Here is a 57,456-nt window from a genome sequence, read left to right as displayed (position 1 = left end):
TGGAGAACTGGCCGAACTCATCGAGGCCGTGAACGCGTCCGGGGTGCCGGTGGTCGCCGTGGACATGCCCTCCGGGATCGACGGGGCGAGCGGGCAGGTGCGGGGCACGGCGATAAAGGCAGATGCGTCGGTGACGTTCTTTCGCCTCAAGCCGGGGCATTTCCTGCTGCCCGGACGGGTGCGGTGCGGCGAGGTCGTGCTGGCGCAGATCGGCATCCCCGAACGCGTGCTCGACGAGATCGCGCCGCGCCTATGGCGCAACAGTCCCGGGCTTTGGCAAATTCCGCGGCCCGATCCGGAGGGGCACAAGTTCACCCGCGGCCACTGCATGGTCATGTCCGGCGGTCCGTTGCAGACCGGCGCCAGCAGGCTGACGGCGACGGCGGCGCTGCGGGCAGGGGCGGGGTTGGTGTCCCTCACCGGCTCGCACCAGTCGCTGCTCGTCCACGCCAACCACGTCACCGCCATCATGCTGAAGCCGTCGGAGGGTGCGGCAAGCCTGTCCCTGCTGATCGAGGAGCACAAGGTGAGGTCCTTCGCCATCGGTCCAGCGGCCAGCGTGGGGGAAGCGACCCGCGCGAACGTGCAGGCCATCCTCGGCGGCGGCCCCGCGACAGTGCTCGATGCGGACGCACTCACCAGCTTCAAGGATGATCCGGAGACGCTGTTCGCGGCCATCCGCCAGCACTGGGACCGGCCGGTGGTGATGACTCCGCACGAGGGCGAGTTCGAGCGGCTGTTCGGCAAGATCGGGGGATCGAAGGTCGAACGGGCCCGGACAGCGGCCGCACGCTCGGGCGCCGTGGTCGTACTCAAGGGCAGCGATACGGTCGTGGCCGCACCTGATGGCCGCGCCGTGATCAACGATAACGCACCGCCGACACTCGGCACGGCAGGCTCGGGCGATGTGTTGGCCGGCATTGTCGCCGGGCTGCTGGCACAGGGAATCGACGGGTTCGATGCCGCCTGTGCAGGCGTCTGGATACACGGTGAGGCCGCGAACCGCTGGGGCAGGCCGGGGCTGATCGCGGGGGATTTGCCGGGGTTGGTGCCGGAGGTGCTGGCCGGGCTTGGTGAACTCAGATGATGCCGCCGATCACTAACCTGCAGCGACTAGAGCGATCGGTGCACAAGCCTGTGCCTGGCGATATATTCGTAGTGCGGATAGCCCGGACTACTCGAAGCTGACTCCGAACAACTTGCTCATTCCACCTGTTTGGACCAATCGGAGGGGGTGGACGATGGGGGTGTTCCTCACCGTCGACCATCGGCCGCTGAGCAGGTTTGACTTGCTACGAACGCATTGCTTTTGGGACGCCGTGCCGCAATTTGGAGTGCGGTATCGGAACGAACGTGGTGAGCCGTTGCCGAAACGCTCCGAGCCTTGCGGAACCTGGGGTCTCGCCAGTTACCTGAGAATTGACGACGAGATCAGCACGGCGCTCGGAATTCCGCTTGCACCAGATTCGGATCGCTGATCACCACTCCACCTCCAGCCTCTCCAGCCCATGGAAGTGATAGATATTCTTGTACTGCGGCTCGCTCTTCAGCCGTAGCCCCGGCAGTCGATCGAACAGCGTCTTCAGAGATGCCTGGAGCTCGATCCGCGCCAATGGTGCGCCGATGCAGAAGTGGATGCCGGCGCCGAAGCTGACATTGGCTCCGTCGGTGCGGAACGGGTCGAACCTGTTGGCGTCGGCGAACCGGGCCGGGTCGCGGTTGGCGGCGCCAAGCATCAGGCCGACAGTCTCGCCCTGCTTGAAGCTGAGCCCGTTGTCGAGTGTCACGTCCTGCATCGCATAGCGGGTGAACATGTGGAGTGGCGCATCGAAGCGCAGACCCTCTTCCACGGTCGCCTCGATCTGCTTTTCGTCGGCAAGGATCGCCGTGGGGTCGAGGCCGCTTTCGAGGATCGACTTCAGAGTGTTGCCGGTGGTGTGGACCGTCGCCTCGTGGCCGGCATTGAGCAGCAGGATCGTGGTCGAGATCACCTCGTCCTCGGTCAGCTTCTCGCCGTCGATCTCGGCGGTCAGCATGTGGGTGAGGAGGTCTTCCTTCGGCTGCCGGCGGCGCTCGGCGATCATCGCACGGACATAGTCCATGAACTCGATCGAGGCCTGGTTGGCATCGAGCTCGGTCTCGTAGCTGACGCCATGCATGTACATGGCGACCATGCGGTTGGACCAATCGACCAGTTGCATCGCCATGTCGGCCGGTAGGCCGATCATCTCGGCGATGACGATGGCCGGGATCGGCACCGCATAGCCGCGCAGCAGCTCGGCGCCGCCGTCCGCCTCGAAGCCGTCGATCAGCTCGTTGGCGAGCCGTTCGATGCGCGGGCGGAGCTGCTCGACATTGCGGGAGACGAAGGCGCGGTTGACCAGCGAGCGCAGCCGCGTGTGGCTGGGCGGCTCGAGTGTCAACAGCGAGTATTTCTCGGTCTGGTCGAAGGCGGTGGTATGCGCCTTGGGTGGCGGCATGCCGAGCTCTTCGCGGCTCATCTTGTGCAGGATCTGCCGGCCGAAGCGCTTGTCGCGCAGCAGCGCGCTCACGTCCTTGAAACCGGCGAAGCACCAGTGGCCGTAGTCGTTCCAGAAGAAGGCGGGGGAGGTGGCGTGCACCGCGTCGTAGAACGCGTACGGGTCGCGGAAGAAGGCGGGTTCACGAGGCGCAGCATCGGCCTGCCTCGTGTCCGCCGTCAGTCGGAATGCCTCAGAAATCGAAGTAGTCCTTCATGTCGCCGATCTTCTGGTCCCATCGCTTAAGGGACTGCTCGAATACACTTCCCGAGATTCCCTCGAATGTCGACAAGGCGTAATCGAGCTGCGGGTCGCCATTTTCGTCGAGCGACAAGCGACCGGTGATCTCGGTCTGGTTCCACTGGTTTGCCTTGGTAAGCGTCGCGCCTTCCTTCAGGTCGAGCAGCACGACGAAGAGGAGCGTGTAGCAATCCTCCATCTTGTCGTCGCAGTCGTAGAAGTCGATGAAGGTGTTGAGCCCCGAGATCGTCACCGCGATGGACGCGCGCCCGTTATCCATCTTCTCGAGCGTACCCCGGTAGCCCAATGTACTCAGGGCATCGAGCACCGTCTGCGGGTCCCGTGCAGTGACATCGGCAGCCAGCGACGTACCGGCAGTAGCGAACATCGCCGCAGCGGCGGCGAGTGCGGGTAGTAGCTTCATAGCAAAACCTCCGGAAATTGCGCCCCAAACGCAACCGTTGCCATGCTTGCCCAAGAGCAGCGCAGTCGTAAAGTAAAGTTCGGATGACAGCTTCTATGGGCGTGGCCGCGTGGCACGATTATCACGCCGCCGATTGCCTCTTGTCCGGCCGCAAAATCCGGGTAGTGCATAGCCCGAACAAAAACCAAGCGGAGCAAGCCCGTGGCCGACCTGACGCTCGCCCAAGCCATCGACAACGTTTACGCCTCGCTCAGGGCGAACAACGAGGACATCGACACCCACATCGCCGCGCTGAAGGGCGCACTGGCTGCCCAGGGCGTCAAGGAAGCGGTGTTCGATCCAACGAAGCTCGCGCAGAACAACCGCCAGGGCCGCAAGATGATGCAGTCCTATTTCAAGAAGCGCGGCGTGACGGTGACGTTCAGCGCCTGAGGCACACGCGCCTCCCTCCCCATCCGGGCAGCTTCCGTGAATCCATCGGATTGCGCGAAACTCACAAGTATTGCGGCCTGCCACACTGGCGCCTATCTGTCGCTTTACGCGCCCTTAACAGGGCATCGCCTTCAGTCGGCCGCGAACGCTGATTCTTCTTACCTCCAGGGGCAATCTCAATGAGAGATCCGGTCGATACCTTCACCAACTACCTCGTGCCGACGGTCATCGAGCAGACCAACCGGGGCGAGCGCGCCTTCGATATCTACTCGCGCCTGCTCAAGGAGCGCATCATCTTCGTGACCGGTCAGGTCGAGGACACCATGGCCTCCCTGATCGTGGCGCAGTTGCTGTTCCTCGAGTCCGAGAACCCGAAGAAAGAGATCTCGCTCTATATCAACTCGCCCGGTGGTGTGGTGACGTCGGGCCTCGCGATCTACGACACGATGCAGTTCATCCGCCCACCCGTGGCGACGCTCTGCACTGGCCAGGCCGCTTCGATGGGCTCGCTCCTCCTCGCCGGCGGCGCGGCAGGCATGCGCGGCACGCTGCCGAACGCCTCGATCATGGTCCACCAACCGTCCGGCGGCTATCAGGGTCAGGCGACCGACATCCTGATCCACGCCCAGTTCACCGAGAAGCTGAAGCGCCGGCTCAACGAGATCTACGTCAAGCACACCGGCCAGTCCTATGAGGCGATCCACAACGCCCTCGAGCGCGATCGTTTCCTCAGCGCCGAAGAGGCCAAGGAATTCGGCCTGATCGACTCCATCTACGCGAAGCGGGCGGAACCGGAGGCTTCGTGAGCCTTTTACGCATTAAGGTGAACAGCAAGGCCACACCTCAGTGTGACACTTGTGTGATTGTGCAGGGTCCGGCTGGCCATTAAGGTCGGTCGGACTTACCTTTTGTTCAGGATAGCGGGGCTAGCGTTCTATTCTAGCCGGGAATGGGAGCCCAACCTCCCAGGAGTGACAGGATGTCCAAGGACACGACCAGCGGCGAATCCTCCAAGAACACGCTTTACTGCTCGTTCTGCGGGAAATCGCAGCATGAGGTCCGCAAGCTCATTGCCGGGCCTACCGTATTCATCTGCGATGAATGCGTGGAGCTGTGCATGGACATCATCCGCGAGGAAAACAAAACCTCGATGGTGAAGTCCTCGGACGGTGTGCCCACGCCGGCCGAAATCTGCAAGGTGCTGGACGACTACGTCATCGGCCAGTATCGCGCCAAGCGCGTGCTGTCGGTTGCGGTGCACAATCACTACAAGCGCCTGCACCACGCCACCAAGAATCAGGACATCGAGCTCTCGAAGTCGAACATCCTGCTGATCGGTCCGACCGGTACCGGCAAGACGCTGCTCGCGCAGACGCTGGCCCGTATCCTCGACGTGCCGTTCACCATGGCGGATGCGACGACCCTGACCGAAGCCGGCTATGTCGGCGAGGACGTCGAGAACATCATCCTCAAGCTGCTGCAGTCGGCCGACTACAATGTCGAGAAGGCGCAGCGCGGCATCGTTTACATCGACGAAGTCGACAAGATCAGCCGCAAGTCCGACAACCCGTCGATCACCCGCGACGTGTCGGGCGAGGGCGTGCAGCAGGCTCTGCTGAAGATCATGGAAGGCACCGTGGCTTCGGTTCCGCCCCAAGGCGGCCGCAAGCATCCGCAGCAGGAGTTCCTGCAGGTGGACACGACCAACATCCTGTTCATCTGCGGCGGCGCCTTTGCCGGCCTCGAACGCCTGATCGCCGCCCGCGGCGAAGGCTCGGGCATCGGCTTCTCGGCCGTGGTGAAGGACCCGCGCGATCGCCGCGTCGGCGACCTGCTCAAGGACGTGCAGCCGGAAGATCTGGTGAAGTTCGGCCTCATCCCCGAGTTCATCGGCCGCCTGCCGGTGCTGGCGACGCTCGAGGACCTCGACGAGCCCGCGCTCATCCAGATCCTCACCGAGCCGAAGAACGCCCTGGTGCGCCAGTACCAGCGTCTGTTCTCGATGGAAGACGTGGAGCTGACCTTCCACGAGGATGCGCTGAAGGCCATTGCCAAGCACGCCATCGAGCGCAAAACCGGTGCCCGTGGCCTCCGCTCGATCATGGAAGGCATCCTGCTCGACACCATGTACGACCTCCCGTCGCTCGACGGCGTGGAAGAGGTGGTGATCAGCGAAGAAGTCGTGAACGGCAAGGACGCGCGCCCGCTCTACATCTACGCCGAGCGCAAGAAGGAAGAGGCGCCCGCCAGCGCCTGATCCTCGGATCGCCGAGTGAATTGCGAGGCCCCGCGGGTTGAACCTGCGGGGCCTTTGCTTTGAGGCGCGGCGTATCGCATAACGCGCTGACGAGGAGGCGAGCAATGCGGATCGGCGTGGCATTGGGTAGCGGCGCGGCACGGGGGCTGGCGCACATTCCCTATATCGAGGCGATGGATGAGCTCGGGCTGCAGCCGTCGGTGATCGCCGGTTCGTCCATCGGCGCACTGATCGGGTCGGGCTGGGCGAACGGCATGACCGGAGCCGAGCTGCGCGAGCATGCGTTCGGGGTTCTCGGCAGCCTGCAGTTGATCGCGACCACGTTGTGGAACCGGGGCATGCCCAGCCTGACCAAGCTCTTCGCCAACGGCATCTCAATGCAGGTGGATGGCGAGGGCGTGGCGCACGCCTTCCTGCCGGATGGATTTCCCGATGACTTCGCCGAGCTCAAGGTGCCGTTCCATGTCGTATCGACCGACTTCTATGCCTGGAAGGAAGTGATCTTCGAGACCGGTCCCATCCGACCGGCGATCGCAGCGTCGATGGCAATCCCGAGCCTATTCCGGCCGGTGAGCCTGAACGGCAGCTATTTTATCGATGGCGGCGTCACCAACCCGCTGCCGCTGGCGCAACTGGTGGGCCGGTGCGACCTGACGATCGGCATCGACGTGCAGCGGTCGCCCGATCCAACGCTGGCGATGAAAGAGCCCAGCCCGTTCGACAGCGCGGTCGTGGCCACCGAAATCATGTCGCAGCGAATCGTTGATGCGACCGTGGCCAAGTATCATCCCGATGTCTTCGTCCATGCCGATGTCGGGCCGTTCGGCGGCACCGAGTTCTGGCGGGTGCGGGAGATCGTCGAGCACGCGTCCAAGGACAAGGACCGCTTCAAGAAGGCGGTCGATGGCGCGATGGCCATAGTGCAGTTGCGGGAGAGACGCCTGCAATGACCGGCATGCCGCAGGGGCTCGCCCTGGCCGTGCGCGACTTGGCCGCCGGCCAGCAGGGCCTGAAGGAGAGCGCCGGGCGCATCTCCGCCCACTACCGGCAAAGCGGCGCATCGCGTGATGTCATCGGCGGCAGTACCGACGTATTCGCCTATGCGTTGAGTCGCATGCCCGCTACCTACGCGGCGGTGTCGGCTGTGCTGGGCGAACTGCAACTGCGGGCCCATGAATTCACCCCGGAGGGAGCGCTGGACCTCGGCGCGGGACCTGGGACGGCGGCCTGGGCGGTCGCCGAGACGTTCCCTGGCGTGGCCGCCACTCTGCTCGACCACAACGAGGCCTTCCTCGCCATGGCCGGGGCGCTGGCGCCCAGTACCACGGTAGGGACGATCGACCTCCGCCGGGGGGAACTCGGAGTGTTCGAACTGGGCCGCTCCTTCGACCTCGTGACCTGCGCCTATGCGCTGACCGAGCTCAACGACGATGAGATGCCAGCAGTGGCTGAACGGATCTGGCGCCACTGCAGCGGCCTGCTTGTTCTCGTTGAGCCGGGTCGGCCGCGCGATTACCAACGGCTGATGCAGGTCCGAGACCGACTGATCGGGCAGGGGGCGACCGTCCTGGCGCCGTGCCCGCATGAGCGCCCCTGCCCGCTGGTCGAGCCGGACTGGTGCCATTTCTCCGTGCGCCTCAACCGCAGCCGCGATCACATGCGGATGAAGGGCGGCACGCTCGGCTACGAGGACGAAAAGTTCAGCTATCTGATCGTCGCACGTCCTGGCATCGGCACGCGGGCGCCAGGCCGCGTCCTCCGCAAGCCGGACGAGAACAAATTCTCGGTGACGCTCGCCGTGTGCTGCAAAGAGGGACTTGAGCAGCGGGTCGTGCCGAGCCGCGACAAGCCGGCGTTCAAGGCGGCGAAGAAGCTGGACTGGGGCGACGCGGTTTAGGTCTCGCGCTAGTCATCATATGAATCTGTACCATAGGTTCACTTGTCGCCCTTCCGCGCCCGGAGTACCTTGCGCGCAAGCGGGGCACCAAGAGGAAGAACCAATGAAGTTCAAAGACATTCTCGGCACCGTCGGCAATACGCCGGTTGTGCGGATCAACAAACTGGGTCCGAAGCACGTAAAGCTCTACGTCAAGATCGAGGCCTTCAACCCGCTCGGCTCGGTCAAGGACCGGCTGGCGCTCGGCGTGATCGAAGCGGCGGAAAAGTCCGGCGCGCTCAAACCGGGCCAGACCGTCATCGAAGCGACCAGCGGCAACACCGGCATCGGTCTCGCCATGGTCTGCGCCGCCAAGGGCTATCCGCTCGTCGTAACCATGGCCGAGAGCTTTTCGGTCGAGCGGCGGAAGCTGATGCGTTTCCTCGGCGCCAAGGTGGTGCTGACCCCAGCATCGGAGCGCGCCAACGGCATGATCCGCAAGGCCGAGGCCCTGGCTGCACAGAATGGCTGGTTCCAGACCCGACAGTTCGAGAACGAAGCCAACCCCGAGATGCACTCGCGGACGACCGCGCAGGAAATCCTGCGCGATTTCGCCGACGAGAAGCTCGACTACTGGGTCACCGGCTTCGGCACCGGCGGCACGCTGACCGGCGTCGGCCGGGTGCTGCGTGACAAGATGCCCAACACCAAGATCATCGTCGCCGAGCCCGAAGGTGCCCCGATGCTCACCAGCGGCGAGAGCCAGCCGGAACGCCGCGCCGATCACGCGGCGACCGGCAGCCATCCAGTGTGGAAGCCGCATCCGTTCCAGGGCTGGAGCCCTGACTTCATTCCGTGGATCACCAGCGAGGCGGTCACCGAGAAGCTGTTCGACCAGATCCTGACCATTGCCCCGCCGGACGGGATGAAGGCATCGATGGACCTGGCGCAGAAGGAAGGCATTTTCGTCGGCATCACCGCCGGTGCCACCTTCGCGGCCGCCCTCAAGCTCGCCGAAACGGCGCCCGAGGGTTCGACCATCCTCGCCATGCTGCCCGACACCGGCGAGCGCTACCTCTCGACACCGCTGTTTGCCGACGTGCCGGCCGACATGACGCCCGAGGAGGAGGCGATCTCGACCTCGACGCCCGGCCAGCAGTTGCCACCTAGAGTTGCAGCCTGACAGTAGCAGAGGGCCCCGAGAGGGGCCCTCTTTGCATCCAAAGGCGTGATGCCACGTTTCTAGGCATCATGCGTTTCGATCGCCATTTTCCAAGTCGGATCATCAACCGCGTCGCCGACTTCCTGTCGACGGCGACGGGGTTCATCGCGACCTTCGTCGCTCTGCTGCTGGGCATCGCCCTTGGCGCGTTCCTGCAGTTCAACGACAGCTTCATGTTCGGCTTCAACATCTTCCTGTCGGTCGCGGCGATCGTGATCTCGGGTGTGATCCTTGTCGCCGGTGCGCGCAGCGAAGCCGCACTGCACGTCAAGCTCGACTACCTGATCGAAGCCTCGAAGGCGCCCAACAAGTCCGTCGGCATCGAGCACAAGCAGGTGTCGGAGATCGAGGCTGAGCGCGCAGAGCTCGAAAAGAAGGCCCTCACCGCCATCGAGGAGGTGGTTGAGGACGAGGTTGCGGAACAGCTCGAGACGCGTGGGCGACGCAAGAAGGCAGACGCCTAGGCTGCCTGCCTTGGTCCCGGCCCCACATAGCGCGATTGCGGCCGGATGAGCTTGCCTGTCGCCGCTTCCTCCTTTGCATGCGCGATCCAACCACCAATCCGGCTGGCGGCGAAGATGGCGGTGAACGTTTCACGCGGGAAGCCGAGCGCCTCGAGCAGCAAGGCGGGGTAGAACTCGACATTGGTCGCCAGCACGCGGCCAGGCTTGTGACGCGCCAGCGCCGCCAGAGCCGCCGCCTCGACATGCGTGGCGAGCGCGATGCGCGTCGTGTCGACCGCACCGGACTGGGCCAGCCGATCGAGCGCTGCCTTGAGCGCATCGGCGCGGGGATCGCGGACGCGATAAATGCGATGGCCAAAGCCCATCAGCCGGCGTCCGCTGGTGAGCTCGTTTTCGATCCATGCCGCAGCGTTCTCGGGCTTACCGATCGCATCCAGCATATCGAGTACCGGTCCAAGCGCCCCGCCATGCCGCGGCCCCTTCAGCGCGCCGAGAGCGGCCAGCGCCGACGAGTTGAGCCCGGCGAGCGTCGAGGCGACCACGCGGGCGGCGAAGGTCGACGCGTTGAGCCCATGGTCGACGACCGTGACTAGGTAGGCATCGAGCGCGGCGGCCCTTGCCGGCGCCGGCGCGGCATCCCCGAGCATGCTGAGCATGTCAGCCGCATGGCCGAGTGAGGTATCCGGGACGCGCGGCGGCTTGCCGGTGTGAAGCCGGACCAGCGCCGGCAGCAGCACCGACGGGGCGGCCGCGAGGAGCAGGGCGGTGTCGAGCTCCGTACCGTCCGGCAGCCGGGCCATCAGCGCCCGAATGCCGTCATAGATCGGCCGATCGGCAAAGAAGGGCAGCTCGCGCTCGATCGCGCGATAGACGTCCAGCCGGGCCTTGGCGAGCGGCTGGCTCAGGTCGCTCGGCAGGTCGGGGAAAAATCCGTCCCACAGCAATCCCAGCATGTCTTCGTAGGTCATGCGGCCGGCCAGCGTCTCGAGCGGCTGACCGCGAATGATCAGTCGGCCAGCGAGCCCATCGACATCCGAAAGGATGGTTTCCGCTGCGACGACATCTTCGAGTCCGTTGCTCATTCGAGCCTCCTTGGCTGTTTGCAGCGGAAGGTAAGCGCGCTAATATTGACGTCAATCTTGATCAATATGATCAATGTGAGGTTCAACATGTGGCTCAGCGCCGCCGACGCGCTTGCCCGGCTCGGTTCGAAGCCGCAGTCGCTCTACGCCAATGTCAGTCGCGGTCGGATACGCGCCAAGCCCGACCCCTCCGACAGCCGCCGCAGCCTCTATCGCGAGGAGGACGTGGATCGCGTCGCGCACCGCTCGCGCGGCCGGCGCAGTGCGGTCGCGACGGCGTCGGAGGCGATCAGCTGGGGCGAGCCGGTGCTGGCCTCGGCGATCTCCACCGTCAGCGGCGGACGTCTCTACTACCGGGGCAAAGACGCCACCGAACTCGCCGAGGATGCCACCCTCGAGGACATCGCCGAGTTGCTGTGGGGCACGCCGTACCGGTCGAGCGGGCAACCGATCGAGGCACAACCTTCGATACAAACACTTCTTTCCGCCCTTGCGGCGCGGATTTCAGATGACCCGTCGAGCGCCGGTCGCGGAACCGTCCTGTTACGCGAGGATGCATTATCGGTGTTCGCGACCGCGCTGTCCGCACTGGCGGGGCGAGGGCAGGGCCCCGCCCACATCCAGTTGGCAGCCGCCTTTGGCCGCCCCGATGCAGCCGATGCCCTGCGCCGGGCGCTAGTCCTGCTGGCCGACCACGAGCTGAACGCCTCGACCTTTGCCGCGCGCGTCACCGTCTCGACCGGCGCCGCCCTATCAGCCGGGGCCCTCGCCGGCCTCGCCGCGCTCGGCGGCCCCCGACACGGCAATGCCGCCCCGGAGGTACTGGCTCTCGCCGAGGATATCGACGCCCATCCCGAAGCGGCCGAGGAAGCGCTGCGCGACTGGCTGGGTGAGCGCCGTGCCGTCCCCGGTTTCGGCCACCCGCTCTATCCACGCGGCGACATCCGCTGCCGCGCGCTGCTCGCGGCCATCGACCTTCCGCCGGCCTTTGTGCGACTGGCTGAAGCCGGACGCGCTATTCTCGACGAGGAGCCGAATGTCGACTTCGCCCTTGCGGTCCTGGCTTCCGCCTACGATCTCCCCCGCGAGGCCCCGGCCACGATCTTCGCACTCGCCCGCTCCGTCGGCTGGCTCGCCCACGGCATCGAGCAGGCCACATCGGGTCAATTGATCCGGCCCCGCGCGCGCTACGTGGGACCGCCGATCGTGACCGCGAGCTGATGCGTTCGCAGCACACACTGGTGCCGCATTGGTGACATACCCACCATAACGGGTAGGGTGACTTGCCCTTTGGTACCGACGCCCTATTTAATCAGCAGAATCAGGCTCGCCGCCCATCTTGGGGACCGGCCCGATTGCTAGGCGGGCGCGGGCTCGCAAATCCTCCCTTGAGCCCCGCGTCCCAGGAAAGGACCAAATATGTCGGACACGACCCAAGGCGGCGCCGCATTCGATCGCGATCGGGTTTACCCGGTGCTGCCCCTACGCGATATCGTTGTCTTTCCGGGCATGATCGTGCCCCTGTTCGTCGGCCGCGAGAAATCGGTGAAGGCCCTCGAAGAGGTGATGCGCGACGACAAGCACATTCTGGTCGTCACCCAGAAGAACGCCCAGGACGACGATCCGTCGCCTGAAGAGATTTACGCCACGGGCACCATTGCCTCCGTGCTGCAGCTGCTCAAGCTTCCCGACGGTACCGTGAAGGTGCTGGTGGAAGGCCTGCGCCGCGCCAAGATCGACAAGTATCTGCAGACCGTCGACTACTTCGAGGCCGAGGCCACCAACCTCGACGAGCCCGAGGAGGACGCCACCGAGCTCGAGGCCCTGGCCCGCTCGGCGCAGAACGAGTTCGAGAACTACGTCAAGCTGAACAAGAAGATCTCGGCCGAGGTGGTCAACGCCGTCAGCCAGATCACCAACCATTCAAAGCTTGCCGACACCATCGCCAGCCACCTCGTGATCAAGATCGAGCAGAAGGAAGATCTGCTCGGGACCGTCTCGATCGCCGAACGCATCCAGAAGATCCTTGGCCTCATGGAGGGCGAGATCGGTGTGCTGCAGGTGGAAAAGCGCATCCGCAGCCGCGTCAAGCGGCAGATGGAGAAGACGCAGCGCGAGTACTATCTCAACGAGCAGATGAAGGCGATCCAGCGCGAGCTGGGCGACGGCGAGGAAGGCTCGAACGAGCTGACCGAGCTCGAAGAGAAGATCAAGAAGACCCGACTTTCGAAGGAAGCGCGGACGAAGGCGGATGGCGAGCTGAAGAAGCTCAAGACCATGAGCCCGATGTCGGCCGAAGCCACGGTCGTCCGCAACTATCTCGACTGGCTGCTGACGCTCCCCTGGGGCAAGAAGAGCAAGGTCAAGCGCGACCTAGTCTACGCCGAGCAGGTGCTGGACGAGGATCACTATGGCCTCGAGAAGGTCAAGGAACGCATCCTCGAGTACCTTGCCGTGCAATCGCGCACCGGCAAGCTCAAGGGCCCCATCCTCTGCCTCGTCGGCCCCCCGGGCGTCGGCAAGACCTCGCTCGGCAAGTCGATCGCCAAGGCCACCGGCCGTGAGTTCGTGCGCATGGCGCTCGGCGGCGTCCGTGACGAAGCCGAGATCCGCGGTCACCGCCGGACCTATATCGGCTCCATGCCTGGCAAGGTCATCCAGTCGCTGAAGAAGGCCGGCAAGTCCAATCCGCTCTTCCTGCTCGACGAGATCGACAAGATGGGCCAGGACTTCCGCGGCGATCCGTCGTCGGCGCTGCTCGAAGTGCTGGATCCGGAGCAGAACTCGACGTTCAACGACCACTACCTCGAGGTCGATTTCGACCTGAGCGACGTGATGTTCGTGACCACGTCGAACACGCTCAACATCCCGGCTCCGCTGATGGACCGCATGGAGATCATCCGTCTGTCGGGCTACACCGAGGACGAGAAGTTCGAGATCGCGCGCCGTCACCTGATCCCTGAGACGCTGAAGGAAAACGGCCTGCAGCCCAAGGAGTTCGTCATCGATGACGAGCAACTGATGGCAGTGGTCCGCAACTACACCCGTGAAGCCGGCGTCCGTAACCTCAAGCGTGAGCTGAGCAAGCTCATGCGGAAGGCCGTGCGCGACATCCTGGTCAAGAAGTCGACCAAGGTGGTCATCACTCCGGAACTGCTCGAGGAATATCTCGGGCCGGCATTCTTCCGGAACGACAAGATCGACGCCGAGCCGCAGGTCGGCGCGGTGACGGGCCTAGCCTGGACTTCGGTTGGCGGCGAGATCCTGACGATCGAAGGCGTGATGACGCACGGCAAGGGGCGCATGACCGTTACGGGTAACCTCAAGGAAGTGATGAAGGAATCCATCACTGCCGCTTCGGGTTACGTGCGCTCGCGGGCCGTCGACCTCGGCATCAAGCCGCCGCTGTTCGACACGCGTGACATCCACCTGCACGTGCCGGAAGGCGCGACACCGAAGGATGGTCCGTCGGCCGGCATCGGCATGGCCACGGCGATCGTCTCGCTGATGACCGGCATTCCGGTCCGGCACGACATCGCCATGACCGGCGAAGTGACGCTGCGGGGCAGGGTGCTGCCGATTGGCGGGCTCAAGGAAAAGCTCCTTGCAGCGCTCCGCTCGGGCATCAAGACCGTGCTCATTCCCGAGGAGAACACGCGTGATCTCAAGGAGATCCCGAAGAACGTGACCGAGGGGATGGAGATCATCCCGGTTACCCGGATGGACGAGGTGCTGAGCCGCGCCCTGATCCGCCAGCCCGAGCCGATCGAGTGGCAGTACGACGACGACAAGCCGGCCGCCACCCCGGCTCCTGCGATCGAGACGCCGGAAGGCGACGAGGCCACCTCGGGCCTGCCGCACTGAGCGGCGACCCATCGCTGTATACGGAGACGGCGCCCTCGGGCGCCGTCTCCATTTGTGCCACGCCTGTCGCAAGACCGTCACACGGCGTAGCTATCGCCAGCACTTTTGATGGCTAGAGGAGTCGGTGATGGACGGAGCGGACTGGGTACGCGAACTGCGGTTGATGAATGCGCGCGTGCTGTCGCCGGCCGATACGGGCGCCACCGCGCTCAGCATGCGCGACGGCGTCATTACTGACGTCGCCGCGGCGACGAGCGCGTCAACCATCGACTGCGAGGGCGATTTCCTCATCCCGGGGCTGATCGACCTCCACACCGACAATATCGAGCACCATTTCCATCCGCGGCCGGGCGTGACCTGGCCGTCGGCGCTCGCCGCGGCCCTCGCGCACGATGCGCAGATGCTGTCATCGGGCATCACCACCGTCCTCGATTCGCTCTCGCTTGGTGACTACGACAGCGCCGGTGCGCGGACCCGCATGCTGCATTCGGCGATTGGCGGGCTTGACGAGGCCTTCGACGCGGGCCTGCTGCGCGTCGACCATCACTTCCACTTCCGCTGCGAACTGTCCGATGGCGGCCTGCTGCCGATCATCGAGGAGCATGTCGACAATCCGCGCCTGCGGCTGATGTCGATGATGGACCACACGCCGGGCCAGCGGCAGTGGCACGACGTCGCCCTCTACCGCGAGTTCCGCCGCAAGAAGAACAACCGCGTCTGGGAAGACGCCGAATGGCAGGCCTATCTCGACGACCGGCTGGCCCAGCAGGCGCGCTTCGTGCCCGAGGCCCGCGAGATCATCTCGAATCACGGCCGCGACAAGCAGATCCGGCTCGCCAGTCACGACGACACCACCATTGAGGATGTTGCGCAGTCGCATGCCGACGGCATCTCGATCAGCGAGTTCCCGACGACGCTCCACGCCGCCCGCCGGGGCCGCGAACTCGGCCAGAAGATCGTCATGGGCGCGCCCAACGTCGTTCTCGGCGGCTCGCACTCAGGCAATGTCGGCGCCATGGCACTGGCGGAGGAGGGGCTGCTCGACGTGCTGACCTCCGATTACGTCCCAGCCAGCCTCCTGCCGGCGGCGTTCCTCGTCGGCGAGCAACTGGGCGACCTCGGCAAGGGCCTCGCGACCGTCACCAGCAAACCGGCGGAACTGCTCGGCTTCGCCGATCGCGGTCGTCTCGAGCCGGGCCTGCGTGCCGATGTGCTGCAGGTGCGGATCGTCAATGGTCAGCCGGTCATACGCGGCGCCTGGGTAGCGGGTCGGCGCTACCTCTAGTCATTATCTCAATCGTCTACTGGTGAACCGTCGGGTGGCACCCCACCTGACGGTTTCCGTTTGCCACGGCAAATGAGAACGAATATAGAACGCAACCCGCGTCGGACGGAGTTGAGGGACCCGCTTTGAATCGTGCACTCATCGTCATCCTGGCCGCCGTCACGCTCGATGCGATCGGCATCGGCCTGATCTTCCCGATTCTGCCCCGCCTGCTCGAGGACGTTGCCCACACCCATGAGGTGGCGACGCTGATGGGCATCATGCTCGCGCTCTATTCGGCGATGCAGTTCCTGTTCTCGCCGGTGCTTGGGGTGCTGAGCGATCGCTATGGCCGCCGGCCGGTGCTGCTTATTTCGCTCGCGGGTGCGGCGATCGACTATCTCGTGATGGCCTTCGCACCCGAACTCTGGATGCTGGTGGTCGGCCGCGCCATTGCCGGCATCACCAGCGCCAACATGTCGGTGGCGACGGCCTACATCACCGACATCTCGGCCGAGGAGGACCGCGCCCGGCGTTTTGGCTATTTCCATGCCATGTTCGGCATCGGCTTCATCATCGGCCCGGTGATTGGCGGCATTCTCGGTGATATCTGGGTGCGGGCACCGTTCCTCGTCGCCGCCGGACTCAACGCGCTGAACTTTGCGCTTGCGCTCTTCGTTCTCCCCGAATCGCGCAAGGGCGATGCAGCGACGAAGTTCGATTTCGCCGCGCTCAACCCGTTCCGCCCGCTCGGCTGGGCCTTCAGCTTCGCGAGCTTGCTGCCGCTGATGGCAATCTTCGTCATCATGAACTTCGTCGGCACCATGTACGGCACCGTCTGGGCGCTGTTCGGCCAGGATATGTTCCAGTGGAACGGACTGATGATCGGGCTCTCGCTCGGCGCCTTCGGACTGTTCCACGCCGGTGCGCAGGCGCTGCTAACCGGGCCGGCCGCCGCCCGGCTCGGCGAGCGCTGGGCTCTCGTGCTCGGCATGGCGTGCGAACTGACCGCGCTGGTGATTCTCGGCTTTGCCATGCAGGGCTGGATCCTGTTCGCGCTGGCGCCGCTCTTTGCCCTCGGCGGCATCGGCATGCCGGCGCTGCAATCGCTGACCACGCGGCAGGTCGATGGCGATAATCAGGGCAAGCTCCAAGGCGTACTGGCGAGCCTCGTCAGCCTCTCGGCCGTGTTCGGGCCGCTGTTCTTCTCCTACGTGTATTTCCTGCTGCAACCGACCTGGCCGGGCCTGATCTGGATCGTCGGAGGCGCCGTATATCTGCTGGCCTTGCCGCTGCTTCTGGGGATTCGCAGGACGCCGATTGCCACACCAGCGCCCGAAGGTTGACAAAGTTGGGCCAAAATTGACGGGTCATTAACAGAATTGCTGAGGCCAAGCGGCGGAGAAGCCCGGATTTCCTTGCGTTCCGGTCAGAATCGAAGAAGGGTCTCGGCGTTTTGGTTCGCCACCGAAGGCGGGCATCCCACAGTGAGGAAACGCTATGTCTAACAAGAACGATCTGATCGGCGTCGTCGCCGACAAGGCGGGCCTGACCAAGGCCCAGGCCGGCGAGGCTGTCGATGCCGTGTTTGACGCCATCACGTCTTCGCTGAAGAAGGGTGACGAGGTCCGTCTGGTTGGCTTCGGCACGTTCGCCGTGTCCAAGCGCAAAGCCTCTGTCGGCCGCAACCCGGCCACTGGCGCCGAGATCAAGATCCCGGCTTCCAACCAGGCCAAGTTCAAGCCCGGCAAGGGCCTGAAGGACGCGATCAACTAAGGTTCGCGCCTACCGGTCTTCTGACCAACATGGCCCCGTGCGCTGGTCGCCGGGGCCATTGTCTGTTTTAGGCCCAGACTTGCCCGATCGGTGGATGGGTTGACGCCTGCAAGGCGAAACCCTAGTTAGGGCGCCTCATCGCCGCTGTGCGCCCGCGCAGCCGGCACGATGGGCGGTTAGCTCAGTTGGTAGAGCATCTCGTTTACACCGAGAGGGTCGGCGGTTCGAGACCGTCACCGCCCACCACTTTCCCAAGAAATTCAAACTTTTGGTCGCGAGTTCTGCCGCGTGCATGACCGGTTTGCGACGCCAAGTTTGCCCGTTCCGAAAAACCTCGCCTTCGACGCTTGACACTCCCCGGAACCCCCTCTAAACGGACGCCACGTTGCGCGGACGACTTGTTCGCAAGCGCTGCGGGAGTAGCTCAGTTGGTTAGAGCGCCGGCCTGTCACGCCGGAGGTCGCGGGTTCGAGCCCCGTCTCTCGCGCCACCTTTTCTTAGGTGGCGAAGGGCACTCAGCCCCCATTCAGACAAATTCCGTTAGCAACATTCCAAGGTCGCCCTTGCTTCGCGCGAGGGAAGAACCACATTCAAAGCTGACGCCAAGCGGAACCGCAGGCGTGTCGAGTGCATTGGGACGCTGGGAGGCGACCAAGGAGAAGCCATATGCGGATGTCGCAACGTCTGCTGATAGCGGTTTCGGGTGCATTGCTGGCTGGCGGGGCAGGGCCCTCGCTGGCCTCTGACGTTATTACGGTTCCCGTCGAGTCTTCCGAGATCGCCGTTCCGGTGAGCGATGGCGCGTTCGACTGGAATGGCTTCTATACTGGCGTCTATGGGGTCGTGCAGTCGAGCGAGTTGCGCGGTACCGAAGTCGGCGCTGGCGTCGAAGCGGGCGTCAACGCCCAGTTCGATTTCTTCCTCGTCGGCGGCGAGGTTGCCCTGCAGGGGCTCACCAGCGACACCATCGATACTGCCTATGGCAAGATCACCGGCCGCGGCGGCGTACTGATCACCCCCGATGTGCTCGCATACGCTTCGGCCGGCTACGGTATGGAGCTTACCGGCACCGGTGAAAGCGATGTGCTGGCCGGTGGCGGCGTCGAGTTCGCGGTCAACGACTCGCTGTCCCTCAATGCCGAATACACGCGCAGCTTCTCGGTCGAGGGCGACAATTCCAAGGACCAGCTCACGCTGGGCGCGCGCTTCCACTTCTAGCCCCGCCGTACCACAAACCAGCACTGCGAGCAGCTGTCGCTGGCATGAGTCCGCGGCTGTACTGCTGTCCGCGGCAGCCCATTCTCTGAATTGTGTTGAGGTATGGGACTCCACATTGGCGAAAATGCTGCGTAGCCCCTTGCGCGCCGGGCGTCTCAGGCGCAATCGTTCGCTAATATGAGCGCAATGATCAACATTAGTTTTCCTTGAAACGGTTTTTGGCGTGGGCTAAGCCCGTGCCACACGAAGTCGCGTCGTCTCGGGGGCCCACAATTGCCCATTTGGCCGCGCGATGCCGGTACCTCCCACCGGCAGACCATTAGGCTGCACAATGAACGAGTTGCTCAGCAACTACCTGCCGATCCTTATCTTCGTCGGTCTGGCTGCGGTTATCGCCCTGGCCCTCATGGTTGCCCCCTTTATCGTTGCCTACAAGAAGCCGGATCCTGAGAAGGTCTCGGCATTCGAGGCCGGTTTTGAGGCGTTCGACGACGCGCGCATGAAGTTCGATGTGCGCTTCTACCTGGTGTCGATCCTGTTCATCGTCTTCGACCTCGAAGTGGCGCTGCTGTTCCCATGGGCAGTAGCGTTCCGCGAGGTCGGCTGGTTCGGCTTCTGGTCGGTCATGATCTTCCTCGGCGTCCTGACCATCGGCTTTATCTACGAGTGGAAGAAAGGCGCGCTGGAATGGGATTGACCGAAGGGACGCTTGTCGCTCCCCAGCCCAAGGGCGTCATCGATCCGAAGACCAACAAGCCTGTTGGTGCCGACGATCCGTTCATGCTCGAAGTCAATGCCGAGTTGGCCGACAAGGGCTTCCTCGCCACGACCGCGTCGCAGCTGATCACCTGGGCCCGTACCGGCTCGCTGATGTGGATGCAAACGGGCCTCGCCTGCTGCGCCGTCGAGATGATCCAGATGTCGATGCCGCGCTACGACATCGAGCGATTCGGCACCGCACCGCGCGCCTCGCCGCGCCAGGCCGACGTGCTGATCGTTGCTGGCACCCTGACCAACAAGATGGCCCCGGCGCTGCGCAAGGTCTACGACCAGATGCCGGAGCCCCGCTACGTCATCTCGATGGGCAGCTGCGCCAATGGGGGCGGCTACTACCACTATTCCTATTCGGTGGTGCGCGGCTGCGACCGCGTCATGCCGGTGGACATTTATGTCCCGGGCTGCCCGCCGACCGCTGAAGCTTTGTTGTACGGCATCCTGCTCCTGCAGAAAAAGATCCGCCGCACCGGCACGATCGAACGATAGGACCGGCCATGACTGACGGCCCCATTCCTTCACCGCTCGCGGCGCTCGCCGAACGCGTGCGCAACGCACTCGGCGACAAGGTGCTCGACCATACGCTGGCCTTCGGCGAGTTGACCCTGCACGTAGAGCGCGACGCCATCGTCGATGTGACGACGTTCCTGCACGACCACGAGGCCTTCATCTCGATCATCAGCGTCTGCGGCGCCGATTATCCCGATCGCGAGCAGCGCTTCGACGTGGTCTACCACCTGCTCAGCCCCCGCCAGAACCTGCGCGTGCGCTTGAAGCTGACCACCGACACCGAACAGACGGTTCCTTCGATCACCGCCATGTTCCCGGGCGCCGACTGGTTCGAGCGCGAGACCTACGATCTCTACGGCGTCCTGTTCACCGGGCATCCGGATCTCCGCCGCCTCCTGACCGACTACGGCTTCGACGGCTATCCGCTGCGCAAGGACTTCCCGACCACCGGCTATGTGCAGGTGCGCTACGACGAAGAACGCAAGCGCGTCGTCTACGAGCCGGTAAAGCTCGCGCAGGAATTCCGGCAATTCGATTACCTGTCACCTTGGGAGGGTACGGATTACGTGCTGCCTGGTGACGAGAAGGCGAAGAACTGATGTCCGAAGTCGATGTAAGAAACTTCACGATCAACTTCGGCCCGATCCACCCTTCGGCGCACGGTGTGCTGCGGCTCATCCTCGAGCTCGATGGCGAAGTCGTCGAGCGCGTCGATCCGCATATTGGCCTGCTGCATCGCGGCACCGAAAAGCTGATCGAGACCAAGACCTACCTGCAGGCCGTGCCCTATTTCGACCGGCTCGACTATGTGTCGCCGATGAACCAGGAGCACGCCTTCTGCCTCGCGGTGGAAAAGCTGCTCGGGCTAGAAGTGCCGATGCGCGGCCAGCTGATCCGCGTGCTTTACGCCGAGATCGGGCGACTCTTGTCCCACATCCTGAACTGCACGACGCAGGCCATGGACGTCGGCGCGCTGACGCCGCCGCTCTGGGGCTTCGATGAGCGCGAAAAGCTCATGATCTTCTACGAGCGCGCCTCGGGCAGCCGCATGCACGCGGCCTATTTCCGTCCGGGCGGAGTGCACCAGGACCTGCCGCAGGCACTTGTCGACGACATCGAGGCGTTCTGCGATCCGTTCCTACTCGTCCTCGACGACCTCGAGAAGCTGCTGACTGGCAACCGCATCTATATGCAGCGCAACGCCGATATCGGCGTGGTGTCGGCTGAGGACGCCTGGAAGTGGGGCTTCTCGGGCGTGATGGTGCGTGGCTCCGGCGCCGCCTGGGACCTCCGCAAGGCGCAGCCCTACGAGTGCTACGACCGCTTTGATTTCGACGTGCCAGTCGGCAAGAACGGCGACTGCTACGATCGCTATCTCGTCCGCATGGAAGAGATGCGCCAGTCGATCCGCATCATGAAGCAGGCGATTGCGCTGCTGAATTCGCCCGAAGGGCAGGGGCCGGTGGCCTCGACCGACGGCAAGGTCGTGCCGCCCAAGCGCGACGAGATGAAGCAGTCGATGGAAGCGCTGATCCATCACTTCAAGCTCTACACCGAAGGCTACAAGGTTCCTGCCGGCGAGGTCTACGCTGCCGTCGAGGCGCCCAAGGGCGAGTTCGGCGTATACCTGGTCTCGGACGGCACCAATAAGCCATACCGCTGCCATATCCGCGCGCCGGGTTTCGCACACCTGCAGGCCATGGATTTCCTTTGCCGAGGGCACATGCTGGCGGACGTCGCCGCTATCCTCGGTTCGCTCGATATCGTGTTTGGTGAGGTCGATCGGTAATGTCCGTCCGCCGTTTAGCAGATGAGGCGATCCAGCCGGCCACCTTCGCATTCACGAAGGCGAACCAGGCCTGGGCCGAAAAGAAGATGGCCGAGTATCCGCCGGGCCGTCAGCAGTCCGCCGTGATCCCGGTGCTGTTCCGCGCCCAGGAGCAGGAAGGCTGGATCAGCCGCGCCATCATCGAGGCTGTCGCGAACCTCCTCAGCATGCCGTACATACGCGTGCTCGAAGTCGCGACCTTCTACACCCAGTTCCAGCTGAAGCCGGTCGGCACCGTCGCCCACGTTCAGGTCTGCGGCACGACGCCGTGCATGCTGCGCGGCGCCGAAGACCTCCGCCACGTCTGCGAGCGCAAGATCAGCCACAGCGCGTTCGAAGTGACCCCCGACGGCAAGTTCAGCTGGGAGGAGGTCGAGTGCCTCGGCGCCTGCGTGAACGCCCCGCTCGTAATGATCGGCAGCGACACCTACGAGGACCTCACGCCCGAGAGCCTCGAGACCATCCTCGACAAGTTCGCCGCGGGCAAGGGCGCCGAAGTGAAGCCGGGCCCGCAGGTCGGACGCCAGTATGGCGCGGCCGAAGGTGGGCAGACCACGCTGCTCGAAAAACCGACCGCCAAGCGCACCTACAAGCCGTTCCCGCCGCCCCCCGAGCCCGCGCCGGCTTCTGCCGCCGCGGCCCCAGCCCCCGCGCCATCAGCTGCGGCGACTGAACCGACCGCCCCCGGCCGCAAACGGAAGACGACCGAAGAGACTGCGCCTGCGCTCAAGTCCCCATCGCCGGAGAAAATGTCGACGGCGACCGCGGAAGCAGAGCGGAAGGCCGTTGATGCCGCGGCCAAGGCCGACGGCAAGCCGAACAAGGCCATGCGTGAAGACGCGACCGGTGCTGAATCGCCGGCCGGCAAGATCGATGCAGGCAAGGCGCCGGGCAAGCCGCGCGGCAAGAAGGGTGACACCTGATGCTCGAAGACAAAGACCGCATCTTCACCAACCTCTACGGCACCGGCGACTGGGGCCTCGAAGGGGCTCGCGCCCGTGGCGGCTGGGTCGATACCAAGAAGTTCATCGACAACGGTCGCGACTGGATCGTCAACGAAGTGAAGGGCTCGGGCCTGCGTGGTCGCGGCGGCGCCGGTTTCCCGACCGCGCTGAAGTGGACCTTCATGCCGAAAGAGGGCGTCAACGATGGCCGCCCGAGCCAGCTTCTCGTCAATGCCGACGAGTCCGAGCCCGGCACCTGCAAGGACCGCGAGATCCTGCGCCACGATCCGCACCACCTGATCGAGGGCTGCCTCCTCGCCGGCCGCGCCATGGGCGCGCATATCGCCTACGTCTACATCCGCGGCGAATTCATCCGCGAGCGGCAGAACTTCGAAGCCGCCGTGCAGCAGGCCTATGATGCCCGCCTGATCGGCAAGGACAACATCCACGGCTGGGACTTCGAGATCGTCGTCCACCATGGCGCCGGCGCCTACATCTGCGGCGAAGAGACCGCGCTGATGGAGTCGCTCGAGGGCAAGAAGGGCCAGCCGCGCCTGAAGCCGCCGTTCCCGGCAGCGATGGGCGTCTACGGCAACCCGACTACCGTCAACAACGTCGAGTCGATCGCCGTCGTGCCGGAGATTCTTCGCCGTGGCGGCGCCTGGTTCGCCGGCATCGGCCGCCCGAACAACACCGGCACCAAGCTGTTCATGGTCTCCGGCCACGTGAACAAGCCGGCCCTGTTCGAGGATGCCCTCGGCTGCACCTTCGAAGAACTGATCGAAAAGCACTGCGGCGGCATCCGTGGCGGCTGGGACAACCTGCTCGCGGTGATCCCGGGCGGCGCGTCCTGCCCGGTTGTGCGCGGCGAAGATATGCGCACCGCCATCATGGATTTCGACGGGTTGCGCGACAAGAAGAGCTCGTTCGGCACCGGCGGCATGATCGTGATGGACAAGTCGACCGACATCATCAAGGCCATCTGGCGCATCGCGGCCTTCTTCAAGCACGAGAGCTGCGGCCAGTGCACGCCGTGCCGCGAAGGCACCGGCTGGATGATGCGCGTGATGGAGCGCATGGTCGAAGGCCGCGCCCAGAAGCGCGAAATCGACATGCTGTTCGAAGTCACCAAGCAGATCGAAGGGCACACCATCTGCGCCCTCGGCGATGCGGCGGCCTGGCCGATCCAGGGCCTGATCCGCAATTTCCGCGACGTCATCGAGGCGCGGATCGATCAATACACCTGGTCCTCGACCAGCGAGGGCGCCGTGCCCTCGATCGCGGCGGAGTAAGGGCGATGGCCAGCATCAAGGTCGACGGCACACTCGTCGAAGTCCCGGACTACTACACGCTGATGCAGGCGGCTGAGGCCGCGGGCGCCGAGATCCCGCGCTTCTGCTACCATGAGCGCCTGTCGGTCGCCGGCAACTGCCGCATGTGCCTCGTCGAGGTGAAGGGCGGGCCGCCGAAGCCCCAGGCCAGCTGCGCCATGTCGGTCAAGGACCTGCGTCCCGGACCGAACGGCGAGCCGCCCGAGATGTTCACCAACACGCCGATGGTCAAGAAGGCCCGCGAAGGCGTGATGGAGTTCCTGCTGATCAACCATCCGCTCGATTGCCCGATCTGCGATCAGGGCGGTGAGTGCGACCTGCAGGACCAGGCCATGGCCTATGGCGTGGACAAGAACCGCTATGTCGAGAACAAGCGCGCCGTCGAGGACAAGTATCTCGGGCCGCTCGTGAAGACCGAGATGAACCGCTGCATCCACTGCACGCGCTGCGTCCGCTTCACCACCGAAGTTGCTGGTATCAGCGAAATGGGCCTCCTCGGCCGCGGCGAGGATGCCGAGATCACGTCTTACCTCGAGCAGGCGCTGACCAGCGAACTGCAGGGCAATGTGATCGACCTCTGCCCGGTCGGCGCGCTGACGTCGAAGCCCTACGCCTTCCACGCGCGTCCGTGGGAGCTGGTGAAGACCGAGTCCATCGACGTGATGGATGCGGTTGGCTCCAACATCCGCGTCGACAGCCGTGGCCGCGAAGTGATGCGCATCCTGCCGCGCGTCAACGAGGCCATCAACGAAGAGTGGATTTCCGACAAGACCCGCTTCATCTGGGACGGCCTCAAGGCCCAGCGCTTGGATCGTCCTTACGTCCGCAGCGGCGGCAAGCTGAAGCCCGCGTCTTGGGACGAGGCATTCGCCGCCATCTCCAAGGCGATCAAGGCCTCGGGCGGCGGCAACAAGGTCGGCGCCATCGCCGGCGATCTCGCTTCTGTCGAGGACATGTACGCGCTGAAGGCCCTGATGACCTCGCTCGGCTCGGGCATGACCGACAGCCGTCCGGCGATGTCGGGGATCGACCCGTCCATGCCGCGCTCGGCCTACATCTTCAACCCGACCATTGCCGGGATCGAGGAAGCCGACGCCATCCTGATCGTGGGTTCCAACCCGCGTAAGGAGGCCTCGGTGCTCAACGCCCGCATCCGCAAGGCCTGGCGCGGCAAGGGCACCCCGATCGCCGTGATCGGCGACCAGGCCGACCTCACCTACAACTACACCTATCTCGGCAACGGCTTCAGCACTCTCGCCGATCTCGCCGCCGGCAAGGGCAGCTTTGCCGACGTGCTGGCTAATGCCAAGAAGCCGCTGATCATAGTGGGCGAGGGAGCCGTGTCGCACGGCGCCGCCAAGTCCAAGCAGATCGGCCGCGACACCATCGCTCTCGCAGCCAAGCTCGCGACCGGCGCCAATGTCGCCGAGGGCTGGAACGGCTTTGCGCTGCTGCACAACGCCGCCGGCCGCGTCGGCGGCCTCGATATCGGCTTCGTGCCGCATGACGGCGGCGTCTGCTCCGCGGACCAGATCGGTCTCGCCGGCGAAGGCAAGCTCGACGTGCTGTTCCTGCTCGGCGCCGACGAGCACGACACCGCAGCCATGGGCAAAGCGTTCGTCGTATATGTCGGCACGCACGGCGATGCCGGCGCGCACCGCGCCGACGTGATCCTGCCGTCGGCGACCTACACCGAGAAGTCGGGCACCTACGTCAACACCGAGGGTCGCGTGCAGCTCGCCGAGCGCGCCGTGTTCCCGCCGGGCGAGGCGAAGGAAGACTGGGCGATTTTCCGTGCCATCTCTGCCGTCCTTGGCCAGGCGCTGCCCTTCAACTCGCTGAGCCAACTGCGCGCGAAGCTCTATGCCGAGTTCCCGCACCTCGGTCGTCTCGACCAGATCGCCAACAGCTCGGTCGATGATGTGAAGAAGCTCGCCGGTGCGGCGATCAAGACCAAGTCCGCCACCTTCACCTCGCCGGTGGCCGATTTCTACCTCACCAACCCCATCGCCCGCTCGTCGGCGACGATGGGTGAATGCGCCGCGCTGCAGGCCGGCCTCCGCCAGGCTGCAGAGTAAGGGACCCCGATGGATTTCGTCGTTTCAGCGCTGGACTACCTGCTCGGTATCCCGATTTTCGGTTGGGGTACGCAGATCGGTTTTATCTACAAGGGGCTGCTACTCCTCGTCGCGCTGCTGATTTTCACCGCTTACATCCTACTCGCCGACCGCAAGATCTGGGCGGCCGTGCAGGTGCGTCGCGGCCCCAACGTGGTCGGCCCGTTCGGTCTGCTGCAGTCCTTCGCGGACTTGTTGAAGTTCGTCTTCAAAGAGCCTGTTATCCCAGCGAGTTCCGACAAGGCGCTGTTCCTGCTGGCCCCGCTCGTCACCTCGATCCTCGCGCTCTCGGCTTACGCCGTGATCCCGTTCGACAAGGGCTGGGCGCTGGCCAATATCAATATCGGCGTCCTCTACATCTTCGCGATTTCCTCGCTCGGCGTGTACGGCATCATCATCGGCGGCTGGTCGTCGAACAGCAAATACGCCTTCCTCGGCGCGTTGCGTTCAGCCGCGCAGATGGTGTCGTATGAAGTCTCGATCGGCCTCGTGATCATCACGGTGCTGCTGGTCGCGGGCTCGCTCAACCTCACCGACATCGTCACGGCTCAGCAGTCGGGCGGCATCGCCCACATGCTCGGCGTTCCGTGGCTCAGTGTCCTCAACTGGTACTGGCTGCCGCTATTCCCGATGTTCGTGATCTTCTACATCTCGGCCCTCGCGGAAACCAACCGCCCACCCTTCGACCTGCCGGAAGGCGAGTCCGAGCTGGTCGCCGGCTACATGGTGGAATACGGCTCGACCCCGTACCTGCTGTTCATGCTGGGTGAGTACATCGCCATCATCCTGATGTGCGCGATGACCACGATCCTCTTCCTCGGAGGCTGGGCTTCGCCTATCGATCTGCCGCCGTTCAACTGGATCCCGGGCCTCGTCTGGTTCGGCCTGAAGCTCTGCGCGGTGTTCTTCATGTTCGCGATGGCAAAGGCGATCGTACCGCGCTACCGCTACGACCAGCTGATGCGTATCGGCTGGAAGGTGTTCCTGCCCATCTCGCTGCTGATGGTTGTCGTCGTGGCGTTCGTTCTCCAGCTCACCGGCTGGGGCTGGCACGGGGGTGCTGTCTGATGCGTTTCACCCAGTTCCTCAACGGCCTGTTGCTCCGCGAGTTCGTCGACGCCTTCTTCACGGCGATGCGCTACTTCTTCGCCCCGAAGAAGACCATCAACTACCCGTTCGAGAAGATCCCGTACTCGCCGCGCTTCCGCGGTGAGCACGCGCTGCGCCGCTATCCGAATGGCGAAGAGCGCTGCATCGCCTGCAAGCTCTGCGAAGCGATCTGCCCGGCCCAGGCCATCACTATCGAAGCCGGCCCGCGCCAGAACGACGGCACCCGCCGCACCATCCGCTACGACATCGACATGGTGAAGTGCATCTATTGCGGCTTCTGCCAGGAAGCCTGTCCGGTGGATGCCATCGTCGAGGGCCCGAACTTCGAGTTCGCGACTGAAACCCGCGAGGAACTGTACTTCTCCAAAGAGAAGCTGCTCGCCAATGGCGACCGTTGGGAGCGAGAGATCGCCGCCAACCTCGCCGCCGACGCGCCGTATCGGTAAGGAATCGAGATGACGCTGCCGCTCTTCTTCTTCTACGTGTTCTCGGTGATCACCGTCGCTTCGGCGCTCATGGTGATCGCGGCGCGTAACCCCGTGCACTCGGTGCTGTTCCTGATCCTCGCATTCGTGAACTCGGCGGGCCTGTTCATGCTGGCCGGCGCCGAGTTCCTCGCGCTGATCCTGATCGTCGTCTATGTCGGCGCGGTCGCGGTGCTGTTCCTGTTCGTCACCATGATGCTCGACGTTGATTTCGCGTCGCTGCGCTCAGGGATGCTGCAATACGCGCCGGTTGGCGTCGTGGTCGGCGTCATCCTGCTGCTCGAGCTGCTGCTGGTAGGGGGCAGCTTCGTACTGCCAACGGGCGTCGAGGCGACGGCGATGGTGCCGATCGAGGCCGGGGTTCAGAACACGAAGGCCATCGGCCTGTTGCTCTACACGCGCTACGTCTTTCTGTTCCAGGGCGCGGCAGCGATCCTGCTCGTCGCCATGATCGGCGCGATCGTTTTGACGCTGCGGCATAAGCCGAACGTCAAACGCCAGGACGTGTTCCGTCAGACCGGGCGCAAGCGCTCGGAAGGCGTCGAAGTGGTCAAAGTCAAATCGGGGCAGGGGCTCTAAATGCTGGCAGCAACCGGTATCGGCATCGGCCACTATCTCGCGGTAGGCGCAATCCTGTTCACGCTGGGCGTGTTCGGTATCTTCCTCAACAGGAAGAACATCATCGTCATTCTGATGTCGGTGGAACTGATCCTGCTCGCGGTGAACATCAACTTCGTGGCGTTCTCCTCGCAGCTTGGCGATCTCGCCGGGCAGATCTTCGCGCTGTTGATCCTCACGGTCGCGGCGGCGGAAGCGGCCATCGGCCTCGCCATCCTCGTCGTCTACTATCGCAACCGCGGCTCCATCGCCGTGGAAGACGTCAACTCGCTGAAGGGCTGACCACGTGATCCAGGCTATCGTCTTCCTGCCCCTCGTCGGGGCACTGATCGCAGGGTTGCTCGGCCGGGTCATCGGACACCGGACCAGCGAGTACATCACCTCGGGCCTGCTGATCGTCGCAGCGGTGCTGAGCTGGATCGTCTTCGCCAGCGACTTCTGGTTCGCGCCGGCCGCCGCCGAAGGCGCCGGCCACGCCGAGGCGACCAAGGTCCTCGTCTTGAGCTGGATCCATTCGGGCCCGATGCAGCTCGACTGGGTGCTGCGGGTCGACGGGCTGACGGCCGTGATGCTGGTGGTGGTCACCACCGTCTCGAGTCTCGTCCACGTCTATTCGATCGGCTATATGGCCGACGATCCGCACCGCGCGCGCTTCTTCGCCTACCTATCGCTCTTTACCTTCGCCATGCTGATGCTGGTGACGGCCGACAACTTCCTGCAGATGTTCTTCGGCTGGGAAGGCGTAGGCCTCGCGTCCTATCTGCTCATCGGCTTCTGGTACACGCGCCCCTCCGCCAGCGCGGCCGCCATCAAGGCCTTCGTCGTCAACCGCGTCGGCGATTTCGGCTTCGCGCTCGGCATCTTCGGCGCCTTCATGGTGCTCGGCCACCTCGATTTCGATGGCGCGTTCCACGCCGTGCCGGAAGTCGCCGGCCACACCATCCGGTTCCTGAGCTGGGACCTCGACGCGATGACCGTCGTCTGCCTGCTGCTCTTCATGGGCGCCATGGGCAAGTCGGCTCAGTTCCTGCTCCACACCTGGTTGCCGGACGCCATGGAAGGCCCGACGCCGGTTTCCGCGCTCATCCACGCCGCCACCATGGTGACCGCCGGCGTATTCATGGTCGCGCGGCTTTCACCGCTGTTCGAGGCCTCACCGGTCGCCCTGACCGTGGTGATGCTGGTTGGCGCGATGACGGCGTTCTTTGCGGCCACGGTCGGCCTCGTCCAGAACGACATCAAGCGCGTGATCGCCTACTCGACCTGTTCGCAGCTCGGCTACATGTTCGTGGCGCTCGGGGCAGGGGTCTACTCGGCGGGCATCTTCCACCTGTTCACCCACGCCTTCTTCAAGGCCCTGCTGTTCCTCGGCGCCGGCTCCGTGATCCATGCGATGCACCACGAGCAGGACATGCGGAACATGGGCGGCCTGCGCCACAAGATCCCCGTCACCTACGCGATGATGATCATCGGCACGCTGGCGCTGACCGGTGTCGGCATCCCGGGCACGCCGTTTGGCTTCGCCGGCTTCTTCTCGAAGGACGGCATCATTGAAGTCGCCTACGCGGCGGGTGCCTCGACCGGGTACATCGCCTTCTGGGCCCTGGTGATCGCGGCCATGTTCACGAGCTTCTACTCGTGGCGCCTGATCCACCTGACCTTCCACGGCAAGCCGCGCGAAGCCCATCACGGCCACGGCGCCCACGCGGCGCACGATGACCACAGCCACGATGACCACGGTCACCACGGCAGCGCTTACGACAACGCCCACGAGAGCCCCAATGTGATGATGGTGCCGCTCTACATCCTCGCCTTCGGCGCGGTTGTGGCCGGTGTGCTGTTCAACGACCTGTTCTTCGGCCATGCCGAACACATCGAGCACTTCTTCCAGGGCTCGGTTGTCGTCTCCGAGGAACTGCTCGAGGCCGCCCACGGCGTGCCGCTCTGGGTCAAGTGGTCGGCGACCGTGGCCATGGTCCTCGGCTTCGGCGCGGCCTACCAGATGTACATCCGCGATCCGGCGGCGCCGAAGCGTCTCGCGCACCAGAACCCGGGGCTGTACTTGTTCCTCTTGAACAAGTGGTACTTCGACGAGCTCTACGACCGCATCTTCGTCAAGCCGGCCTTCTGGCTCGGCAACGCGCTGTGGAAGGGCTTTGACGACATGCTGGTCGACAAGACCATCACCGAAGGCCTCGGCAATCGCGTGCGCTACATCACCGGCCGCGTCGTCAAGCTGCAGTCGGGCTACCTCTACCACTATGCATTCGCCATGCTCATCGGCATCGCGGCGCTGCTCACCTGGGCCATCGCCTCTGGGGGACTTCTCGGATGATCTTCAGTGACCACCTTCTGACGGTCATTACCTTCCTGCCGACGCTGGGCGCACTCGTGCTGCTCATCATCGGCGGCAAGGGCGAGGCTGCGGACAACATGTCCCGCTGGATCGCGCTCGGCTTCACCATCGTGACGGCCGCTCTGAGCCTCTGGCTCTGGTACCTGTTCGACCCGGCCAACACGAACTTCCAGTTCGTCGAGGAGTGGGCGTTCAGCGACTCGATCGGCTACCGCATGGGCGTCGACGGCATCTCGGTGCTGTTCATCCCGCTCACGGCCGTGCTGATGCCGGCCGTGGTGCTGACCAGTTGGGGCTCGATCACCAAGCGGGTGAAGGAATACCTCGTCGTATTCCTCGTCCTCGAAACCTTCATGATTGGCGCTTTCGCGACGCTCGACCTGGCCATGTTCTACGTGTTCTTCGAGGGCACGCTGATCCCGATGTTCCTGATCATCGGCATCTGGGGCGGGGCGCGTCGCATCCAGGCGACCTACAAGTTCTTCTTCTACAGCTTCACCGGCACGGTGCTGATGCTCATCGCCATCATGGCGATGTTCTGGCAGGCCGGCACGCTCGATATCCAGCAGCTGTTGAAGTTCCGCTTCCCGCCGGAAGTACAGACCTGGCTCTGGATCGGGTTCTTCGCCTCGTTTGCGGTGAAAATGCCGATGTGGCCGTTCCACCGCTGGCTGCCGGAAGCGCACGTCGAAGCACCGACGGGCGGCTCGGTGATCCTGGCCGCGATCCTCCTGAAGCTTGGCGGCTATGGCTTCATCCGCTTCTCGATCTCGATGTTCCCCGATGCCTCGCACCAGTTCGCGAACTTCGTGTTCGTGCTGTCGATCGCGGCGATCATCATCACGTCGCTGATCGCGCTCGTGCAGACCGACATGAAGAAGCTGATCGCCTACTCGTCGGTGGCGCACATGGGCTTTGTGACCATGGGTATCTTTGCCGGCAACATCTACGGCATCCACGGCGCGATCTTCCAGATGATCTCGCACGGTATCGTCTCCGCCGCGCTCTTCCTCTGCGTCGGCGTGATCTACGACCGCATGCACACCCGCGAGATCGCGGCCTATGGCGGCCTCGTCGAGCGCATGCCGCGCTACGCCTTCGCCTTCATGGTCTTCACCATGGCGAACGTTGGCCTGCCGGGCACGTCCGGGTTCGTCGGTGAATTCCTCACCATGCTGGCGGTGTTCCAGGTCAACACCTGGGTGGCATTCTTCGCGGCCTTCGGCGTGATCCTCTCGGCCGCCTACGCGCTCTGGCTCTATCGCCGGGTGATCTTCGGAGCGCTGACCAAGGAGTCGCTCAAGGGCATCCTCGATCTCGACAAGCGCGAGATCGCGGTGCTGGTCCCGCTGATCGTCCTCACCATCCTCTTCGGCTTCTACCCGGCGCCGATCCTCGATGCGACCGCGGCATCGGTGGGCCTCGTTGCGGATAACTTTGCCAACGCCATCGGCGCTGCCCCGCAGGCAGTCGCCGCGGCGGCCGGCCACTAGGAGACGGGCATGCAGTCCGACGTCACGAGCTTCGCTTCGCTCGCCCCTGTCTATCCCGAGCTCCTGATGGCCGCTGGCGCCATCGTGATCCTGCTTGTCTCGCTGTTCTGGAAGGGCGTGCGCTCCAACGTGATCGCGGTCGCTGCAATCGCGCTGCTGATCGCTGCGCTCGCCGTGCTCGTGCTCCAGCCCGCGGCCGGTGTGCTGTTCAACGGTGTGTTCATCGTCGACGGCTTCGCCCGCTACATGAAGGCGCTCGTCCTCGGCGGCGCCGCCGCAACCGTGCTGATCTCGCTGTCGAACAGCAAGGAACACGGCATCGACAAGTTCGAGTACTCGATCCTCGTCCTGCTCGCGACGCTGGGCATGATGGTCATGGTCTCGGCCAATGACCTCATGAGCCTCTATATCGGCCTCGAACTGCAGAGCCTCGCGCTCTATGTCGTCGCCGCGATGAAGCGCGACGATACGAAGGCCACCGAAGCCGGCATCAAGTACTTTGTCCTCGGCGCGCTCTCGTCGGGCATGCTGCTCTACGGCGCTTCGCTGGTCTACGGCTTCACCGGCACCACCCAGCTCGACCAGATCGTCGCGGCAATCACGCTCGAAACCCGCTCGATCGGTCTGATCTTCGGCATGGTCTTCCTGCTGGCGGGCGTCGCCTTCAAGATTTCCGCAGTGCCGTTCCACATGTGGACGCCGGACGTCTACGAGGGCGCGCCGACGCCGGTCACTGCCTTCTTCGCGGCGGCCCCGAAGGTCGCGGCCATGGCGCTCTTCATCCGCGTCACCACGGTCAGTTTCGGCCCGATCACCAAGGACTGGCAGCAGATCGTCATCTTCCTGTCGATCGCCTCGATGGTGCTCGCCTCGTTCGCCGCCATCGGCCAGAACAACCTCAAGCGCCTGCTGGCCTATTCGTCGATCGGCCATGTCGGTTTCGCTCTTGTCGGCCTCTCGGCCGGCACCGCGGTCGGCGTCGAAGGCGTCGCCGTCTACATGGCGATCTATGTCGCCATGACCGTCGGCATCTTCGCCTGCGTGCTCGCGCTCCGCACCGAGGACGGCCAGCCGGTCGAGACCATCACCGGCCTCGCCGGCCTGGCCCAGCGTAAGCCGTTCGTCGCCGCGATCATCGCCATCCTGATGTTCTCGCTGATCGGCCTGCCGCCGCTCGCCGGCTTCTTCGCCAAGTGGCAGGTATTCCTCGCCGCCGTAGAGCAGGGCCTGTTCGTGCTCGCCGTCATCGGCGTCCTCGCCTCGGCGGTAAGCGCGTTCTACTATCTGCGCATCATCAAGGTGATGTATTTCGACGAGCCGGTGGCGAAGTTCGCTGCCGTGCCGGGCGAGCTCAACGTCGTCATGGCCGGCGTCGGTTTCCTCATCGTCACCTATTTCGTCACGGTGGGCGCGCCCCTGACGGCCGCCGCCCATACAGCGGCCGGAAGCCTGTTCTAGTGGCCGATTTCTGGCTCGGGCCGAAGGCAGTTTCGCGCGGCTACCGGCTCCACGGCTATGACACCGTGGGTTCCACCTCCACCGAAGCGGCCAGGGCCGCTCAGGCTGGCGATGTCGGCGATGTCTGGTTCTGCGCCCTGCAGCAGACCGCCGGCCGTGGTCGCCGCGGCCGCCCCTGGCAGAGCCCCCACGGCAACATGGCGGCAAGCCTGCTGATCGTGCCGGATTCCGATCCGGCCATCTCGGCCACTCTTGGTTTCGTCGCAGGCGTCGCGCTCGATCATGCGCTGAGCGAGCTCGTCCCGGCTGCCCGCCTCAAGACCGGCATCGACGGTGCCGATCACGCCGACGGTCGCATCGCCCTCAAATGGCCCAACGATGTGCTGGCCGATGGCGCCAAGCTCGCCGGCATCCTGCTCGAAGCTCAGAAGCGTCCTGATGGTTCGATGGCGATCGTCATCGGCATGGGCGTCAACGTGGTAGCCGCACCCGAAGGCCTGCCGTATCCAGCAACATCGCTGCACGCCCTCGGCATCGATGTGACCGCCGGAACCGTATTCGCCGCGCTCTCCGATGCCTGGGTTGATGCCATCGAGATCTGGGACCGGGGCAGGGGCATCCCGCAAGTTCTCGAGCAGTGGCGCACCGTCGCCGCCGGCATTGGCGCCGAAGTGGCCGTGAACCGCGACGGCGATGTCGTCCGCGGCATCTTTGAAACCATTGACGAGGCCGGACGACTGATCGTCCGCGCCAACGATAATAGTCGCATTGCCATCACCGCCGGTGACGTGCACTTCGGCACCACCGCAAGTCTCAGGAGCTGAAGATGGCCAAAGCAGGACCCGACGAACTGGTCTTCGTGCCGCTCGGCGGCGTGGGCGAAATCGGGATGAACATGGGCGCCTACGGCTTCGGCCCGGCTCGTAGCCGCAAATGGATCGTCGTCGATTGCGGCGTGACCTTTGCCGGGCCGAACGAGCCTGGCGTCGAGCTGATCCTCCCCGATCCAGCCTTCCTCGAGCAGCATGCCGATGACGTCCTGGCGCTGATCCTCACACATAGCCATGAAGATCACTACGGCGCGGTGCTCGACCTCTGGCCGGCCTTCGATCGCCCGGTCTACGCCACGGCCTTCACCGCCTCCATGCTGAGTGCCAAGCAGGAATCCGAGGGCATCGTCGAGGATGTCGAGGTGAAGCCGATGTATGTCGGCAAACCCTTTACCGTCGGCCCCTTCACCATCGAGGCGATCAACGTCGCCCACTCAATCCCCGAGAGCTGCGCACTGCTGATCACGACACCGGTGGGCCGCGTGATCCACACCGGCGACTGGAAGCTCGATCCCAACCCGGTAGGCGGCGCGCCCACCGACGTCGCGCGCTTCGGTGCCATCGGCGCTGACCGCTCAACCCCCATCGCGCTGATCTGCGATTCCACCAATGCCCAGAAGGACGGCACCAGCCCGTCCGAGGACGAAGTGGCATCGACGCTTGAGGCGCTGATCGCGGAATCGCCGCATCGTGTCGCCGTCACCACCTTCGCCTCGAATGTCGGCCGCGTCATCTCGGTCGCCCGCGCTGCGCAGAAGGCCGGCCGCAAGGTGGTGATGTCGGGCCGGGCGATGCACCGCATCTCCGGCATCGCACGCGAACTCGGCATGCTGGAAGGGATCGACCCCTTCCTCGACCAGAACGAATACAAGACGTTGGCCCGCAAGGATGTCGTGCTGCTCTGCACTGGCAGCCAGGGCGAGGCCCGTGCGGCCATCGCCCGCATCGCTCGCGAGGAACACCCCGAGATCTCGCTGAACGCCGGCGACCGCGTCATTTTCTCGTCCTGGGCTATCCCGGGCAACGAGCGCGAAGTCATCGACATCCAGAACCTGCTGATCGATCGCGGCATCGACATCATCACCCGCGACCACGGCCTCGTTCACACCACCGGCCACCCTCGTCGCGAGGAACTGAAGCGCCTATACGACCTGCTGAAGCCCGACGTGCTGGTGCCCGTCCACGGCGAGGCAGCCCATCTCGAAGCACACGCGCTGCTCGGTCGTCAGCACGGCATCGACACGGTCGTGCACGCCCGCAATGGCGACATGGTCCGCCTCTTCCCGGAAACCACGCACTTCCCCGGCGAAGTCCGCGTCGGCGAGCTCTATCTCGACGGCAACGTACTCTGCACGCCCGAGGAGAGCGGCGTGAAGGGCCGCCGTCGCCTGAGCTTCGGTGGCCACATTGTCGTCAGCGTCTGCGTCAATTCGAGCGGCCAGGTCCTGGCTGGCCCGGATCTCGCCATCGAGGGACTCCCCGATGTCGATGACGAAGGCGAATCCTTGCCCAACATCGTCAAGCGCGCGGTGACGGGGACGCTCAAGTCGATCCCGCCCAAGCGCCGCAACGATCCCGAACTGGTGCAGACGGCGCTGCAGCGTGCGGTGCGGAGCGAGGTTACGTCCTACTGGGGCCGCAAACCCAACGTAACCATCTTCGTCCACCGCATCTGAGCTCGGCCATGCAAGTCGGCACCTACATCGCCATCTACTTCGTCGTCTGGTGGCTCTGCCTGTTCGTCGTCTTGCCGTTCAAGGTCCGAAACCAGGTGGACGAGGGGCAATGGACGAAGGGCACCGATCCCGGCGCACCGGCAGGCATCGTCCGGCTATGGCCCAAGCTGCTGATCACCACGGTGCTGGCGGCCGTCGTCACCGGGCTGCTGCTCTGGGGGCTCAGTGCGTCCTGGCTGCAGGAATACTGGCGCTAGGCTGGTAGGTCACTGACATAACCACGCACACCGGCTGAGCCTAGAGAAAGCTCAGCGCGCTTTCCCCGCCGCATGTGCGTGCGCCATCTCCAGCGCTGCGCGTAGTTCAGCTTCATTGATGGTCGCGAGCGTCACGGTAGTCCAGCCCTGGCGTCCCCAGGCGTTGTCGACCGGCCGGAACGCCTCCGGCGCCAGCATCGCCTTGAGCTCCTGCTCATCCGGCGTCAGCTTGAGGTTCGCGCTCAGCCCATCCGCCCCAAGCGTGGCGTAGATGCGTTTGACCTTGAACGCCGCCCGGTCGAAATGCGGCGCCTCGGTGGTGCCCAGCAGTGACAGCGCGATTGCTCTGAATTCAGAAGACGTTGTCATGCGTTCTTCATCCACCAATGAAAAAAGCAGGGCCAAGGCCCTGCTTTGAAGAGTTTCTCGACAATACGCTGGTCTTAGGCACACGGTTAGGTGGCTGCCAACGCTCCTCCCTTGACGTTGTCGACGTCCGGCAACTTGTGGTTGCCTGTGTTCTTATGGAGCCGGACCCTAACAACTGATTTCAGGGCTGCCAAGCGGATTCTGCATGGCAGCCATTGCATTTTTACATACGGGTTCGGGCGGCTATTTGGGTGCTTAAAAGCGACGCACTCCCAAGCGTTTGCCCAAGTTTCGCGCGCTTTTGCAGGCTCCACTTTCGCCACGTATGCGCTATAGGGATGGCAACCGAATCCCGCGCGAGAAGGGACAATCATGCGCCTGAGCCGTTACTTCCTCCCCGTCCTCAAGGAGACGCCGAAGGAAGCCGAGATCGTTTCGCACCAGCTGATGCTGCGCGCCGGCATGATCAAGCAGCAGGCGGCGGGCAGCTATGTCTGGTTGCCACTCGGCTTCAAGGTCTTGAACAAGATCGTCCGCATCATCGAAGAAGAGCAGAACCGCTCCGGCGCCATCCAGCTGTTGATGCCCATCGTGCAGTCGGCCGATCTGTGGAAAGAGTCGGGCCGCTACGATGCCTACGGCAAGGAGATGCTGCGCATCGAGGATCGCCACGAGCGCGACATGCTGTTCGGTCCGACCAACGAAGAGGTCGTCACCGATATCTTCCGGACCTACGTGAAGTCTTACAAGGACCTGCCGTTGAACCTCTACCACGTGCAGTGGAAGTTCCGTGACGAGGTGCGCCCGCGCTTCGGCACCATGCGCTCGCGCGAATTCCTGATGAAGGACGCATACTCGTTCGACCTCGACGAGGCCGGCGCCATGCAGGCCTTCTACCGCATGTTCGTCGCCTATCTCCGCACCTTCCACCGCATGGGCCTCGTCGGCGTGCCGATGCGCGCCGATACGGGCCCGATCGGTGGGGACATGAGCTACGAGTTCCACGTGCTGGCCGATACCGGCGAGAGCGCGGTGTTCCTCGACAAGCGCCTCGTCGACAAGCCGATCCCGGATATCGATGTCGACTTCCGCTCCGACCTGACGCCGATCTTCAAGGACTGGACCTCGCTCTTCGCCGCGACCGACGAGATGACCGACGAGGCCGCGTTCAAGGCCGCCGTCGAGCAGGAGCATCAGCTCGCAGCGCGCGGCATCGAAGTCGGCCACATCTTCTATTTCGGCACCACCTACTCGAAGCCGATGAAGGCAACCGTCACCAGCCAGGACGGTCAGGCCGTCGAAGTTCACATGGGCAGCTACGGCATCGGCCCGACCCGCCTCGTGCCGGCCATCATCGAAGCCAGCCATGACGATGCCGGCATCATCTGGCCGGTCAGCGTCGCGCCGTTCGAGGCTGTGGTCATCAACCTCAAGGTCGGTGATGCCGACAGCGACGCCGCAGCCGAACGCCTCTACGCCGACCTGCAGCAGGAGGGCATCGATGCGGCTTACGACGATCGCGACCAAGGCGCCGGCGGCAAATTCGCCACCGCCGACCTGATCGGCATCCCGTACCAGTTGATCGTCGGTCCGCGCGGCCTGAAAGAAGGCATGGTCGAGATCAAGCACCGCAAATCCGGTGAGCGCGAGACGTTGTCGATCGAGGAGGCCGTCGGCCGCCTCAAGGGCCTCATCGTCCCGCAGCGTCGGGATAGCGTTTGACCAACGCAGCGCCCACCGCCGGCAAGGCACCGGGCGCCTTCTCGCGCTTCGAATTCCTCGTCGCGGGGCGCTACTTGCGCGCCCGGCGCAAGGAGCGCTTCGTCTCGGTGATCACCGGCCTGACCCTCGTTGGCGTCGTGCTCGGCGTCGCGACGCTTATCGTCGTCATGTCGGTGATGAACGGCTTTCGCACCGAACTCCTCGGCAAGATCCTCGGCGCCAACGGCCACTTCGTCGTCCAGAACGTCGATGCGACAGGCCTCACCGACTATGCCGATGTCACGACGCGCCTCGAAACGGTCGATGGCGTGCTCTACGCCATCCCCTATGTCGAAGGTCAGGCGCTTGCCTCCGGCACGTCGAGCGCCACCGGCGTTGCGGTGCGCGGCATCGACGCTGTCTCGATCGCCAAGCTGCCGGCCCTGCGCGACGCTGCCGTCCTTGGCGGCTGGGACCAGTGGGATGCGGGGCAGGGTGTCGCCATCGGCCAGCGCCTCGCCGAGCGGCTGGGCGTCACCATCGGCGACGAGATCACCATCATCAATCCCAACGGCACGCTGACCCCGTTCGGGCGCACACCGGCCGAGCGCACGCTCCCGGTCAACGTCATCTTCAACCTCGGCATGCCCGAATACGACAGCTTCTACATCTACCTGCCGATGCAGGAAGCGCAGGTCTATTTCAAGCTCTACGAGGACCGGCTGAAGCCCGGCCTCGCTATGCCGAGCGTGATGGCCACCGACGAGGAAATCGACGCCTCCTACGAGCGCGCCTACCAAGCGACCGGCGTCGAGGTTTTCGTCAAGGACCCCGACAACATCGCCGGCATGCGCGACAAGCTGCAGGCGGCGCTCGACCGCCCCTTAGCCATCGCCGACTGGCAGCAGCGCAACGCCACCTTCTTCTCGGCTCTGCAGGTCGAGCGCGTCGTGATGTTCGTCATCCTCTCGCTGATCATCCTCGTCGCCGCCTTCAACATCATCGCCAGCCTCGTGATGCTGGTGAAGGACAAGGGGCCGGATATCGCCATCCTCCGCACCATGGGTGCGACGCGCTCCTCGATCCTCCGCATCTTCTCGATGACCGGCTTCGCTATCGGCCTCGCCGGCACGCTTCTCGGGCTGATCCTCGGCCTCGTCGTCGCCATCAATGTCGAGCCGATCCGGGCGTTCGTCTCGAACCTCCTCAACATCCCGATCTTCCCGCCTGAGCTGTTCCTGATGGCCGGCCTGCCGTCGCGCATCGATCCCGTCGAGGTGACCGTCGTTGTACTGCTGTCGCTCGTCCTCACCTTCCTCGCCTCGCTCTATCCGGCCTGGCGTGCCGCAAAGCTCGATCCGATCGCGGGGCTGCACCAGTGAGCACCACGCAGCCCGCCGCCGATCCAGGCCCGTTCTCGCGCTTCGAGTTCCTCGTCGCCTGGCGCTACCTGCGCGCTCGCCGCCGCGACCGCTTCGTCTCGGTGATCGCCGCCCTTACCCTCACCGGCATCGCCCTCGGCGTCGCGGCGCTGATCGTCGTTACCTCGGTGATGAACGGCTTCAACTCCGAAATCGTCTCGAAACTACTCGGCCTCAACGGCCACTTCTCCGCCTATCCGATCGAGGCGCGCTTCACCGACTACGATCAGTCCGCCTTCGAGATCCGCAACGTCGACGGCGTCGTTTCGGCCATCCCGTTCGTCGAGGGGCAGGCGCTCGCCTCGGGTGTTCGCGCCGATGCCACCGGCGTCATCCTCCGTGGCATGTCGCTGGCCTCGGTCGAGCAGCTCGAGCTCCTGCATGACGGCGCCATCCTCGGCCACTGGGACGGCTGGGACGAGAGCAACGGCGTCGCCATCGGCCGCCGGCTGGCCGAAAAGCTCAAGGTCAATATCGGCGACGCAGTCACGCTGCTGAGCCCTGATCCCGGCAGCCTCGAGGGCGGCGCGAGGCCGCGGACCCGCTCGTATCCCGTCAGGGTGATCTTCGACCTCGGCATGACCGAGTTCGATAGCTTCTACCTCTACATGCCGATGCAGCCCGCTCAGGACTATCTCGACATGTTCGATCGGGTGCTGAAGCCAAATGCTTCGGTGCCCCCGCTGGATGCCACCGAGGAGGACCGCGAGGCCGCCTACGACCGCATCTACCGCGCCACCGCCATCGAGGTCTTCATCTCCGACCCCAACGCACTCGATGCGATGCGGCTGAGGATCGGCCAGCAGATCGAGCGCCCGCTGATCCTCTCGGACTGGCGCCAGCAGCATCAGAATTTCTTCGATGCCCTGCAGACCCAGGGTTCCGTGATGTTCGTGATCCTCTCGATGATCATCGTCGTCGCCGCCTTCAATATCATCTCGAGCCTCATCATGCTGGTGAAGGACAAGGGCACCGACATCGCCGTGCTCCGCACCATGGGCGCCACCCGCGGTTCGATCATGCGGATTTTCGGCATTGCGGGCGTCGCCATCGGCGTCGGCGGCACGCTGATCGGCCTGGCGCTCGGCCTCGTGATATCAGCCAATGCGGAATCGATCCGGGCCTTTCTCTCGAGCGTCCTCGGCTTCACCATCTTCCCGCCCGAGGTCTTCTTCCTCTCCTCGCTGCCCAGCCGGACCAATCCGTCCGAAGTCGCCGCCATCGTGACGGTGGCCATGGTGCTCAGCTTCCTCGCGACGCTCTATCCCGCCTGGCGCGCCGCCCAATACGATCCCGTCGAGGCCCTGCGCTATGAGTGACGTCCACCTGCAGCTGTCCAAGGTGCACCGCCACTTCGGCGAGGGCGAGACGCTGGTGCGCGTGCTCGAAGCCGCCGATCTCACTGTGCGCGGCGGCGAACTGGTCGCCATCGTCGCCCCGTCGGGCGCCGGCAAATCGACACTGCTGCACATTTCCGGCCTGCTTGAGCGTCCTCAGGGTGGCGAGGTAACCGTCACCGGCGTTGCCACCAGCAAGCTCAGCGAGCGCGGTCGCACGCTGCTGCGCCGCAACACCATCGGCTACGTCTACCAGTTCCACCACCTGCTGCCCGAGTTCTCGGCGCTCGAAAACGTCACGATGCCGCAACTCATCGCCGGCCGCGACCAGGGCACGGCGAACAAACGCTCAATGCAACTGCTGGAAATCCTCGGCGTCGGCCCCCGCGCGCTCCACCGGCCTGCCGAACTTTCCGGCGGCGAACAGCAGCGCGTCGCCATCGCCCGCGCCGCCGCCAACAACCCACGCATCATCCTCGCCGACGAGCCGACGGGCAATCTCGACCCCGCGACCAGCGATGTCGTCTTCGAAGCCCTCGCCGGCCTCATCCGCGAAGAGGGCGCTGCCGCCCTGATCGCCACCCACAACCACGATCTCGCCCGCCGCGCCAACCGCATCGTCACGCTGCGGAACGGGCTGATCGAGGACACGACGCTCTAGGCGTCGAACCGATAGAGGCTGAATAGTTCCGTCGGTGTCGTCAGCAAATGGGCTGAGCTGCGGAAACCGGCCTCTCGCCCGAGCCGATGCCAGGTTTCGTGGCTCTCGGGGTAATCCGCCGCATGCACATGGTTGCTTATGGTGACCCACTCGGCATCCGAAAACGCGGTCCAGGCGGGGCGTTGCTCGTCCCACCGCCGCATCCAGCTATCGCGATCTTCTGCACCGCGTAGCGAGTTCTCGTAAATCAGGAATGCGCCGCCGGCTTCAAGCGCCGAGCGGATGTCCCGCATGAAGTTTAGCTTGTCGGCTTGCTGCAGGTGATGCAGCGACAGTCCCATCCAGATGATGTCGGCGATGTCTTTCCGCTCGGGCACGAGGTCGAGGAAGTCGCCTTCCTCGAGTTTGACCGAACAGCCGAGTTCGCCGAGGGCGGCCGCAGCCAGTTGCAGGGCGTGGCTGGAGAAGTCGATACCGTGATAGTGGGTGAGCTGCGTGCCGCGTAGTGCATCAACACTGGCGGTGGCATCTCCACACGCAATGTCGAGGAAGCGGAACGGAAAGACGCCGGCCCCGGTGAGCTGGGCTCGAAGCGCGGCGTATGCTTCGCGATGAAAAAGGTAATTGTTGTCGACTACCTTGCGGTAAACCGCCCAGGTATCCTGGAATACAGAGACCGTGGAGGCATCAGCAGTCGGATGAGCGTCGGGCGTCGTTTTGTCGTTTGCCGTCATGTGCTTGCCCTCGCAGTCACATTCAAGACGTAACAACAGTATATCATGCGACAGATATTGGTGTCAGTCCCGACTACCCGTCAAATGGACTGTTGGCCTCCTCAGATATCCGCCGCAGCCGTTCCCGCTCGGTCAGCGTATTCACCCGTGTACGCAACGCCCGGATCTGCCGTTCCTGCCGCTCGGTCGTGTCCTTGAGCTGCCGGATCCGTGCTTCCGCCGCATCGGCGTGGTTGATGTCCCACTCGCGGACCCGCTGCACCACCACCTGGGCCGCGCGCTCCGCCAGGATCTCGTCCCACGTCAGCCCGGACGCATCCACGAGCCGTTGCGCCGCCAATGCCGCAGAGGCCCGCTCGCCCGGCTGGTCGGAGCCAAGCAGCTTGAGGATGCGGATGAGTTTGGTGCGTTCACGAGCGGCGAGGGGCATTGCTAAGGCGTAGCGGTCGGATAGGGCTAAATCCAGCCCTACTGCTTCGGCGGCATGTACCGGTGCACCTCGGCAGTAGTGATCGCATCGTCGAGATAGGTCAGCGTGCCCGATCCCAGCACCTCCAGCGCCGCGTCCCTCAGCCCGGACAGCGCGGCCCGCGCAAGAGAGCCACCGGTGCTGACGCGCTGCACGCCTGCGCCAGCGAGATCTGCGATCGTGTAGGGCGACTGCTTCTGCCACAGCACCACATTCAGCGGCTTGCTGACCGCAGCCACCACTTTGCGGATCGCCTCGAGATCAGGCAGTCCGGGCGCAAACAGCACGTCCGCCCCCGCCGCCTCATAAGCCTGCAGTCGCCGGATCGTGTCGGCGAGGTCCGGACGTCCGTGCAGGAAGTTCTCGGCCCGCGCCACTAACGTGAACGGGAAGGGCAGGGCGTGCGCCACCTTCGCCGCCGCCTCTACCCGCCGTACCGAAAGCTCGAACTCATAAATCGGCGCATCCGCATCGCCGCTCGCATCCTCGATGGAGCCGCCCACAAGTCCGGCCTCCGCCGCAAACCGAATGGTCTCGGCGGCATGCTCCGGCGCTTCGCCATAGCCGTTCTCGAGATCGCCACTCACTGGCAGGTCGACAGCCGCCGCGATCTCGGCGGCATTGCGCAGGGCTTCTTCCCGCGTGATGCCGCCATCACGGCGACCCAGCGTCCACGCGAAACCGGCGCTCGTCGTCGCCAGCGCCTTGGCCCCAAGCCCGGCAAGCAGCCGCGCGCTACCAGCGTCCCACGGGTTGGGCATCACGAACAGCGGCCCCCGATGGAGGGCCCGGAAAGCCTCGCCCTTTTCACGTTGGTTCATCACCTGTTCTCCCTTTGGCCGATTCTCAAATTAACCACGTACTCGGTCCTATATCGCGTTTTGTGGACAGGAACGAAAAAGGAACATATAAGAACGAACCGGAAACACGGAGATAGAGATGCTCTCGTTCGTCAAGGATCTGCTCGCTTTCGCCACCATCTGCGGCTTCTCTGTCGCCTCGCTCACCTGGATGGATATCGCCTCCCGACTCGTGTGACGAGACTGTGGAGAAACACCCCCGTCGATGGCCGCACTGGCGGCACGGGGGTAGGAACGACACATGTCTGGTCCCGGCTTCATCCATCTGCACGTTCATTCGGCCTACTCGCTGCTCGAGGGGGCGCTGCCACTTGCCAAGCTCCTCGACCTCGCCAAGGCCGATAAACAGCCGGCGCTGGGGATAGCCGATACCAACAACCTGTTCGGCGCGCTTGAGTTTTCAGAGAAGGCCGCCGGCAAGGGCATCCAGCCGCTCGTCGGCGTCGAGCTCGCGGTGGATTTCTCGGCCACTGAGGATACCCAGGACCGCATGCAGGATCGTGGCCATGGCCGCGATCGCTTGGGGAAGGGGGGGCTGGTCCTGTTCGCCGCGACCAGCAACGGCTTTGCCAATCTCTCGACCCTCGTCAGCCGCGCCCATCTCGAAGGCGAGAACGGCCGCGCCGCCGCCAAGCTCGACTGGCTCACGCCTGAGACCGTCGACGGCATCATCTGCCTCACCGGCGGGCCGGAAGGGGCCATCGATCCACTATTCGGTAACAACATGGATACGCTTGCGCTTGCCCGGCTCGACCGGCTGCGCGAGCTGTTCGGCGACCGGCTCTACATCGAGCTGCAGCGCCACGGGCGCCCGCAGGAAGCGGCGACGGAGCCGCGGCTGATCGACTACGCTTACGAGAATAACGTGCCGCTGGTAGCGACCAACGAGCCGTTCTACCCCGGTCCGGCCGATTACGAAGCGCACGACGCGCTGCTCGCCATTGCCGGCGGCACCGTGTTGGCCCAGACCGATCGTCGAAAGCTCTCCGACCAGCACTATTTCAAGACCCGCGAGGAGATGCAGGCGCTCTTCGCCGATCTGCCAGAAGCCCTCGACAGCACGGTGGAAATCGCGCAACGCATCAGTTACCGGCCCAAGAAGCGCGACCCGGTCCTCCCCACCTTCGCAGCAACGCCTGGGCTGTCCGCCGAGGAAGCCGTGGCGGCCGAGGCATTGGCGCTGGCCGAAATGGCGCGCGCCGGCCTCGATCGCCGGCTGAGGGAAGTCGGCGTCGGTCACGGCAAGACCGAGCAGATCTATCGCGAGCGGCTGGAATACGAGCTCGGGATCATCGAGCGCATGAAGTATCCGGGCTACTTCCTCATCGTCGCCGACTTCATCCAATGGGCCAAGGCGCACGACATCCCGGTGGGCCCAGGCCGCGGCTCGGGCGCCGGTTCGCTCGTCGCCTATGCGACGACGATCACCGACCTCGACCCGCTCCGTTACAACCTGCTGTTCGAGCGCTTCCTCAATCCCGAACGCGTTTCGATGCCGGACTTCGACATCGACTTCTGCCAGGACCGGCGCGAAGAGGTGATCCGCTACGTCCAGCAGAAATACGGCGAGGCGCAGGTCGCCCAGATCATCACCTTCGGTACGCTCCAGGCCCGCGCCGTGCTGCGCGACGTCGGCCGCGTGCTGCAGATGCCCTACGGCCAGGTCGATCGTATCGCAAAGCTCGTGCCGGCCAACCCGGCCGATCCGTGGACGCTCGAGCGCTCGTTGAAGGAAGTGCCGCAACTGCGGCAGCTGGCCGACGAGGACGAGCAGGTCGGCGAACTGCTCACCATCGGCCAGAAGCTCGAGGGCCTCTATCGCCACGCCTCGACCCATGCCGCCGGCATCGTCATCGGCGACCGGCCGCTCCAGCAGCTGGCGCCGCTCTATCGCGATCCGCGCTCCGACATGCCGGTCAGCCAGTACAACATGAAGTGGTCGGAATCGGCCGGCCTCGTGAAGTTCGACTTCCTCGGGCTGAAGACGCTGACCACCATCAAGCGCGCGGTCGACATGATCAACCGCGACGGCGACGGCAAATTCCGCATCGAGGACATCCCGCTCGACGACGCCGAGACCTACAAGCTCTACGCCATGGGTGACACGGCCGGCGTGTTCCAGGTGGAAGGCCAGGGCATGCGCCGCGCCCTTATCGACATGAAGCCCGACCATTTCGAGGACATCATCGCCCTCGTCGCGCTCTATCGCCCCGGCCCAATGGAGAACATCCCGCTCTTCAACGACCGCAAGCACGGTCGCGAGGATGTGGAATATCCGCACGAGGCGCTGAGCGAGGTCCTCGACGAGACCTACGGCATCATCGTCTACCAGGAACAGGTGATGCAGATCGCCCAGATCCTGTCGGGCTATTCGCTCGGCGAAGCCGACATGCTGCGCCGCGCCATGGGCAAGAAGATCAAGGCCGAGATGGACGCCCAGCGTGCCCGCTTCCAGGAAGGCTGCATTCGCTACGGCCTGAAGAAGGGCCTCGCCGACACCATTTTCGACCTGCTCGCCAAGTTCGCCAACTACGGCTTCAACAAGTCGCACGCCGCAACCTACGCCCTGGTCAGCTACCAGACGGCCTATCTCAAGGCGCACTACCCGCACGAATTCTTCGCGGCGACCATGACACTCGATATGGGCAACACCGACAAGCTCAACGAATTCCGCCAGGACGCCAAGAAGCACGGCATCGAGATCGTGCCGCCCTGCGTCAACCGTTCGGACGCAGTGTTCAACACCCACGACGGCAAGGTGTTCTACGCCATCGGCGCCGTGAAGGGCGTAGGGCAGGCGGTCGCCGAGCACATCATGGAAGCGCGCGGCGACACCCCGTTCAAGGACCTGAGCGACTTTGCCGCCCGGGTGGATGCCCGCATCATCAACCGCAGGACACTCGAAGCCCTGGTCAACGCCGGAGCCTTCGATCAGTTGGTGCCGCGTCGCGAGCAGGCCTTCGCCGCCATCGATGCGGTCGTTGCGACCGCATCGTCGCTCAACAGCGACCGCGACACCGGTCAGCTCGGCCTGCTGGACTTTGATGGGCCGCCGCCCATCACGCTCAGCCAGTCCGTAACCAACTGGCTACCGGCCGACCGGTTGGCCCGCGAGCACAGTGCGATCGGCTTCCACCTGTCGGGCCACCCACTCGACCAGTATGCCGAGTTGTTCGATCGGCTACGCGTCCAGCCCTACGCAGATTTCGAGCGTGCCGTGAAGGAGGCCGACGCGAGGGCAGGGCGCCTGGCCGGCACCATCGCGACCCGTAACGACCGGCGTACCAAGAAAGGCACTCCGATGGCCATCATCAGCCTCTCGGACGCTAGCGGCGGCTACGAGGTGATCGCCTTCTCCGAGCAGGTCAGCCAGTTCTCGGACGTGCTGCAGCCCGGCAAATCCGTCGTGCTCAGCGTCGAAGCCGACGAGCGCCCCGATGGCATCAGCCTGCGCCTCATCAACGCCGAACCCATCGACGGCCTCGCCGCAAAGATCGGCCGGCGCCTTACCGTTTTCGCCGGCGACGCCAAATGCCTCGCCCCGATCAGCAGCCAGCTCAAATCCGGCGGCGAAGGCATGGTCAGCTTCATCGTCATTCGCGACGCGGGCGCGAAGGAATACGAGATCGAACTAAAGGGCGGCTACCGCCTCACCCCGGAGATCGCCGGCAGCATCAAGGCGATGGAAGGCGTGGTGGATGTGCGGTTGAGCTAGCGATCTGCCGGTTGGTCATGCCGGCCGGATATTGTGGTTGAGTTGGAACACGTTACCCGGATCGTAGTCGCGCTTCACTCGTGCCAGCCGCCGGTAGTTTTCCGCCCCGAAGCCAGCGACAACACGGTCGGCGCCTTCGTCTCCGATGAAGTTGAGATAGACGTTGCCAGCCGACCAGGGTTTCAGGTCGGTGAGGATGTTCCGTGCCCAGCTTTGGCCACGGTCGTCATCGGCAGGGTCGGACCAGAGCCCGAAGGGATGGGCGCACCAGGGAGCCGTACGCCAGGGCACCGGCCAGTCGGCAGTCTCCCGCCTCACACGCCCCCCGCCGGGGAAGAGGACGTGCTGTGAAGCCGAGGGGACGATCATGTCGGCGGCCCTGGCGCAGAACAGGTCGACTGCCTCGTCGGGGAGGGCCATCAGGTATTCCGCCGACCAGTAGTTGCGATAGCCGGGCGGATCGTCGAGCATGGACTGAAGATCTGCATAGGGCATCTCGGCAACCATGCCTCCCAGGTGGCCAAGCTCCAGCATCGGAGCAATTGCCCTCCGAGCTTCGTCCTCCCCGCCCGCAAATACCACCAGCAGGGCAAAGGCGAGCTGTCCGACCAGTGCCGGGGGTACGAACTCCGCTTCCGGTCCGGTGAGGTAGATCGCGCCACCGCCGACTTCGTCGGGAGCGTTCTCGACGTAGTCGCGGAACGCGCGAAGCACCGACGGGCCATTCTCCGCCGGCCAGAACAGCAGGGCGGCGGTGATCGATGCCAGCGGGTAGAGGCGAAGCGTCAGCGAGGTCGCGACGCCGAAATTGCCTCCTCCGCCATGGAGGGCCCAGAACAGCTCGCGATTCTCGGCCCCTGAGGCGGTAATCTGCTTGCCCTCGGCGGTGACAAGGTCAACCGATACGAGATTGTCGCAGGCCAGCCCGAACTTGCGGTCGAGCCAGCCCGTTCCGCCACCCAATGTGAAGCCGCCAACGCCTGTGGTTGAAACACGGCCACCGGTGGTCGCCAGTCCGTGAGGTTGGGTCGCGCGATCCAGATGGCTCATGGTCGCGCCGCCGCCGATCCTGGCCGTCATGGCGGTGGGGTCGACCGACACTGTATTCATCCGCCTCAGGTCGATCACCAGGCCACCTTCAGTGACGCCCTTGCCGGCCACGCTGTGTCCGCCGCCGCGGATCGCAATCTCCAGCCCGTGCTGCTGTGCGAACGCCAGTGCCGCCGCGACGTCCTCGGGCGATGCGCATTGCGCGAGGGCAGCAGGCCGGCGTTGGATCATGGCGTTGAAGACGGTGCGTGCATCGTCGTACGACACGCTGTCCGGGGTCACCACGTCACCGGCGAAGTCCCGCCTAAGTGCCTCGAAAGCTCGATCGGAGGGAAGGCCCACGTCACACCTCGCTTGCAGCAGGCGAAGCCGAGCTTCGCGACCGGCAAGGCCGTCGAAGCGATCGGCATGAACGGAGGCAGGCTATAGTGTGCGACAGCAAGCGTCGAGGCTGGTCGCGCCCGGGATGAGTGGGCGGCCATGGTCCGGAGGTAGCCTAGCGCCCTTGCCTATGACAGCAAAACCCCCTATATGCGCGACGCGTCCGGAAAACCGGGCGTAATTCACACGCGAGGCGTGGCGCTGCGACATTGAGGTCGCTGGCTCCAACCGGTGGCGGGAAACCCGCTGCAAACACTCGCGGAGGCAATAACCGGTAAAGGAAGCCTTCCATGGCATTGCCCGATTTTTCCATGCGCCAGCTGCTCGAAGCAGGTGTTCACTTTGGTCACCAGAAGCACCGCTGGAACCCCAAGATGGAACGCCACATCTTCGGCGTCCGCAACGACATCCACATCCTCGACCTGAGCCAGACCGTCCCGGCCCTGTCGCGCGCCCTGCAGCTGATCTCGGACACCGTCGCTGACGGCGGCCGCGTCCTGCTCGTCGGCACCAAGCGCCAGGCCGCTCCGCTGGTCGCCGAGGCTGCCCGCCAGTCCGCCCAGTACTACGTGAACTCCCGCTGGCTCGGCGGCACGCTGACCAACTGGCAGACCATTTCGCACTCGATCAATCGCTTGCGCGAACTCGAAGGCCTGCTTTCCGAGGGTGCCGTCGGCATCACCAAGAAGGAAGCCCTGCTCCTGTCGCGTGAGAAGGACCGCCTCGAGCGCGACCTCGGCGGCATCAAGGACATGGGCAACCTGCCGAACCTGCTGTTCGTGATCGACACCAACAAGGAAGCGAACGCCATCAAGGAAGCCAAGCGCCTCGGCATTCCGGTGATCGCCATCGTCGACTCCAACTCGGATCCGGACCTCGTCGACTACGCCATTCCGGGCAATGACGACGCCGCCCGCGCCCTCGAGCTGTACTGCACGCTGGTGTCGCGCGCCGCCATCGACGGCATCGGCCGTTCGGCCGCCGGCCGTGGTGCCGACCTCGGCGCCTCCGAGACCGCTCCGGAAGAGCCGGCGCTCAGCGCTGACGATGCCGACGCGACGTCCGCCGCCAACTAATCCGGTTCGCTCCGGGTTACGCATTCCGAACAATGGCGCGGCTCCGGGTTGGGGCCGCGGAAAGGTGATTTGAAATGGCTGTTACCGCTCAGCAGGTTAAAGAGCTCCGCGAGGCGACTGGCGTGGGCATGATGGACTGCAAGAAGGCGCTGGAGGAGACCGGCGGCGACATGGAAGCCGCAATCGACTGGCTGCGCACCCGTGGCCTCGCCAAGGCCGCTAAGAAGGCCGGCCGCGTCGCTGCCGAAGGTCTGGTCGGGGTTGCCATCGACGGCACCCGCGCTGCGATCGTCGAAGTGAACTCCGAGACCGACTTCGTCGCTCGCAACGATCAGTTCCAGTCGATCGTCGACAATGCAGCGAAGCTCGCGCTCGACGCTGCCGGCGACGTGGGCAAGCTCTCCGAGATGCCGTACCCGGGCTCGGGTCGCTCCGTCTCGGCCGAACTGACCGATGCGATCGCCAAGATCGGCGAAAACATGAACCTGCGTCGCACCGGCACGCTCGCCGTGTCGGATGGCGTGATCGGTTCCTACGTGCACAACTCTGTCAAGCCGGGCCTCGGCCGTCTGGGCGTGATCGTCGGCCTCGAGTCGACCGGTGACAAGGCCGCGCTGAATGCCCTGGGCAAGCAGCTCGCCATGCACATCGCCAACACCCGCCCGCTGAGCGTGTCGCCCGACGACATCGATCAGGACGTGGTGGCCCGCGAGCGTGCCATCTTCACCGAGCAGGCCAAGGAATCCGGCAAGCCGGAAGCCGTCATCGAGAAGATGATCGAAGGCCGCGTGCGCAAGTTCTACGAGGAAGTCACGCTGCTGTCGCAGGTCTTCGTGATCGATGGCGAAACCAAGATTGCCGACGTGATCAAGAATGCCGAGAAGGATGTCGGCGCCCCGATCAAGGTGACGGGCTTCGTCGCCTACTCGCTCGGCGAAGGCATCGAGAAGGAAGTCACCGACTTCGCCGCTGAAGTGGCTGCGACGTCGGGCGTGCCGCAGGCTCCGGCCAACGCCAACTGATCTGAACTATTTCGGGCGGGCTCTTCCAAGCCCGCCCGAATATGCCATAACCGCCTGCGGCGTCGGATTCGGCGCCCTATCTACACCAGGCGCACTCGGGAGACTTACGGATGGCCAAATCCGCCTACAAACGGATTCTGCTGAAAGTCTCGGGCGAAGTGCTTGCCGGTGACCAGTCCTTCGGCATCGAGCCGAAATTCCTCCACCACATGGCCGAGCAGATCGCCGAAGTCGCGAGGACCGGCATCGAAGTGGCGATCGTCATCGGCGCCGGCAACATCTTCCGCGGCATGGCCGTGGCGGCCAAGGGCGGCGACCGCGTCACCTCCGACCTGATGGGCATGCTCGGCACAGTGATCAACTCGCTCGCTCTGGGCGATGCAATCGAGCAGAAGGGCTTGAAAGTAAAGGTCTATTCCAACGTTCCCATGGAAACGGTGGCCGACACCTTCACCGCCCGCGATGCCAATCTCGCCCTCTCGGATGGCTACGTCGTAATTTGCGCCGGCGGTACCGGCAGCCCGTTTTTCACCACCGATACGGCCGCCGCGCTGAAGGCCATCGAGCTCCGCTGCGACGTGCTGCTCAAGGGCACCAAGGTCGATGGCGTCTATGCCGAAGACCCCAAGAAGAACCCCAAGGCCCAACGCTTCGAGACGATCAGCCACGAAGAGGTCATCTCGCGCGACCTGCGCGTCATGGATACGGCCGCCTTCGCGCTTGCTCGTGACAACGGCTTGCCCATAATTGTCTATTCGCTTGACGACAAGGAAGGCCTCAAGGGCGTCCTTGCCGGCAAAGTGAGGAGTACCCGCGTCGGCTAAGACGCGGCATTTGAAGGAGAAGTCCCATGGCCGAGGCATTTTCGCTGCCCGCCCTCAAGGAACGCATGCAGAAGTCGATAACGTCTCTGCGCGATGAGCTTGCCGGCCTTCGTACGGGCCGCGCCAGCGCCAGCCTGCTCGAGCCGGTCACGGTCGAAGCGTATGGCGGTCGCATGCCGCTCAACCAGGTGGCAACCGTCACCGTGCCGGAGTCGCGCATGCTGAGCGTGCAGGTATGGGACCGCACCCTCGCCGGCGCCGTCGAGAAGGCGATCCGCAACTCCGGCCTCGGGCTCAATCCCGCCGCCGAAGGCCAGGTCATCCGCGTGCCGCTGCCGGAACTGAACGAAGAGCGTCGTCGCGAGTTGACCAAGGTCGCGCACAACTACGCCGAAGCGGCGCGCGTCGCCGTGCGCCACATTCGCCGCGACGGCATGGACCTGCTCAAGAAGCTCGAGAAAGACGGCGACCTGAGCCAGGACGACAGCCGCAAGCAGGGCGACCTCGTGCAGCAGGCCACCGATGCCGCCGTCACCGAGATCGACAAGGTGCTTGCCGTCAAGGAACAGGAAATCATGCAGGTCTAAGATAGGCCCGCAATTCGCCGCCCCCGGAGGGCACCGATGTCCGTCGAAACTGCCATTGCCACTACGCCAGCTGCCACGAGCGGGCTCAGGATTCCCGGTCATCTGGCGGTCATCATGGACGGCAATGGCCGCTGGGCCCAGGCCCGCGGCAAGGTCCGCACCGAAGGGCATGTCGAGGGCGTCAAGGCGCTCCGCCGCCTCGTCGATCTGTCGATCCGCTACGGCATCAAGCACCTGACGGTGTTCAGCTTTTCGTCCGAGAACTGGCGTCGCCCGCGCGACGAGGTCAACTTCATCTTCGGCCTGCTGCACCGGTTCGTCGCCTCCGATCTCGCCACGCTGATCCAGAACAACGTTCGTATCCGCATCATCGGCAGCAGCAAGGGGCTGGATGAGCCGCTCCGCCGGCTGATCGCCGAAGTGCAGTCGAAGACGGCGAACAATACCGGGCTCGAGCTGATCGTCGCCTTCAACTATGGCGGCAAGTCCGAGCTCACCGAAGCCGTGCAGAGCATCGCCGCCGAGGTCGCGGCCGGGCGCCTGAAGCCGGAGGACATCACCGAGGCCACGGTCGAGCGTGCGCTCTACACCTCCGGCATCCCGGATCCCGATATGATCATCCGCACCAGCGGCGAACAGCGGGTCTCGAACTTCCTCATCTGGCAGGGCGCGTATTCGGAGCTGGTCTTCGTCGAAGAGCACTGGCCGGATTTCAACGAGCAGGTCTTCCTGCGCGCGCTCGACGAATATTCGTCTCGCAACCGGCGCTTCGGCGGGATCGAGTCGAGGAGCCCGTGAGCGCACGTGAGAACGGGCGTCCCCGGTTCAACCCGCTGGCCCGCCGGTCCTGGACCGACCTGGGGCCGCGCTTCGCGTCTGCGATCGTCCTCCTGCTCCTCGCTGTCGTAGGGCTCTATGTCGGCAGCTACGTCTTTGCCGCCCTCGTTGGTGCGGTGTTCGCCGGCTGCTACCGCGAATGGGAGCGGATGGTCACGCTCAGGCCGCTGGCGACACCGGGCGCCGTGCTGATCGGCCTTCTCGGCCTCAGCGCACTAGTGTTTCCGGCCTTCGGTCCGCTCGTTTCGCTGGGGTTCGTGGCCGTTGCGGCCATTGTCGCTGCCGTGACCTCTGGCAGCGAAGGCGTGCGCACCTGGCGCGTTGGCGGCGTGGTCTTTTACGGCATCGTGATCGTGATGCTGATGATGATCCGCGGCGATGCGACCTGGATGCAGCCGGGCGCGCTGGATGCGGGAATGTGGGCCGGCTTGATGCTGGGCTGCGTCATCTGGGCCACCGATACCGGCGCCTACTTCACCGGTCGCCAGGTCGGCGGCGAGAAGCTGGCGCCCGACATTTCGCCGGGCAAGACCTGGTCCGGCGCCATCGGCGGCTTTGCGCTCGGGACGCTGGTCGGGCTGGTGCTGTGGCTCCTCGTCGTGCCGCAATCGCCCTGGTGGATCGGCCTCGCGCTCGCAGCCGCACTCAGCATCGTCGGCCAAGTCGGCGACCTCGCGGAAAGCGCCATCAAGCGGCGCTTTCGCATCAAGGATTCGGGCGACATCATTCCCGGCCATGGCGGCCTGATGGATCGGCTCGACAGCCTGACCTTCGGCGTGATCTTCCTGTTCGCCGTCGGCGCCATCCATGCCGGGCTTGGCGCCATCGCGGCTGGGTTTCTCTTCTGGTGAAGGCTGCGACGCCGCACCATATCGCATTCTTAACGCATTCAGGCTCTAGGTCAGGTCGACCCTGAGGGGGCGGACGGAACGGACGACATGGACTTTATCTTCTGGCTGCTCTCCTACGTTGTACCGTTCCTCGTGGTGCTCACCATCATCGTGTTCGTGCACGAGATGGGGCACTACCTGGTGGCGCGCTGGAACGGCGTCGCGATCCAGACCTTCTCGCTGGGCTTCGGCCCGGAACTCATTGGCTTCAACGACCGGCACGGCACGCGCTGGCGGCTGTCGGCCATCCCGCTTGGCGGCTACGTGCGTTTCGTCGGCGACATGAACGCCGCCAGCGTGCCGGATGAAGAGTTCATCGAGCGGGCCGGGCCCGAGCTCAGCAAACAGCTCTTCGTCAACAAAAACGTCTGGCAACGCATCGCCGTAGTGGCCGCCGGGCCGATCGCCAACATCATTTTCACCTTGCTGGTGCTCTACGCGCTGCTGCTCGGCTACGGCCGTTACACGCTGCCGCCGGTCGTCGGTACCGTCGGCCCGTGGTCGCCGGCCATGGCGGCCGGCCTCCACAGCGGCGACCGGGTGATTTCGGTCGATGGCTACGAAGTCCGCGGCTTCGAGGATTTCCAGCGCCTGGTCGCCACCGCCCCGGAACGCACCATCACCATTACACTCGAGCGTGACGGGGAAACCCGCACCCTCACTGCTACGCCCGATGCCGTGGAAACAACCGACCGCTTTGGCAATCGCCACCGCATCGGCCGCATGGGCGTTACTAATCATGTCGAGCAGACGGATCTTGTGCTCTACCGGCCGGGCCCGGTCGAGGCGATAGGCATGACCTTCGAGGAGGTCCGCTTCATCGTCGATCGCACCGTGGCGTTCCTCGGCGATTTCTTCGTCGGCCGCGGCGATGTCGACCAGCTCGGCGGCCCGATCAAGGTTGCGACGGTTTCGCAGCAGGTGGCGAGCCTTGGAATCATTCCGCTTATCAACCTTATGGCGCTGCTCTCGCTCAACATCGGCATCTTCAACCTCCTGCCGATTCCCATGCTCGATGGTGGCCACCTGATCTATTACCTCGCCGAGGCGATCCGCGGCCGGCCCCTGCCGCAGCGGGTGCAGGAGATCGGCTATCGCTTCGGCCTGGCGGTGGTGTTCAGTCTGATGATCTTCACGCTCATCAACGATCTGCTCTGAGCGATTCCGGCGTGGGGCAGGGTTCTTTTTAGGCCCCTAAACCACATTCCGGCCGCACCTTCACCGCATTTGCCCTGAACCGTCGCTTCTCCGTTAACCCTTGGATAAGCTTGGTTTTCTAGGTGTTGCAGGAATGCACGGGGCCCAATCTTTCGCTAACCTCGAAGCCCGTCGCGGCTTGTCCGTGGTTAAAAATCCAGTAAAAGCTTTTGATGGAGTTAGCTGGGGAGCGTGTGCATTGCGATTCCCCGGCGTAGGTCGCACGAGGCAACAAGAACTATGACAAACCCGAAAAAGCTGATGCGCGGACTGTATATGGCGCTCGCCCTCGTGTTGGCAGCGCCTGCAGGCGTGATCGGCGGTACTCTTCTCGGGGTCGATGCGGCCCAGGCCCAGCAGGAGCAGCTCGTTTCTGCGGTCCTGTTCGAGGGCAACAACGGTTTCTCCGACGCTCAGTTGCTCGCGATGGTCAACGTCGGCGCGCGCAGCACCTTCACTGAGGCGAGCCTCGCTGCCGATGCCGAGTCGATCCGGCAGGCCTACGTGGCCAAGGGCTACGTAGGCGTCACCGTGACGCCGCGGGTCGAGCAGTCCACACAGAATGGTCGCGCGGTGATCACCTTCGTGGTGACCGAGGGCGTCCGCACGGGCATTGCCGCTATCAACTTCGCCGGCAACAATTCGATCAACTCGGGCACTCTCAAGTCGATCATCCGCACGCATGAGACGAACCTGCTGAGCTGGCTGTTCCGTGATGACGCGTTCAGCGAGGAGCAGCTGCAGATCGACAAGAGCCTGATCGAGCTCTACTACATGAACCACGGCTACCCCGACGCGCAGGTGACTGCCGCCGTCGGCGAGTTCGATAGCTCGCGCAACGCGTATTTCGTGAACTTCACCATCGCAGAGGGTGAGCGCTACCGCTTCGGCGAGATCGGCGTCGAGACGTCAATCCCGGACCTCAATCCGGAACTGCTCAAGGGCACGATCAAGACCGGCAAGGGTGGCACCTACTCGCTCGCTGACCTGCAGCGTTCGCAGGAAGACATGGCCTTCGAGGCAACTGCCCAGGGTTATGCCTTTGCCGACGTACGTCCGCGGGTTGATCGCGACGTCGCCAACAGCACCTTCAACGTCACTTACCTGGTCGATGACGGTGCCCGCGTCTACGTCGAGCGCATCAATATCTCGGGCAATACCAAGACCCGCGACGCCATCATCCGCCGTGAGCTGGATTTCGGTGAAGGCGACCCCTTCAACCGTTCCATGATGTCGCGCGGCAAGACCAAGATCGAAGGTCTCGGCTTCTTCAAGGTGGTCAATGTCGACCTGCAGCAGGGCAGCGCCCCTGACAAGGTCATCATCAACATCACCGTCGAAGAGCAGTCCACCGGCGACTATGGCATCACTGCCGGCTACGACACCAATGCGGGTCTCCTGGGTGAAGTGTCGATCACCGAGCGTAACTTCCTCGGTCGCGGCCAGTATGTCCGCGCCGCGGTGAGCGCCTCGGAATCGAGTCAGAACTTCGACTTCTCGTTCACCGAGCCGCGCTTCATGGGTTTGCGCGTGTCGGCAGGTGTCGATGCCTATTACCGCATCAACGCCGAGACCGACTCCAACATCTATGGAACTACCGCGGTTGGCGGCCAGCTCCGCTTCGGCGCTCCGATCACCACCGATCTGAACGGCTCCGTGTTCGTCGGCCTCGAGCAGAAGACCATCGAGGACGCCTCGATGTGCACCAACGATAACGGCACGCCCGACAACGAGGCCGATGACTTCGAAGAAGCGTGCAAACGCTCCGAGATCGTTGTGGACGGCGAAACCTACGACAAGGCCTGGGTTGGTTATGGGTTGACCTACAGCACGCTCGACGACGCCAAGCGTCCGACCGAAGGCCTCTATGCAACGTTCTCGCAGTCGTACATTGGCTGGG

52 protein-coding genes and 2 tRNA genes (2 of these 54 running past the window's edge) are annotated in these 57,456 nt (G+C 64.3%); 46 read left to right on the top strand and 8 right to left on the bottom strand.

What is annotated here, in order from left to right:
• Positions 1-1,087 carry the 3' portion of an NAD(P)H-hydrate dehydratase gene (locus ACOYW5_RS03985; RefSeq protein ID WP_423067963.1) on the top strand. 395 nt of this gene lie to the left of the window's left edge, so only the last 1,087 of its 1,482 coding nucleotides appear in the window; the start codon falls outside the window, past its left edge; its stop codon occupies positions 1,085-1,087.
• A gap of 391 nt (positions 1,088-1,478) precedes the next feature.
• On the opposite strand, the gene ACOYW5_RS03980 is transcribed toward ACOYW5_RS03985, so the two are convergent.
• Both ACOYW5_RS03980 and ACOYW5_RS03975 read right to left on the bottom strand, forming a co-directional pair.
• The gene (locus ACOYW5_RS03980; protein ID WP_423069401.1) at positions 1,479-2,720 is read right to left on the bottom strand and encodes a cytochrome P450; all 1,242 of its coding nucleotides are present in this window, start codon (positions 2,718-2,720) and stop codon (positions 1,479-1,481) included.
• Positions 2,713-3,183, bottom strand: a complete 471-nt coding sequence (locus ACOYW5_RS03975; protein ID WP_423067962.1) for a YbjN domain-containing protein — start codon at positions 3,181-3,183, stop codon at positions 2,713-2,715. The genes ACOYW5_RS03980 and ACOYW5_RS03975 overlap by 8 nt, the downstream gene beginning before the upstream one ends.
• 201 nt (positions 3,184-3,384) lie before the next feature.
• Between ACOYW5_RS03975 and ACOYW5_RS03970 the strand changes: the two genes are divergently transcribed.
• From ACOYW5_RS03970 to ACOYW5_RS03940, 7 genes are all read left to right on the top strand, one after another.
• The gene (locus ACOYW5_RS03970) at positions 3,385-3,615 is read left to right on the top strand and encodes a hypothetical protein (protein ID WP_423067961.1); all 231 of its coding nucleotides are present in this window, start codon (positions 3,385-3,387) and stop codon (positions 3,613-3,615) included.
• A 179-nt stretch (positions 3,616-3,794) separates the two neighbouring features.
• Positions 3,795-4,421, top strand: a complete 627-nt coding sequence (locus tag ACOYW5_RS03965; RefSeq protein WP_423067960.1) for an ATP-dependent Clp protease proteolytic subunit — start codon at positions 3,795-3,797, stop codon at positions 4,419-4,421.
• A gap of 173 nt (positions 4,422-4,594) precedes the next feature.
• Positions 4,595-5,872: an ATP-dependent Clp protease ATP-binding subunit ClpX gene (clpX, locus tag ACOYW5_RS03960; protein WP_423067959.1), complete on the top strand. Its 1,278-nt coding sequence runs from the start codon at positions 4,595-4,597 to the stop codon at positions 5,870-5,872.
• A 104-nt stretch (positions 5,873-5,976) separates the two neighbouring features.
• Positions 5,977-6,822 carry a patatin-like phospholipase family protein gene (locus tag ACOYW5_RS03955; RefSeq protein ID WP_423067958.1) on the top strand — a complete coding sequence of 282 codons (846 nt, stop codon included), beginning with the start codon at positions 5,977-5,979 and terminating at the stop codon, positions 6,820-6,822.
• Positions 6,819-7,769 (top strand): small ribosomal subunit Rsm22 family protein, encoded by a 951-nt coding sequence (locus ACOYW5_RS03950; RefSeq protein ID WP_423067957.1) that lies wholly within the window; start codon positions 6,819-6,821, stop codon positions 7,767-7,769. The genes ACOYW5_RS03955 and ACOYW5_RS03950 overlap by 4 nt, the downstream gene beginning before the upstream one ends.
• Before the next feature lie 103 nt (positions 7,770-7,872).
• Positions 7,873-8,931 carry a cysteine synthase A gene (cysK, locus tag ACOYW5_RS03945; RefSeq protein WP_423067956.1) on the top strand — a complete coding sequence of 353 codons (1,059 nt, stop codon included), beginning with the start codon at positions 7,873-7,875 and terminating at the stop codon, positions 8,929-8,931.
• 68 nt (positions 8,932-8,999) lie between these two features.
• Positions 9,000-9,434 (top strand): low affinity iron permease family protein, encoded by a 435-nt coding sequence (locus tag ACOYW5_RS03940; protein ID WP_423067955.1) that lies wholly within the window; start codon positions 9,000-9,002, stop codon positions 9,432-9,434.
• Here ACOYW5_RS03940 and ACOYW5_RS03935 read toward each other — a convergent pair.
• Positions 9,431-10,516, bottom strand: a complete 1,086-nt coding sequence (locus tag ACOYW5_RS03935) for a citrate synthase (protein WP_423067954.1) — start codon at positions 10,514-10,516, stop codon at positions 9,431-9,433. The genes ACOYW5_RS03940 and ACOYW5_RS03935 overlap by 4 nt on opposite strands.
• 87 nt (positions 10,517-10,603) lie before the next feature.
• On the opposite strand from ACOYW5_RS03935, the gene ACOYW5_RS03930 reads away from it, so the two are divergent.
• The 25 genes from ACOYW5_RS03930 to ACOYW5_RS03810 all read left to right on the top strand — a co-directional run bounded on the left by ACOYW5_RS03930 (position 10,604) and on the right by ACOYW5_RS03810 (position 36,425).
• Positions 10,604-11,737, top strand: coding sequence for a citrate synthase (locus ACOYW5_RS03930; RefSeq protein WP_423069400.1), 1,134 nt, complete (start codon positions 10,604-10,606; stop codon positions 11,735-11,737).
• 198 nt (positions 11,738-11,935) lie between these two features.
• Complete coding sequence (lon, locus tag ACOYW5_RS03925; RefSeq protein ID WP_423067953.1) at positions 11,936-14,380, top strand: endopeptidase La; 2,445 nt, start codon at positions 11,936-11,938, stop codon at positions 14,378-14,380.
• 127 nt (positions 14,381-14,507) lie between these two features.
• A complete protein-coding gene (locus ACOYW5_RS03920; RefSeq protein WP_423067952.1) occupies positions 14,508-15,665 on the top strand; it encodes an alpha-D-ribose 1-methylphosphonate 5-triphosphate diphosphatase in 1,158 nt (385 codons plus the stop codon).
• Positions 15,666-15,790: 125 nt separating this feature from the next.
• On the top strand, positions 15,791-16,990 hold the full coding sequence (gene tet / locus ACOYW5_RS03915; RefSeq protein WP_423067951.1) for a Tet(A)/Tet(B)/Tet(C) family tetracycline efflux MFS transporter: 1,200 nt from the start codon (positions 15,791-15,793) through the stop codon (positions 16,988-16,990).
• A 154-nt stretch (positions 16,991-17,144) separates the two neighbouring features.
• The gene (locus ACOYW5_RS03910) at positions 17,145-17,420 is read left to right on the top strand and encodes an HU family DNA-binding protein (RefSeq protein WP_423067950.1); all 276 of its coding nucleotides are present in this window, start codon (positions 17,145-17,147) and stop codon (positions 17,418-17,420) included.
• A gap of 170 nt (positions 17,421-17,590) precedes the next feature.
• A tRNA-Val gene (locus ACOYW5_RS03905) sits at positions 17,591-17,666 on the top strand.
• 167 nt (positions 17,667-17,833) lie between these two features.
• A tRNA-Asp gene (locus tag ACOYW5_RS03900) sits at positions 17,834-17,910 on the top strand.
• Positions 17,911-18,092: 182 nt separating this feature from the next.
• Positions 18,093-18,638, top strand: a complete 546-nt coding sequence (locus ACOYW5_RS03895) for an outer membrane protein (protein ID WP_423067949.1) — start codon at positions 18,093-18,095, stop codon at positions 18,636-18,638.
• A 331-nt stretch (positions 18,639-18,969) separates the two neighbouring features.
• Positions 18,970-19,335 carry an NADH-quinone oxidoreductase subunit A gene (locus tag ACOYW5_RS03890; protein WP_423067948.1) on the top strand — a complete coding sequence of 122 codons (366 nt, stop codon included), beginning with the start codon at positions 18,970-18,972 and terminating at the stop codon, positions 19,333-19,335.
• Positions 19,326-19,901 (top strand): NuoB/complex I 20 kDa subunit family protein, encoded by a 576-nt coding sequence (locus ACOYW5_RS03885; RefSeq protein WP_423067947.1) that lies wholly within the window; start codon positions 19,326-19,328, stop codon positions 19,899-19,901. Before ACOYW5_RS03890 ends, ACOYW5_RS03885 begins: the two co-directional genes overlap by 10 nt.
• Positions 19,902-19,909: 8 nt before the next feature.
• Positions 19,910-20,521 (top strand): NADH-quinone oxidoreductase subunit C, encoded by a 612-nt coding sequence (locus tag ACOYW5_RS03880; protein WP_423067946.1) that lies wholly within the window; start codon positions 19,910-19,912, stop codon positions 20,519-20,521.
• A complete protein-coding gene (locus tag ACOYW5_RS03875; RefSeq protein WP_423067945.1) occupies positions 20,521-21,711 on the top strand; it encodes an NADH-quinone oxidoreductase subunit D in 1,191 nt (396 codons plus the stop codon). Before ACOYW5_RS03880 ends, ACOYW5_RS03875 begins: the two co-directional genes overlap by 1 nt.
• Positions 21,711-22,673 carry an NADH-quinone oxidoreductase subunit NuoE gene (gene nuoE / locus ACOYW5_RS03870; RefSeq protein WP_423067944.1) on the top strand — a complete coding sequence of 321 codons (963 nt, stop codon included), beginning with the start codon at positions 21,711-21,713 and terminating at the stop codon, positions 22,671-22,673. Before ACOYW5_RS03875 ends, nuoE begins: the two co-directional genes overlap by 1 nt.
• A complete protein-coding gene (nuoF, locus tag ACOYW5_RS03865; RefSeq protein WP_423067943.1) occupies positions 22,673-23,986 on the top strand; it encodes an NADH-quinone oxidoreductase subunit NuoF in 1,314 nt (437 codons plus the stop codon). The genes nuoE and nuoF overlap by 1 nt, the downstream gene beginning before the upstream one ends.
• A gap of 5 nt (positions 23,987-23,991) precedes the next feature.
• Entirely contained in the window at positions 23,992-26,103 is a 2,112-nt protein-coding gene (gene nuoG, locus ACOYW5_RS03860) for an NADH-quinone oxidoreductase subunit NuoG (RefSeq protein ID WP_423067942.1), read from the top strand.
• Between the two features lie 9 nt (positions 26,104-26,112).
• Complete coding sequence (gene nuoH / locus ACOYW5_RS03855; RefSeq protein ID WP_423067941.1) at positions 26,113-27,210, top strand: NADH-quinone oxidoreductase subunit NuoH; 1,098 nt, start codon at positions 26,113-26,115, stop codon at positions 27,208-27,210.
• On the top strand, positions 27,210-27,698 hold the full coding sequence (gene nuoI / locus ACOYW5_RS03850; protein ID WP_423067940.1) for an NADH-quinone oxidoreductase subunit NuoI: 489 nt from the start codon (positions 27,210-27,212) through the stop codon (positions 27,696-27,698). Before nuoH ends, nuoI begins: the two co-directional genes overlap by 1 nt.
• A gap of 9 nt (positions 27,699-27,707) precedes the next feature.
• Positions 27,708-28,316 (top strand): NADH-quinone oxidoreductase subunit J, encoded by a 609-nt coding sequence (locus ACOYW5_RS03845; protein WP_423067939.1) that lies wholly within the window; start codon positions 27,708-27,710, stop codon positions 28,314-28,316.
• Complete coding sequence (gene nuoK / locus ACOYW5_RS03840) at positions 28,317-28,637, top strand: NADH-quinone oxidoreductase subunit NuoK (protein ID WP_423067938.1); 321 nt, start codon at positions 28,317-28,319, stop codon at positions 28,635-28,637.
• 4 nt (positions 28,638-28,641) lie between these two features.
• The gene (gene nuoL / locus ACOYW5_RS03835) at positions 28,642-30,690 is read left to right on the top strand and encodes an NADH-quinone oxidoreductase subunit L (protein WP_423067937.1); all 2,049 of its coding nucleotides are present in this window, start codon (positions 28,642-28,644) and stop codon (positions 30,688-30,690) included.
• Complete coding sequence (locus tag ACOYW5_RS03830) at positions 30,687-32,204, top strand: NADH-quinone oxidoreductase subunit M (RefSeq protein WP_423067936.1); 1,518 nt, start codon at positions 30,687-30,689, stop codon at positions 32,202-32,204. The genes nuoL and ACOYW5_RS03830 overlap by 4 nt, the downstream gene beginning before the upstream one ends.
• 9 nt (positions 32,205-32,213) lie before the next feature.
• Positions 32,214-33,662, top strand: coding sequence for an NADH-quinone oxidoreductase subunit NuoN (gene nuoN, locus ACOYW5_RS03825; RefSeq protein WP_423067935.1), 1,449 nt, complete (start codon positions 32,214-32,216; stop codon positions 33,660-33,662).
• Positions 33,662-34,486 carry a biotin--[acetyl-CoA-carboxylase] ligase gene (locus ACOYW5_RS03820; protein WP_423067934.1) on the top strand — a complete coding sequence of 275 codons (825 nt, stop codon included), beginning with the start codon at positions 33,662-33,664 and terminating at the stop codon, positions 34,484-34,486. Before nuoN ends, ACOYW5_RS03820 begins: the two co-directional genes overlap by 1 nt.
• Positions 34,487-34,488: 2 nt before the next feature.
• Positions 34,489-36,168: a ribonuclease J gene (locus ACOYW5_RS03815; RefSeq protein ID WP_423067933.1), complete on the top strand. Its 1,680-nt coding sequence runs from the start codon at positions 34,489-34,491 to the stop codon at positions 36,166-36,168.
• 8 nt (positions 36,169-36,176) lie between these two features.
• Entirely contained in the window at positions 36,177-36,425 is a 249-nt protein-coding gene (locus ACOYW5_RS03810; RefSeq protein ID WP_423067932.1) for a DUF1467 family protein, read from the top strand.
• Positions 36,426-36,476: 51 nt separating this feature from the next.
• Here the strand turns inward: ACOYW5_RS03810 and ACOYW5_RS03805 are convergent, their stop codons facing one another.
• The gene (locus tag ACOYW5_RS03805; protein ID WP_423067931.1) at positions 36,477-36,830 is read right to left on the bottom strand and encodes an MmcQ/YjbR family DNA-binding protein; all 354 of its coding nucleotides are present in this window, start codon (positions 36,828-36,830) and stop codon (positions 36,477-36,479) included.
• A gap of 336 nt (positions 36,831-37,166) precedes the next feature.
• On the opposite strand from ACOYW5_RS03805, the gene proS reads away from it, so the two are divergent.
• The 4 genes from proS to ACOYW5_RS03785 are packed head-to-tail and all read left to right on the top strand — an operon-like array spanning position 37,167 to position 41,914.
• Positions 37,167-38,516 carry a proline--tRNA ligase gene (gene proS / locus ACOYW5_RS03800; RefSeq protein ID WP_423067930.1) on the top strand — a complete coding sequence of 450 codons (1,350 nt, stop codon included), beginning with the start codon at positions 37,167-37,169 and terminating at the stop codon, positions 38,514-38,516.
• Positions 38,513-39,877 (top strand): ABC transporter permease, encoded by a 1,365-nt coding sequence (locus ACOYW5_RS03795; RefSeq protein WP_423067929.1) that lies wholly within the window; start codon positions 38,513-38,515, stop codon positions 39,875-39,877. The genes proS and ACOYW5_RS03795 overlap by 4 nt, the downstream gene beginning before the upstream one ends.
• Positions 39,874-41,235: an ABC transporter permease gene (locus ACOYW5_RS03790; protein WP_423067928.1), complete on the top strand. Its 1,362-nt coding sequence runs from the start codon at positions 39,874-39,876 to the stop codon at positions 41,233-41,235. Before ACOYW5_RS03795 ends, ACOYW5_RS03790 begins: the two co-directional genes overlap by 4 nt.
• A complete protein-coding gene (locus tag ACOYW5_RS03785) occupies positions 41,228-41,914 on the top strand; it encodes an ABC transporter ATP-binding protein (protein WP_423067927.1) in 687 nt (228 codons plus the stop codon). The genes ACOYW5_RS03790 and ACOYW5_RS03785 overlap by 8 nt, the downstream gene beginning before the upstream one ends.
• Here the strand turns inward: ACOYW5_RS03785 and ACOYW5_RS03780 are convergent.
• The 3 genes from ACOYW5_RS03780 to ACOYW5_RS03770 form a co-directional block, all read right to left on the bottom strand.
• Entirely contained in the window at positions 41,911-42,648 is a 738-nt protein-coding gene (locus ACOYW5_RS03780; protein ID WP_423067926.1) for a class I SAM-dependent methyltransferase, read from the bottom strand. The genes ACOYW5_RS03785 and ACOYW5_RS03780 overlap by 4 nt on opposite strands.
• A gap of 73 nt (positions 42,649-42,721) precedes the next feature.
• Positions 42,722-43,078, bottom strand: coding sequence for a hypothetical protein (locus ACOYW5_RS03775; RefSeq protein WP_423067925.1), 357 nt, complete (start codon positions 43,076-43,078; stop codon positions 42,722-42,724).
• 38 nt (positions 43,079-43,116) lie between these two features.
• Entirely contained in the window at positions 43,117-43,941 is an 825-nt protein-coding gene (locus ACOYW5_RS03770) for an isocitrate lyase/PEP mutase family protein (RefSeq protein WP_423067924.1), read from the bottom strand.
• A gap of 277 nt (positions 43,942-44,218) precedes the next feature.
• Here ACOYW5_RS03770 and dnaE point away from each other — a divergent pair, with 277 nt between their 5' ends.
• Entirely contained in the window at positions 44,219-47,692 is a 3,474-nt protein-coding gene (dnaE, locus tag ACOYW5_RS03765) for a DNA polymerase III subunit alpha (RefSeq protein ID WP_423067923.1), read from the top strand.
• A gap of 15 nt (positions 47,693-47,707) precedes the next feature.
• Here the strand turns inward: dnaE and ACOYW5_RS03760 are convergent, their stop codons facing one another.
• The gene (locus tag ACOYW5_RS03760; protein WP_423067922.1) at positions 47,708-49,084 is read right to left on the bottom strand and encodes an FAD-binding oxidoreductase; all 1,377 of its coding nucleotides are present in this window, start codon (positions 49,082-49,084) and stop codon (positions 47,708-47,710) included.
• 329 nt (positions 49,085-49,413) lie between these two features.
• Here ACOYW5_RS03760 and rpsB point away from each other — a divergent pair, with 329 nt between their 5' ends.
• From rpsB to bamA, 8 genes are all read left to right on the top strand, one after another.
• On the top strand, positions 49,414-50,199 hold the full coding sequence (gene rpsB, locus ACOYW5_RS03755) for a 30S ribosomal protein S2 (protein WP_423067921.1): 786 nt from the start codon (positions 49,414-49,416) through the stop codon (positions 50,197-50,199).
• A 74-nt stretch (positions 50,200-50,273) separates the two neighbouring features.
• Positions 50,274-51,221, top strand: coding sequence for a translation elongation factor Ts (tsf, locus tag ACOYW5_RS03750; protein ID WP_423067920.1), 948 nt, complete (start codon positions 50,274-50,276; stop codon positions 51,219-51,221).
• Positions 51,222-51,331: 110 nt separating this feature from the next.
• Positions 51,332-52,045 (top strand): UMP kinase, encoded by a 714-nt coding sequence (pyrH, locus tag ACOYW5_RS03745; RefSeq protein ID WP_423067919.1) that lies wholly within the window; start codon positions 51,332-51,334, stop codon positions 52,043-52,045.
• Positions 52,046-52,071: 26 nt separating this feature from the next.
• Positions 52,072-52,632 carry a ribosome recycling factor gene (gene frr / locus ACOYW5_RS03740; RefSeq protein WP_423067918.1) on the top strand — a complete coding sequence of 187 codons (561 nt, stop codon included), beginning with the start codon at positions 52,072-52,074 and terminating at the stop codon, positions 52,630-52,632.
• A 36-nt stretch (positions 52,633-52,668) separates the two neighbouring features.
• Positions 52,669-53,430 carry an isoprenyl transferase gene (locus ACOYW5_RS03735; RefSeq protein WP_423067917.1) on the top strand — a complete coding sequence of 254 codons (762 nt, stop codon included), beginning with the start codon at positions 52,669-52,671 and terminating at the stop codon, positions 53,428-53,430.
• Positions 53,427-54,320 carry a phosphatidate cytidylyltransferase gene (locus ACOYW5_RS03730; RefSeq protein ID WP_423067916.1) on the top strand — a complete coding sequence of 298 codons (894 nt, stop codon included), beginning with the start codon at positions 53,427-53,429 and terminating at the stop codon, positions 54,318-54,320. The genes ACOYW5_RS03735 and ACOYW5_RS03730 overlap by 4 nt, the downstream gene beginning before the upstream one ends.
• 87 nt (positions 54,321-54,407) lie before the next feature.
• Positions 54,408-55,517 carry an RIP metalloprotease RseP gene (gene rseP / locus ACOYW5_RS03725; protein WP_423067915.1) on the top strand — a complete coding sequence of 370 codons (1,110 nt, stop codon included), beginning with the start codon at positions 54,408-54,410 and terminating at the stop codon, positions 55,515-55,517.
• A 300-nt stretch (positions 55,518-55,817) separates the two neighbouring features.
• Positions 55,818-57,456 carry the 5' portion of an outer membrane protein assembly factor BamA gene (gene bamA / locus ACOYW5_RS03720; RefSeq protein WP_423067914.1) on the top strand. It continues 524 nt past the right edge of the window, so the window shows 1,639 of its 2,163 coding nt (coding positions 1-1,639); the start codon lies at positions 55,818-55,820; the stop codon falls past the right edge of the window.

It is taken from the genome of Devosia sp. CN2-171, assembly GCF_049354815.1.
In the GTDB taxonomy this organism is placed as follows: Bacteria; Pseudomonadota; Alphaproteobacteria; order Rhizobiales; family Devosiaceae; genus Devosia_A.
Note: the sequence above shows the minus strand (reverse complement) of the source record. Positions and strands in the feature narration are given on the sequence as shown.

Excerpts from the sequence above, each read along its gene's own strand:
- pyrH (WP_423067919.1), top strand. The coding sequence starts at position 51,332 with ATGGCCAAATCCGCCTACAAACGGATTCTGCTGAAAGTCTCGGGCGAA.
- nuoE (WP_423067944.1), top strand. The coding sequence starts at position 21,711 with ATGTCCGTCCGCCGTTTAGCAGATGAGGCGATCCAGCCGGCCACCTTC.
- ACOYW5_RS03830 (WP_423067936.1), top strand. The coding sequence starts at position 30,687 with ATGATCTTCAGTGACCACCTTCTGACGGTCATTACCTTCCTGCCGACG.
- ACOYW5_RS03930 (WP_423069400.1), top strand. The coding sequence starts at position 10,604 with ATGTGGCTCAGCGCCGCCGACGCGCTTGCCCGGCTCGGTTCGAAGCCG.
- cysK (WP_423067956.1), top strand. The coding sequence starts at position 7,873 with ATGAAGTTCAAAGACATTCTCGGCACCGTCGGCAATACGCCGGTTGTG.
- nuoH (WP_423067941.1), top strand. The coding sequence starts at position 26,113 with ATGGATTTCGTCGTTTCAGCGCTGGACTACCTGCTCGGTATCCCGATT.
- nuoF (WP_423067943.1), top strand. The coding sequence starts at position 22,673 with ATGCTCGAAGACAAAGACCGCATCTTCACCAACCTCTACGGCACCGGC.
- ACOYW5_RS03775 (WP_423067925.1), bottom strand. The coding sequence starts at position 43,078 with ATGCCCCTCGCCGCTCGTGAACGCACCAAACTCATCCGCATCCTCAAG.
- nuoG (WP_423067942.1), top strand. The coding sequence starts at position 23,992 with ATGGCCAGCATCAAGGTCGACGGCACACTCGTCGAAGTCCCGGACTAC.
- rseP (WP_423067915.1), top strand. The coding sequence starts at position 54,408 with ATGGACTTTATCTTCTGGCTGCTCTCCTACGTTGTACCGTTCCTCGTG.
- nuoI (WP_423067940.1), top strand. The coding sequence starts at position 27,210 with ATGCGTTTCACCCAGTTCCTCAACGGCCTGTTGCTCCGCGAGTTCGTC.
- nuoN (WP_423067935.1), top strand. The coding sequence starts at position 32,214 with ATGCAGTCCGACGTCACGAGCTTCGCTTCGCTCGCCCCTGTCTATCCC.
- ACOYW5_RS03940 (WP_423067955.1), top strand. The coding sequence starts at position 9,000 with ATGCGTTTCGATCGCCATTTTCCAAGTCGGATCATCAACCGCGTCGCC.
- lon (WP_423067953.1), top strand. The coding sequence starts at position 11,936 with ATGTCGGACACGACCCAAGGCGGCGCCGCATTCGATCGCGATCGGGTT.
- ACOYW5_RS03910 (WP_423067950.1), top strand. The coding sequence starts at position 17,145 with ATGTCTAACAAGAACGATCTGATCGGCGTCGTCGCCGACAAGGCGGGC.
- ACOYW5_RS03875 (WP_423067945.1), top strand. The coding sequence starts at position 20,521 with ATGTCCGAAGTCGATGTAAGAAACTTCACGATCAACTTCGGCCCGATC.
- ACOYW5_RS03735 (WP_423067917.1), top strand. The coding sequence starts at position 52,669 with ATGTCCGTCGAAACTGCCATTGCCACTACGCCAGCTGCCACGAGCGGG.
- ACOYW5_RS03965 (WP_423067960.1), top strand. The coding sequence starts at position 3,795 with ATGAGAGATCCGGTCGATACCTTCACCAACTACCTCGTGCCGACGGTC.
- ACOYW5_RS03780 (WP_423067926.1), bottom strand. The coding sequence starts at position 42,648 with ATGACGGCAAACGACAAAACGACGCCCGACGCTCATCCGACTGCTGAT.
- ACOYW5_RS03810 (WP_423067932.1), top strand. The coding sequence starts at position 36,177 with ATGCAAGTCGGCACCTACATCGCCATCTACTTCGTCGTCTGGTGGCTC.
- dnaE (WP_423067923.1), top strand. The coding sequence starts at position 44,219 with ATGTCTGGTCCCGGCTTCATCCATCTGCACGTTCATTCGGCCTACTCG.
- ACOYW5_RS03785 (WP_423067927.1), top strand. The coding sequence starts at position 41,228 with ATGAGTGACGTCCACCTGCAGCTGTCCAAGGTGCACCGCCACTTCGGC.
- ACOYW5_RS03815 (WP_423067933.1), top strand. The coding sequence starts at position 34,489 with ATGGCCAAAGCAGGACCCGACGAACTGGTCTTCGTGCCGCTCGGCGGC.
- ACOYW5_RS03845 (WP_423067939.1), top strand. The coding sequence starts at position 27,708 with ATGACGCTGCCGCTCTTCTTCTTCTACGTGTTCTCGGTGATCACCGTC.
- nuoK (WP_423067938.1), top strand. The coding sequence starts at position 28,317 with ATGCTGGCAGCAACCGGTATCGGCATCGGCCACTATCTCGCGGTAGGC.
- frr (WP_423067918.1), top strand. The coding sequence starts at position 52,072 with ATGGCCGAGGCATTTTCGCTGCCCGCCCTCAAGGAACGCATGCAGAAG.
- ACOYW5_RS03955 (WP_423067958.1), top strand. The coding sequence starts at position 5,977 with ATGCGGATCGGCGTGGCATTGGGTAGCGGCGCGGCACGGGGGCTGGCG.
- ACOYW5_RS03895 (WP_423067949.1), top strand. The coding sequence starts at position 18,093 with ATGTCGCAACGTCTGCTGATAGCGGTTTCGGGTGCATTGCTGGCTGGC.
- ACOYW5_RS03950 (WP_423067957.1), top strand. The coding sequence starts at position 6,819 with ATGACCGGCATGCCGCAGGGGCTCGCCCTGGCCGTGCGCGACTTGGCC.
- ACOYW5_RS03885 (WP_423067947.1), top strand. The coding sequence starts at position 19,326 with ATGGGATTGACCGAAGGGACGCTTGTCGCTCCCCAGCCCAAGGGCGTC.
- tsf (WP_423067920.1), top strand. The coding sequence starts at position 50,274 with ATGGCTGTTACCGCTCAGCAGGTTAAAGAGCTCCGCGAGGCGACTGGC.
- ACOYW5_RS03975 (WP_423067962.1), bottom strand. The coding sequence starts at position 3,183 with ATGAAGCTACTACCCGCACTCGCCGCCGCTGCGGCGATGTTCGCTACT.
- ACOYW5_RS03880 (WP_423067946.1), top strand. The coding sequence starts at position 19,910 with ATGACTGACGGCCCCATTCCTTCACCGCTCGCGGCGCTCGCCGAACGC.
- ACOYW5_RS03920 (WP_423067952.1), top strand. The coding sequence starts at position 14,508 with ATGGACGGAGCGGACTGGGTACGCGAACTGCGGTTGATGAATGCGCGC.
- ACOYW5_RS03935 (WP_423067954.1), bottom strand. The coding sequence starts at position 10,516 with ATGAGCAACGGACTCGAAGATGTCGTCGCAGCGGAAACCATCCTTTCG.
- proS (WP_423067930.1), top strand. The coding sequence starts at position 37,167 with ATGCGCCTGAGCCGTTACTTCCTCCCCGTCCTCAAGGAGACGCCGAAG.
- rpsB (WP_423067921.1), top strand. The coding sequence starts at position 49,414 with ATGGCATTGCCCGATTTTTCCATGCGCCAGCTGCTCGAAGCAGGTGTT.
- ACOYW5_RS03890 (WP_423067948.1), top strand. The coding sequence starts at position 18,970 with ATGAACGAGTTGCTCAGCAACTACCTGCCGATCCTTATCTTCGTCGGT.
- clpX (WP_423067959.1), top strand. The coding sequence starts at position 4,595 with ATGTCCAAGGACACGACCAGCGGCGAATCCTCCAAGAACACGCTTTAC.